Origin of the sequence: Mammaliicoccus fleurettii (assembly GCF_002018435.1) — a bacterium.
GTDB classification, from domain to species: Bacteria; Bacillota; Bacilli; order Staphylococcales; family Staphylococcaceae; genus Mammaliicoccus; species Mammaliicoccus fleurettii.
The window spans coordinates 57,672-115,342 of the sequence record NZ_MWJM01000008.1 but is presented as its reverse complement, the minus strand read 5'-3'; the positions used below and the strand labels follow the sequence as shown (position 1 = coordinate 115,342).

The 57,671-nt window shown below is 30.6% G+C and carries 58 protein-coding genes, 9 tRNA genes and 1 riboswitch (2 of these 68 cut by a window edge); of the genes, 44 read left to right on the top strand and 23 right to left on the bottom strand.

Annotation, left to right across the window (positions count from 1 at the left end; translation table 11 throughout):
* Positions 1 to 675: the 5' portion of an RluA family pseudouridine synthase gene (locus tag B2G86_RS08195; RefSeq protein ID WP_078357630.1), read on the bottom strand. The gene continues 147 nt to the left of window position 1, outside the view; only the first 675 of its 822 coding nucleotides appear in the window; its start codon is at positions 673 to 675; the stop codon falls past the left edge of the window.
* A 104-nt stretch (positions 676 to 779) separates the two neighbouring features.
* On the opposite strand from B2G86_RS08195, the gene B2G86_RS08190 reads away from it, so the two are divergent.
* From B2G86_RS08190 to yhaM, 10 genes are all read left to right on the top strand, one after another.
* The gene (locus B2G86_RS08190) at positions 780 to 2,318 is read left to right on the top strand and encodes a bifunctional GNAT family N-acetyltransferase/carbon-nitrogen hydrolase family protein (RefSeq protein ID WP_078357629.1); all 1,539 of its coding nucleotides are present in this window, start codon (positions 780 to 782) and stop codon (positions 2,316 to 2,318) included.
* A gap of 17 nt (positions 2,319 to 2,335) precedes the next feature.
* Complete coding sequence (locus tag B2G86_RS08185) at positions 2,336 to 3,445, top strand: GAF domain-containing sensor histidine kinase (protein WP_078357628.1); 1,110 nt, start codon at positions 2,336 to 2,338, stop codon at positions 3,443 to 3,445.
* Between the two features lie 18 nt (positions 3,446 to 3,463).
* Entirely contained in the window at positions 3,464 to 4,093 is a 630-nt protein-coding gene (locus B2G86_RS08180; RefSeq protein WP_078357627.1) for a LuxR C-terminal-related transcriptional regulator, read from the top strand.
* 167 nt (positions 4,094 to 4,260) lie between these two features.
* Positions 4,261 to 5,535 carry a dicarboxylate/amino acid:cation symporter gene (locus B2G86_RS08175; RefSeq protein WP_078357626.1) on the top strand — a complete coding sequence of 425 codons (1,275 nt, stop codon included), beginning with the start codon at positions 4,261 to 4,263 and terminating at the stop codon, positions 5,533 to 5,535.
* Between the two features lie 165 nt (positions 5,536 to 5,700).
* Positions 5,701 to 6,159, top strand: coding sequence for an XRE family transcriptional regulator XdrA (xdrA, locus tag B2G86_RS08170; protein ID WP_078357625.1), 459 nt, complete (start codon positions 5,701 to 5,703; stop codon positions 6,157 to 6,159).
* 64 nt (positions 6,160 to 6,223) lie between these two features.
* On the top strand, positions 6,224 to 7,354 hold the full coding sequence (locus B2G86_RS08165) for a DUF445 domain-containing protein (protein ID WP_078357624.1): 1,131 nt from the start codon (positions 6,224 to 6,226) through the stop codon (positions 7,352 to 7,354).
* 74 nt (positions 7,355 to 7,428) lie between these two features.
* Positions 7,429 to 7,797 (top strand): YlbF/YmcA family competence regulator, encoded by a 369-nt coding sequence (locus B2G86_RS08160; RefSeq protein ID WP_078357623.1) that lies wholly within the window; start codon positions 7,429 to 7,431, stop codon positions 7,795 to 7,797.
* A 218-nt stretch (positions 7,798 to 8,015) separates the two neighbouring features.
* Positions 8,016 to 9,200 carry a metallophosphoesterase family protein gene (locus tag B2G86_RS08155; RefSeq protein ID WP_078357622.1) on the top strand — a complete coding sequence of 395 codons (1,185 nt, stop codon included), beginning with the start codon at positions 8,016 to 8,018 and terminating at the stop codon, positions 9,198 to 9,200.
* 4 nt (positions 9,201 to 9,204) lie between these two features.
* On the top strand, positions 9,205 to 12,138 hold the full coding sequence (locus tag B2G86_RS08150; protein WP_078357621.1) for an ATP-binding protein: 2,934 nt from the start codon (positions 9,205 to 9,207) through the stop codon (positions 12,136 to 12,138).
* Complete coding sequence (gene yhaM / locus B2G86_RS08145) at positions 12,135 to 13,076, top strand: 3'-5' exoribonuclease YhaM (RefSeq protein ID WP_078357620.1); 942 nt, start codon at positions 12,135 to 12,137, stop codon at positions 13,074 to 13,076. The genes B2G86_RS08150 and yhaM overlap by 4 nt, the downstream gene beginning before the upstream one ends.
* 1,361 nt (positions 13,077 to 14,437) lie before the next feature.
* Here the strand turns inward: yhaM and B2G86_RS08140 are convergent.
* The 5 genes from B2G86_RS08140 to B2G86_RS08120 form a co-directional block, all read right to left on the bottom strand.
* The gene (locus B2G86_RS08140; protein ID WP_078357619.1) at positions 14,438 to 15,406 is read right to left on the bottom strand and encodes a peptidylprolyl isomerase; all 969 of its coding nucleotides are present in this window, start codon (positions 15,404 to 15,406) and stop codon (positions 14,438 to 14,440) included.
* 71 nt (positions 15,407 to 15,477) lie between these two features.
* Positions 15,478 to 16,041: a DUF3267 domain-containing protein gene (locus B2G86_RS08135; protein WP_078357618.1), complete on the bottom strand. Its 564-nt coding sequence runs from the start codon at positions 16,039 to 16,041 to the stop codon at positions 15,478 to 15,480.
* 38 nt (positions 16,042 to 16,079) lie between these two features.
* Positions 16,080 to 16,625 carry an HTH-type transcriptional regulator Hpr gene (locus B2G86_RS08130; RefSeq protein ID WP_078357617.1) on the bottom strand — a complete coding sequence of 182 codons (546 nt, stop codon included), beginning with the start codon at positions 16,623 to 16,625 and terminating at the stop codon, positions 16,080 to 16,082.
* A 96-nt stretch (positions 16,626 to 16,721) separates the two neighbouring features.
* Positions 16,722 to 17,099 carry a YtxH domain-containing protein gene (locus B2G86_RS08125; RefSeq protein ID WP_078357616.1) on the bottom strand — a complete coding sequence of 126 codons (378 nt, stop codon included), beginning with the start codon at positions 17,097 to 17,099 and terminating at the stop codon, positions 16,722 to 16,724.
* A 64-nt stretch (positions 17,100 to 17,163) separates the two neighbouring features.
* Positions 17,164 to 17,586 (bottom strand): HIT family protein, encoded by a 423-nt coding sequence (locus B2G86_RS08120; protein WP_078357615.1) that lies wholly within the window; start codon positions 17,584 to 17,586, stop codon positions 17,164 to 17,166.
* Between the two features lie 127 nt (positions 17,587 to 17,713).
* Here B2G86_RS08120 and B2G86_RS08115 point away from each other — a divergent pair, with 127 nt between their 5' ends.
* Together B2G86_RS08115 and ecsB are read left to right on the top strand one after the other, a co-directional pair.
* A complete protein-coding gene (locus B2G86_RS08115) occupies positions 17,714 to 18,451 on the top strand; it encodes an ABC transporter ATP-binding protein (RefSeq protein ID WP_078357614.1) in 738 nt (245 codons plus the stop codon).
* Entirely contained in the window at positions 18,444 to 19,664 is a 1,221-nt protein-coding gene (gene ecsB / locus B2G86_RS08110; protein ID WP_078357613.1) for an ABC transporter permease EcsB, read from the top strand. The genes B2G86_RS08115 and ecsB overlap by 8 nt, the downstream gene beginning before the upstream one ends.
* A 53-nt stretch (positions 19,665 to 19,717) precedes the next feature.
* Here the strand turns inward: ecsB and B2G86_RS08105 are convergent, their stop codons facing one another.
* Positions 19,718 to 20,239, bottom strand: a complete 522-nt coding sequence (locus B2G86_RS08105) for an antibiotic biosynthesis monooxygenase family protein (RefSeq protein WP_078357612.1) — start codon at positions 20,237 to 20,239, stop codon at positions 19,718 to 19,720.
* A 166-nt stretch (positions 20,240 to 20,405) separates the two neighbouring features.
* Here B2G86_RS08105 and hemE point away from each other — a divergent pair, with 166 nt between their 5' ends.
* The 16 genes from hemE to menC all read left to right on the top strand — a co-directional run bounded on the left by hemE (position 20,406) and on the right by menC (position 30,727).
* Positions 20,406 to 21,455 carry a uroporphyrinogen decarboxylase gene (gene hemE, locus B2G86_RS08100; RefSeq protein ID WP_078357611.1) on the top strand — a complete coding sequence of 350 codons (1,050 nt, stop codon included), beginning with the start codon at positions 20,406 to 20,408 and terminating at the stop codon, positions 21,453 to 21,455.
* A 45-nt stretch (positions 21,456 to 21,500) separates the two neighbouring features.
* Positions 21,501 to 22,421, top strand: a complete 921-nt coding sequence (hemH, locus tag B2G86_RS08095) for a ferrochelatase (protein WP_078357610.1) — start codon at positions 21,501 to 21,503, stop codon at positions 22,419 to 22,421.
* A 33-nt stretch (positions 22,422 to 22,454) separates the two neighbouring features.
* The gene (gene hemY / locus B2G86_RS08090) at positions 22,455 to 23,849 is read left to right on the top strand and encodes a protoporphyrinogen oxidase (protein WP_078357609.1); all 1,395 of its coding nucleotides are present in this window, start codon (positions 22,455 to 22,457) and stop codon (positions 23,847 to 23,849) included.
* A gap of 663 nt (positions 23,850 to 24,512) precedes the next feature.
* A tRNA-Glu gene (locus B2G86_RS08085) sits at positions 24,513 to 24,587 on the top strand.
* 87 nt (positions 24,588 to 24,674) lie between these two features.
* A tRNA-Met gene (locus tag B2G86_RS08080) sits at positions 24,675 to 24,748 on the top strand.
* 14 nt (positions 24,749 to 24,762) lie between these two features.
* Positions 24,763 to 24,838: transfer RNA gene (locus B2G86_RS08075), tRNA-Asp, on the top strand.
* A 10-nt stretch (positions 24,839 to 24,848) separates the two neighbouring features.
* Positions 24,849 to 24,921: transfer RNA gene (locus tag B2G86_RS08070), tRNA-Phe, on the top strand.
* An 18-nt stretch (positions 24,922 to 24,939) separates the two neighbouring features.
* A tRNA-His gene (locus tag B2G86_RS08065) sits at positions 24,940 to 25,015 on the top strand.
* Positions 25,016 to 25,032: 17 nt separating this feature from the next.
* Positions 25,033 to 25,106: transfer RNA gene (locus tag B2G86_RS08060), tRNA-Gly, on the top strand.
* 7 nt (positions 25,107 to 25,113) lie between these two features.
* Positions 25,114 to 25,188, top strand: a tRNA-Asn gene (locus tag B2G86_RS08055).
* A 4-nt stretch (positions 25,189 to 25,192) separates the two neighbouring features.
* Positions 25,193 to 25,264: transfer RNA gene (locus B2G86_RS08050), tRNA-Glu, on the top strand.
* Positions 25,265 to 25,306: 42 nt separating this feature from the next.
* Positions 25,307 to 25,395 (top strand) — tRNA-Ser (locus tag B2G86_RS08045).
* Positions 25,396 to 26,052: 657 nt separating this feature from the next.
* Positions 26,053 to 26,895, top strand: coding sequence for a DegV family protein (locus B2G86_RS08040; protein WP_078357608.1), 843 nt, complete (start codon positions 26,053 to 26,055; stop codon positions 26,893 to 26,895).
* Between the two features lie 140 nt (positions 26,896 to 27,035).
* Positions 27,036 to 28,208, top strand: a complete 1,173-nt coding sequence (locus B2G86_RS08035) for an MFS transporter (protein WP_078357607.1) — start codon at positions 27,036 to 27,038, stop codon at positions 28,206 to 28,208.
* A 130-nt stretch (positions 28,209 to 28,338) separates the two neighbouring features.
* Complete coding sequence (gene menE / locus B2G86_RS08030; protein WP_078357606.1) at positions 28,339 to 29,736, top strand: o-succinylbenzoate--CoA ligase; 1,398 nt, start codon at positions 28,339 to 28,341, stop codon at positions 29,734 to 29,736.
* The gene (gene menC / locus B2G86_RS08025; RefSeq protein WP_078357605.1) at positions 29,729 to 30,727 is read left to right on the top strand and encodes an o-succinylbenzoate synthase; all 999 of its coding nucleotides are present in this window, start codon (positions 29,729 to 29,731) and stop codon (positions 30,725 to 30,727) included. The genes menE and menC overlap by 8 nt, the downstream gene beginning before the upstream one ends.
* Before the next feature lie 69 nt (positions 30,728 to 30,796).
* Here menC and yidD read toward each other — a convergent pair whose 3' ends face one another.
* Positions 30,797 to 31,027, bottom strand: a complete 231-nt coding sequence (yidD, locus tag B2G86_RS08020; protein ID WP_078357604.1) for a membrane protein insertion efficiency factor YidD — start codon at positions 31,025 to 31,027, stop codon at positions 30,797 to 30,799.
* A 10-nt stretch (positions 31,028 to 31,037) separates the two neighbouring features.
* A complete protein-coding gene (locus tag B2G86_RS08015; protein WP_078357603.1) occupies positions 31,038 to 31,823 on the bottom strand; it encodes a hypothetical protein in 786 nt (261 codons plus the stop codon).
* 66 nt (positions 31,824 to 31,889) lie between these two features.
* Between B2G86_RS08015 and ytkD the strand changes: the two genes are divergently transcribed.
* A complete protein-coding gene (gene ytkD / locus B2G86_RS08010) occupies positions 31,890 to 32,354 on the top strand; it encodes an RNA deprotection pyrophosphohydrolase (RefSeq protein WP_078357602.1) in 465 nt (154 codons plus the stop codon).
* Entirely contained in the window at positions 32,338 to 33,111 is a 774-nt protein-coding gene (locus B2G86_RS08005; RefSeq protein WP_198644269.1) for an alpha/beta hydrolase family protein, read from the top strand. The genes ytkD and B2G86_RS08005 overlap by 17 nt, the downstream gene beginning before the upstream one ends.
* A 49-nt stretch (positions 33,112 to 33,160) precedes the next feature.
* On the opposite strand, the gene pckA is transcribed toward B2G86_RS08005, so the two are convergent.
* Positions 33,161 to 34,759: a phosphoenolpyruvate carboxykinase (ATP) gene (gene pckA, locus B2G86_RS08000; protein ID WP_078357601.1), complete on the bottom strand. Its 1,599-nt coding sequence runs from the start codon at positions 34,757 to 34,759 to the stop codon at positions 33,161 to 33,163.
* Positions 34,760 to 34,940: 181 nt separating this feature from the next.
* A riboswitch (SAM riboswitch) is annotated at positions 34,941 to 35,053 on the top strand.
* A 101-nt stretch (positions 35,054 to 35,154) separates the two neighbouring features.
* On the opposite strand from pckA, the gene metK reads away from it, so the two are divergent.
* From metK to B2G86_RS07980, 4 genes are all read left to right on the top strand, one after another.
* Positions 35,155 to 36,348, top strand: a complete 1,194-nt coding sequence (metK, locus tag B2G86_RS07995; RefSeq protein ID WP_078357600.1) for a methionine adenosyltransferase — start codon at positions 35,155 to 35,157, stop codon at positions 36,346 to 36,348.
* 276 nt (positions 36,349 to 36,624) lie between these two features.
* Positions 36,625 to 37,536 carry a nuclease-related domain-containing protein gene (locus tag B2G86_RS07990; protein ID WP_078357599.1) on the top strand — a complete coding sequence of 304 codons (912 nt, stop codon included), beginning with the start codon at positions 36,625 to 36,627 and terminating at the stop codon, positions 37,534 to 37,536.
* A gap of 58 nt (positions 37,537 to 37,594) precedes the next feature.
* A complete protein-coding gene (locus tag B2G86_RS07985) occupies positions 37,595 to 38,977 on the top strand; it encodes an NAD-dependent succinate-semialdehyde dehydrogenase (protein WP_078357598.1) in 1,383 nt (460 codons plus the stop codon).
* Positions 38,978 to 39,005: 28 nt separating this feature from the next.
* On the top strand, positions 39,006 to 39,848 hold the full coding sequence (locus B2G86_RS07980) for an aldo/keto reductase (RefSeq protein ID WP_078357597.1): 843 nt from the start codon (positions 39,006 to 39,008) through the stop codon (positions 39,846 to 39,848).
* A 710-nt stretch (positions 39,849 to 40,558) separates the two neighbouring features.
* Here B2G86_RS07980 and B2G86_RS07975 read toward each other — a convergent pair.
* From B2G86_RS07975 to B2G86_RS07960, 4 genes are read right to left on the bottom strand one after another with little or no spacing between them, the layout of a single operon-like run.
* The gene (locus B2G86_RS07975; RefSeq protein ID WP_078357596.1) at positions 40,559 to 40,906 is read right to left on the bottom strand and encodes a fluoride efflux transporter FluC; all 348 of its coding nucleotides are present in this window, start codon (positions 40,904 to 40,906) and stop codon (positions 40,559 to 40,561) included.
* Entirely contained in the window at positions 40,903 to 41,268 is a 366-nt protein-coding gene (crcB, locus tag B2G86_RS07970) for a fluoride efflux transporter CrcB (protein ID WP_078357595.1), read from the bottom strand. The genes B2G86_RS07975 and crcB overlap by 4 nt, the downstream gene beginning before the upstream one ends.
* Positions 41,269 to 41,309: 41 nt before the next feature.
* Positions 41,310 to 41,612 (bottom strand): hypothetical protein, encoded by a 303-nt coding sequence (locus B2G86_RS07965; RefSeq protein WP_078357594.1) that lies wholly within the window; start codon positions 41,610 to 41,612, stop codon positions 41,310 to 41,312.
* 46 nt (positions 41,613 to 41,658) lie between these two features.
* Positions 41,659 to 42,507 carry an MBL fold metallo-hydrolase gene (locus tag B2G86_RS07960; protein ID WP_078357593.1) on the bottom strand — a complete coding sequence of 283 codons (849 nt, stop codon included), beginning with the start codon at positions 42,505 to 42,507 and terminating at the stop codon, positions 41,659 to 41,661.
* A gap of 197 nt (positions 42,508 to 42,704) precedes the next feature.
* Here B2G86_RS07960 and B2G86_RS07955 point away from each other — a divergent pair, with 197 nt between their 5' ends.
* From B2G86_RS07955 to B2G86_RS13420, 3 genes are all read left to right on the top strand, one after another.
* Positions 42,705 to 43,415 carry a transaldolase gene (locus B2G86_RS07955; protein WP_078357592.1) on the top strand — a complete coding sequence of 237 codons (711 nt, stop codon included), beginning with the start codon at positions 42,705 to 42,707 and terminating at the stop codon, positions 43,413 to 43,415.
* A gap of 177 nt (positions 43,416 to 43,592) precedes the next feature.
* The gene (locus tag B2G86_RS07950) at positions 43,593 to 44,456 is read left to right on the top strand and encodes a cation diffusion facilitator family transporter (RefSeq protein WP_078357591.1); all 864 of its coding nucleotides are present in this window, start codon (positions 43,593 to 43,595) and stop codon (positions 44,454 to 44,456) included.
* 94 nt (positions 44,457 to 44,550) lie between these two features.
* Entirely contained in the window at positions 44,551 to 44,715 is a 165-nt protein-coding gene (locus tag B2G86_RS13420) for a hypothetical protein (RefSeq protein WP_170167665.1), read from the top strand.
* 91 nt (positions 44,716 to 44,806) lie between these two features.
* Here the strand turns inward: B2G86_RS13420 and B2G86_RS07945 are convergent, their stop codons facing one another.
* A complete protein-coding gene (locus B2G86_RS07945; protein WP_078357590.1) occupies positions 44,807 to 46,156 on the bottom strand; it encodes a PepSY-associated TM helix domain-containing protein in 1,350 nt (449 codons plus the stop codon).
* Between the two features lie 209 nt (positions 46,157 to 46,365).
* Between B2G86_RS07945 and B2G86_RS07940 the strand changes: the two genes are divergently transcribed.
* Together B2G86_RS07940 and B2G86_RS07935 are read left to right on the top strand one after the other, a co-directional pair.
* On the top strand, positions 46,366 to 46,755 hold the full coding sequence (locus tag B2G86_RS07940; protein WP_198644275.1) for a hypothetical protein: 390 nt from the start codon (positions 46,366 to 46,368) through the stop codon (positions 46,753 to 46,755).
* A gap of 66 nt (positions 46,756 to 46,821) precedes the next feature.
* Positions 46,822 to 47,454: an HAD-IA family hydrolase gene (locus B2G86_RS07935; protein ID WP_078357589.1), complete on the top strand. Its 633-nt coding sequence runs from the start codon at positions 46,822 to 46,824 to the stop codon at positions 47,452 to 47,454.
* Here B2G86_RS07935 and B2G86_RS07930 read toward each other — a convergent pair.
* The gene (locus B2G86_RS07930; protein WP_078357588.1) at positions 47,445 to 48,122 is read right to left on the bottom strand and encodes a helix-turn-helix domain-containing protein; all 678 of its coding nucleotides are present in this window, start codon (positions 48,120 to 48,122) and stop codon (positions 47,445 to 47,447) included. The two genes, B2G86_RS07935 and B2G86_RS07930, sit on opposite strands and share 10 nt — an antisense overlap.
* Before the next feature lie 98 nt (positions 48,123 to 48,220).
* Between B2G86_RS07930 and B2G86_RS07925 the strand changes: the two genes are divergently transcribed.
* Together B2G86_RS07925 and B2G86_RS07920 are read left to right on the top strand one after the other, a co-directional pair.
* A complete protein-coding gene (locus B2G86_RS07925) occupies positions 48,221 to 48,676 on the top strand; it encodes a hypothetical protein (RefSeq protein WP_078357587.1) in 456 nt (151 codons plus the stop codon).
* Between the two features lie 21 nt (positions 48,677 to 48,697).
* Positions 48,698 to 49,531: a DUF5996 family protein gene (locus tag B2G86_RS07920; protein ID WP_078357586.1), complete on the top strand. Its 834-nt coding sequence runs from the start codon at positions 48,698 to 48,700 to the stop codon at positions 49,529 to 49,531.
* Between the two features lie 53 nt (positions 49,532 to 49,584).
* On the opposite strand, the gene B2G86_RS07915 is transcribed toward B2G86_RS07920, so the two are convergent.
* Entirely contained in the window at positions 49,585 to 50,037 is a 453-nt protein-coding gene (locus tag B2G86_RS07915) for a competence protein ComK (RefSeq protein WP_237687658.1), read from the bottom strand.
* Positions 50,038 to 50,113: 76 nt separating this feature from the next.
* The gene (locus tag B2G86_RS07910) at positions 50,114 to 50,590 is read right to left on the bottom strand and encodes a sigma-70 family RNA polymerase sigma factor (RefSeq protein ID WP_078357585.1); all 477 of its coding nucleotides are present in this window, start codon (positions 50,588 to 50,590) and stop codon (positions 50,114 to 50,116) included.
* A gap of 290 nt (positions 50,591 to 50,880) precedes the next feature.
* Between B2G86_RS07910 and B2G86_RS07905 the strand changes: the two genes are divergently transcribed.
* The gene (locus B2G86_RS07905) at positions 50,881 to 51,102 is read left to right on the top strand and encodes a hypothetical protein (RefSeq protein ID WP_017000846.1); all 222 of its coding nucleotides are present in this window, start codon (positions 50,881 to 50,883) and stop codon (positions 51,100 to 51,102) included.
* 188 nt (positions 51,103 to 51,290) lie between these two features.
* A complete protein-coding gene (sagB, locus tag B2G86_RS07900) occupies positions 51,291 to 52,229 on the top strand; it encodes a peptidoglycan release complex glucosaminidase SagB (protein WP_078357584.1) in 939 nt (312 codons plus the stop codon).
* Between the two features lie 567 nt (positions 52,230 to 52,796).
* Here sagB and B2G86_RS07890 read toward each other — a convergent pair.
* The 5 genes from B2G86_RS07890 to B2G86_RS07870 all read right to left on the bottom strand — a co-directional run bounded on the left by B2G86_RS07890 (position 52,797) and on the right by B2G86_RS07870 (position 57,248).
* Positions 52,797 to 53,621, bottom strand: coding sequence for a DUF6612 family protein (locus B2G86_RS07890; protein ID WP_078357583.1), 825 nt, complete (start codon positions 53,619 to 53,621; stop codon positions 52,797 to 52,799).
* A gap of 171 nt (positions 53,622 to 53,792) precedes the next feature.
* Complete coding sequence (locus B2G86_RS07885; RefSeq protein ID WP_078357582.1) at positions 53,793 to 54,482, bottom strand: ABC transporter permease; 690 nt, start codon at positions 54,480 to 54,482, stop codon at positions 53,793 to 53,795.
* A gap of 2 nt (positions 54,483 to 54,484) precedes the next feature.
* Positions 54,485 to 55,435 (bottom strand): osmoprotectant ABC transporter substrate-binding protein, encoded by a 951-nt coding sequence (locus tag B2G86_RS07880; RefSeq protein ID WP_078357581.1) that lies wholly within the window; start codon positions 55,433 to 55,435, stop codon positions 54,485 to 54,487.
* 15 nt (positions 55,436 to 55,450) lie between these two features.
* Positions 55,451 to 56,086 (bottom strand): ABC transporter permease, encoded by a 636-nt coding sequence (locus B2G86_RS07875; RefSeq protein WP_078357580.1) that lies wholly within the window; start codon positions 56,084 to 56,086, stop codon positions 55,451 to 55,453.
* A 13-nt stretch (positions 56,087 to 56,099) separates the two neighbouring features.
* On the bottom strand, positions 56,100 to 57,248 hold the full coding sequence (locus tag B2G86_RS07870) for a betaine/proline/choline family ABC transporter ATP-binding protein (RefSeq protein ID WP_078357579.1): 1,149 nt from the start codon (positions 57,246 to 57,248) through the stop codon (positions 56,100 to 56,102).
* Positions 57,249 to 57,507: 259 nt separating this feature from the next.
* Between B2G86_RS07870 and B2G86_RS07865 the strand changes: the two genes are divergently transcribed.
* Positions 57,508 to 57,671: the 5' portion of an FAD/NAD(P)-binding protein gene (locus tag B2G86_RS07865; RefSeq protein ID WP_078357578.1), read on the top strand. The gene runs 1,351 nt beyond the window's last position; only the first 164 of its 1,515 coding nucleotides appear in the window; the start codon lies at positions 57,508 to 57,510; its stop codon lies beyond the right edge, outside the window.

Below are 57,671 nucleotides of genomic sequence, written 5' to 3'. Positions count from 1 at the left end.
ACGGATTTGGTGTGTTCTACCAGTATCTAATTTCAACTCTACTTCAGCTGTATGTTCATCTAACATATGACTTTCTATAATATGTGTAATTGCTCGTTGACCAGTTGGTGATACACGTCTTTTATTTGGATGGAATTTATCCTTACCTATTGGCATATCTATCGATTGTGGCTTAAGTGGTAACAAACTATCGACTTGAGCTTTATATGTTCGAGTGATTTTTCTATCTTCTAACATATGATCTAATATTTTTTTAGCAATCGGATGCTTTGCTACTAATAATAAGCCGACTGTTTCTTGGTCTAACCTATGAACAGGCTCAGTATAATCTGAATCTAATGTATAAATTACATGATTCATAAGTGTGTTTGCTTCCTTTAAATCGTTTGGATGCGTCTTTACGCCTTTAGGTTTAACAACAATTGCTAAATATTCATCCTCATATTTAACTTCAGCCAATCGATAACTCGATACATACTGACTCGTTTCATTAAGAGTAGGAATGTAAAGTTTATCTCCTTCACTTAATTTATCTCTTAATGTGCTTGCTTGTTCATTTATCGTAATCTCTTTTGACATTCTCAAAAGGTGTAGTTCTTTTTTAGGAAGGTGTAAAGATTTGAACATTTCTTCAATTGTTTGACCTTCATGTTTTGATGGTATTGTTATTTGCATAGTGTCCTCCAGGAATATTTCTCTTAAAATCGGGAAAAATTATATTATAACTAAAAATAAGTTATAATTAGTATAACAAGAAAATTAGATAAGGAGTATCATTCATGTCAAAATCAATCGATAATAATGAATTTAATGTAAGTATTAATACAAGACAAATGACTTTTGAAGATATAGACGAAGTTATTGAACTACAATCTAAATGTTTCCCAGGAATGGAACCATGGGAAAGAGCACATTTAGAAAGTCATTTAAAAATGTTCCCAAGAGGACAAGTAGTTGTTGAATTTGAAGGTGAAATTATAGGTTCATGTTCATCTCTTATAATAAATTTTGATGAATATGATGATAGACATACATGGGATAGTATTACGAATAACGGCTATATAACAAATCATAATGATCATGGTCATAATCTATATGGAATAGAAGTTATGGTTCATCCTGAGTATAGAGGAATGAAAGTTGGCGCAAGATTATACGAAGCAAGACGCGAAATTGCTTATGAACTAAATTTGAAAAGTATTATAATTGGTGGAAGAATTCCAAACTATCATGAATATAGTGATGAACTAACACCAAGAGAATATGTGCAAGGCGTAATTAAACATAGAATTAAAGATCCAGTCTTAACATTTCAATTGATGAATGATTTTACTTTAATGCGAATTAATCCTAATTATTTAAATGATGATGTTAAAAGTATGAAATATGCTACTTTAATGGAATGGAATAATCCTGATTATATCGCACGTAGTAACGTTCATTTTAAAACAAGTGAGCCAGTTAGAATATGTACAGTTAACTATATGATGAGAAAAATTAATTCTTTTGAAGAATTTGCTAATCAAATAGAATATTTCATTGACGTTGCTTATGATGCAGACAGCGACTTTATTGTGTTCCCCGAGCTTTTAACTACTCAATTAATGAGTTTCGATGAGCAAAGTAATCCTGCTGAATCTATTAGAAAATTAACGACTTATACATCTCAATATATAGAGATGTTTAATCAATTTGCTATGAAATACAATATAAATATAATTGGTGGTTCTCATTTCGTAGAAGAAGGAGAAGACATATATAATATTTCTTACTTATTCCGTCGTGATGGTTCTATTGAAAAACAATATAAAATACATGTAACACCTAATGAAAGAAAATGGTGGGGTGTGTCACCTGGTAATGGTGTAGAAGTTTTTGATACAGATTGTGGAAAAATCGCAATACAAATTTGTTATGATAGCGAATTTCCAGAAATGGCAAGAATAGCTACAGAAAAAGGAGCAAAAATAATATTTACACCATTTTCAACTGAAGATAGACAAAGTTATTTACGTGTAAAATATTGTTGCATGGCTAGAGCTATTGAGAACCAAATTTATACCGTAACTTCAGGAACTTGTGGTAACTTACCGCAAACTGAAAATATGGACATACAATATAGTGCTTCAGCAATATATTCACCATCTGATTATGGTTTTGCACGTGATGGCATAGTAGGAGAAACAGGTGAAAATCTAGAAATGGTAGCTATAGGTGAAATAGACTTAGAAGTATTAAGAAGAGGTAGAGAAAATGGGACAGTAAGACATCTTAGAGATAGAAGACATGATGTATATAATGTAACGCACAATCAATAATACTAAAGGTGATGTATATGGAGAAACCAACACGTACAAGTCTCTTAAAAGAAATAGCAGAATTTTTAAATGAAGAGACAGAAATGTACAGCATGATGCATGGAGCTCTCAAAAAATTAGTGAGTGGTAGTAATTTTCATACTGGCTGGATATTTTTTATTGATGAAGAGGGTAAACACGAGTTAGTTGCTGAAGAAGCCTTACCACCAGCACTAACACACAATAAATGCCAATATATGACTGAGGGTACGTGTTGGTGTGTTACTGCATATCAAAATAAAAAGTTAACTAAAGCTTCAAATATTATTTCATGTTCGAGAATTGTGAAAGCTACTAAAGAGCATCACGACAAAACTGATGGTATAACGCATCATGCAACGGTTCCTCTTAGGTCAGGTAATGAACAATTTGGATTATTGAATATTGCTACTCCTAATACGAAACGATATTCTGAAGAAGATTTAGAACTACTAGAATCAGTAGCATTTCAAATTGGTTCAGCTATAAAACGTATTTTTCTAACTGATCAAGAAAAAGAAGCAGCTCGTATTAACGAAAGAAACAGGCTTGCTAGAGATTTACATGATTCAGTTAATCAGATGTTGTTTTCTTTAAAAATAACAGCTCATGCAGCTAAAGGATTAAACGATCAACAAGCAGCTAAGGAAGCTTTCCAAACTATAGAAGATACGAGTCAAAGTGCTGTTAATGAGATGAGAGCACTTATATGGCAATTAAAACCGATAGGCTTAGAACAAGGATTGATTGCAGCAATTAAGCAATATAGCCAATTTATTCATATAGAACCAGAATTTGAAGTAGAAGGTTTAATAGACTTACCTAATACGATGGAAGAAAATATTTACCGTATTATTCAAGAATCATTGAATAATATTAATAAACACTCTGGACAAAAACGTGCAAAAATTTATTTAGAACAAAATAAATATGAATTTAAATCGCGTATAATAGATGAAGGAAGAGGCTTCGAAAATAATAAATTAGAAAATAACCTCTCACATGGTCTTAAAAATATGAAACAAAGAGTTCAATTTATGAAAGGTCGCATAGATATAAACTCTGAATTGAATAAAGGAACGGAAATCATTATATCTATTCCACTATAAATGTTAGGGGTATCACATATGAGTAATAAAATAATCTTAGTAGATGATCATCATATAGTAAGGCAAGGTTTAAGGTTTTTATTAGATACTGTTCCAAACTTTGATATTCTAGCAGACTTTTCAAGTGGGGCATTGTTATTAGATTACTTGGAGAATAATGAAAGTCCTGAAATAGTTCTATTAGATTTAGTGATGCCTGAAATGAATGGTATTGAAATAACTGAAATAGTGAAAAAGAAGTATCCAAATATCAAGATATTAGTTCTAACAAGTTTTTATGATGAAGAACATGTTATATCTGCACTTGATAAAGGAGCAGATGGATATGAAATTAAAGATGTAGAGCCTGAAGCGCTTATACAAACAATTAGAACAGTACTAAATGGAGAGAAGAAAATTCATCCTAAAGTACAGTCGATTATAACTGAAAGTTCTCAAAAACCACATAGAGAAAATAAATTATCGAAGAGAGAACTTGAAGTATTAGCCGAAATGGTCAAAGGAAAAACAAATAAAGAAATTGCAGAAACACTTTTTGTATCTGAAAAAACAATAAAAACACATGTGAGTCATATACTAAACAAACTGAAAGTATCAGATAGAACACAAGCAGCAGTATACGCAATGGAACATCAATTGATAAATTAAAATTTTTAATTTTATACGAGTAAGTATTGAAAAATTCAATACTTACTCGTATTTTATTATTGAATTAAAAATGAATTTAAAAAATAAATTTACAAATTGAAAGCGCTTAAAGTATAATAAGCTACAAGGGAGAAATGATTTTATATTATATAGGGGGTAATTTGTAGATGAAGGTAACAAAAAATTTAACTTTAAAAATCGTAATAGCCTTAATACTCGGTATTGTTGTCGGGTCAATTTTTAATATGTATGCAGGCAGTGGATTTGTTCAAAATACTAATCAGTATGTATTTAATGTACTAGGTCAAATATTTCTTAATTTAATCTTTATGCTTGTTGTACCAGTAGTATTTGTGTCAATTGTGCTTGGAGTAGTTGGTGTGGGTGATCCAAAGTTATTAGGTGGTATAGGACTTAAGACTGTAATATTTTTCTTAACTACTACAGCATTAGCAATTATAATAGCTATGGCATTAGCCTTAGTATTTAAACCAGGTGACGGACATTCAGATTTATTGAATAGTCAAGAAGTAAAAAAATATGGTGAAGAGCAAAAAGCTAAGTCAGGTGATACGGCTGCACCAGAAAATCAAACGTTCGATCAAACATTGATTAATCTGTTCCCTAAAAATCCAATGCAATCAATGGTTGAACAAGATATGCTTCCAATTATTACGTTTGCTATTTTTATTGGTATAGGAATGATTGCACTCGGTACGAAAGTTGAAGGTGTAAGGAAAGTATTTGAGCAGACTAACGATATACTCATGTATATCGTAACAATGATCATGAATTACTTTGCACCAATAGGAACATTTGGACTTGTTGCAACAGCTTTCACTAACGCTGGTTTTGGAGCAATTAAACAACTCGGAATGTACTTCTTTGTAGTGTTATTAGCATTAGCGGTTCACTTCTTTATAGTATATGGTGGCGCTGTTAAAATTCTAGGTGGTAAGAATCCGTTATGGTTCTTTAAAAAATTCTTCCCAGCAATGACTGTAGGATTTAGTTCATCTAGTTCAAATGCAACTTTACCGATATCATTAGAATGTACGAAAGATATGGGTGTAAGAAAAGAAATTAGTTCGTTTGTACAGCCGTTAGGCGCAACCATTAATATGGATGGTACAGCAATTATGCAAGGTGTTGCCACTATCTTTATTGCTCAAGTATCTGGCATAGACTTAACTGTTATGCAAATGATTACTGTTGTTCTTATCGCAGTAATTGCTTCTATTGGAACAGCAGGTGTACCAGGAGTAGGATTAGTAATGTTAGCTATGATATTAACATCAATTGGAATAAACCCAGCAGCAATAGGTATGATCATAGGTATAGATAGACTACTTGATATGACAAGAACGGCTGTAAATATTACAGGTGATGCAGCATGTGCGTTAATTTTATCTGAAAGAGAAAAATCAAAGTTAGCAAAATAATTATAATTTAACGTATTAAAGGGGTAAATTGATATTAAATTCAATTTACCTCTTTTATTTTGTCCTGAAATGTATTATGATGATACTTGTGCTGAAAAAAATCGTGTATTTTTGCAACATATTAAATCAATTAATAATATATATTAAGAAGAAAGGTAGATATAGATGGATAAACAAACATTTACAACGATAATCCAAACAAAATTTAAAATGGTTCGTATTGAGGCAGGTTATACTCAGGATACTATGGCGAATACAGTTGGATTATCTAAAAAGACTTTAGTACAAATTGAAAAAGAGAGAGTTCTACCAAACTGGACAACATGTGTTTCTATATGTGCTTTATTTAGAGATTCAGATGTTTTAAACACAACATTTGGCTGTGATCCATTAGAAGTTATTCAAATTATATCTCGTCATCATTGTGCATACCCTAACCATGACAACACGAGTGATATTTATTGGGTAACACTTGATGCTAAATCAGGATATATTTTACAATCAAACAAAAAAACAGATTTGTATAGAGTATTAAATGAAGAACGCCAACCTATCTTCGGAACTGCTAAGAAACGTGAAGCAGAAACTTATTTCTTACGTAAGACACAATCATTATTTGTATAATATTTGTTAAAAGCTACTTCTTAGATTATTCTAAAGAAGTAGCTTTTTTAGAAGGAGAATTCCAATGTCAACAATTTTAACAATTATAAGCATGATGGTAATTGGTGCGATAATAGGTGGATTCACAAATTTTATTGCAATTAAAATGTTATTCCATCCTTACCACGAAAAAAGACTGTTTGGCTATAAATTGCCATTCACTCCAGGTTTAATACCGAAAAGAAGAAACGAATTATCAGAAAAAGTTGGAGAAATGGTTACAAAGCATCTTCTCACTCCAGAAGTATTTAAAGAGAAACTTGTTAATCCTAGTACACAACATGTTCTAGAAGATACCATTAAAGTTCAATTTGATACATTGAAAAAGAAAAAGTATACTATACAACACTTTGTAGATAGAATTGATTATCCGCTAGAAGAAAAAATTAATAATACGCTTAACACTACAATTCAACAAAAAGTTGATAAATATTATGAAACTCATAAGAATGAACAACTTCAAAGTCTGATACCAGTTGAAATATTTGAACAACTTAGTCAACAAGTTAATCGTGTGACACCAGAAATTTTAACTAAAATTGATGAATATTTATCTTCTGAAAAAGGGGAGCAAGATATTCATTCGATGGTAGAAGAATTTTTTGAGCAAAAAGGGAAAATGGTCGGTATGATACAAATGTTTATGACAACCGAAGAGATAGTGGATAGAGTGAAGAAAGAACTTAAAAATGTCATCAAACAAGAAAAAATTGAAAATATGATTGATTTACAAGTCCAAAAACAATATGAGAAGTGGATGTCTAAACCTTTAGAAGATGTGTTAACAAGTGAAAGGAAAGACAAAGCTAAATTATTAATTGCTGAAGAGTTAACTCATTCTATAAATGTTAATCGCTATTTAAATACACCACTTTACGAGTTAGTACCAAACTTATTCGTTTATATGGAAGGTGAAGGTACTGAGAGATTTATTGAGTATATGATTCGTAAAGTAGGAGACAATATTAGTTTGATACTAGAACGAATGAAATTAGCCGAATTAATAAAAGGTCAAATTGACAGATTTGAATTATCTTACTTAGAAAAATTAGTTATCGAAATTTCTAATAAAGAATTAAAATTAATCACTTTACTTGGTTTTGTATTAGGTGGAATTATTGGATTATTACAAGGAATAATCGCTATTTTTGTATAAGAAGTAGAAGTGTGATACAGTATTATTGGAATTGATATTCTAATACATTTATTTAATATAGGAGCGAATTTATTATGGCAGAAGTAAACATTTACGACAAAGCAAATGAACTAGAACAAACTTTACGTGAAAGTGAAGAATATAACAAAATTAAAGAACAATATGAAAAAGTTAATGCAAATCCTGAAACTAAAAAATTATTCGATGAATTCCGTGAAATTCAATTAGAATTACAAACAAAACAAATGCAAGGCGAAGAAATTTCAGAAGTAGATATCGCTAGAGCTCAAAAATCTGCTCAAGAAATTGAACAAAATGAAACAATCGCTGAATTAATGCAAGCTGAACAAGCTATGAGTCAATTAATTCAAGATTTAAACCGTGTAATCATGAGACCATTAGAAGATATCTATGGTAGCCTTGAAGAAAACCAAGAAGGTTAATATATTATCTTTCTTGTGAACCTTATTAGATACAATCTTGTATCTAATAAGGTTTTTTTATTGTCGTAAGTCTGCTTTCTTGTTCGTCCAATGTATCGTATAGTCTTGGAATATGGTAAAATTAAAGCATTAAAAGTCTTTATAAAATCTGATTATTCTATTGTTTGAGCTTGAATAAAATAATTAAGAATGAGCTAAAATTGAAAGAGGTTAGGTATATGATTAAATTTATACATTGCGCGGATTTACACCTTGATAGTCCATTTAAGTCTAGACATTATTTAAGCCCTTCTATTTTAAACGACGTAAAACAAAGTGCATATAATAGCTTTACAAAAATTGTAGATGAAGCTATTAAAGAACAAGTAGATTTTGTTGTTATTGCAGGAGATTTATTTGATCAAGATAATAGAACGCTTAGAGCAGAAGTGTTTTTAAGAGAGCAGTTTATTAGACTAGAGCAAGAACAAATATTTGTATATATTATACATGGTAACCATGATCCTTTATCTGTAGGTGTTCATACTTTATGGCCAGAGAATGTGACGGTGTTTACTGACAAAGTATCTACATATCAACTGATCACTAGAAATGGTCAAGTTGTTTATTTACACGGATTTAGTTATCAAAAAGATCAAAGTTATGAAAATAAAGTTGATGAATATCCTGAATCAACCGGTAATAAAGGTATACATATTGGTGTATTACATGGTACTTATTCGCAAGCTTCAGACGTAAAGAAAAGATATACTGAATTTAATATTGAAGACTTAAATAGCAAGTTATACCATTATTGGGCATTAGGCCACATACATGAAAGAGCAATGATTAGTGAACTTTCTCAAATACATTATTCAGGTAATATACAAGCTCGCCACTTTAAAGAAAAAGGTGAAAAAGGATATTTGCTTGTTGAAGGTGATGAATCTAAATTACAGGCTACTTTTAAACCAACCCAGTACATACGTTTTGAAAAAGCAATAATAGAAACTAAAGCTCAAGGTAAACATGCTTTATATGAAGCAATTCAAAAATTCAAAGATAGCGTACGTACTGAAGGTAAAGCATTTTACCAATTAGATGTTTATGTTAAACACGATGAAGTACTTAAACAAGATGAAATCAATCAAGTGATACAGCTCATTCAAGAATATGAAGAAAATCAAACAAACTTTATTTTTATAGAACAACTAAATGTCTTTTTTGAACAAGACTCTGAAGTTGCATTAGCAAATGAATTTAACGATGATATTTTACAAGATGAAACCATTCTTGAAAATGCATTAAGTGATTTATATATGAACCCTAAAGCCAATCGTTTCTTAGATCCATACAGTGATGTAGATAAAGAAGCATTAATTGAACGTGGGGAAGCTATTTTAAAAAGAAGAATGAGAGGTTAAAGCGATGAAAATTAAATCCTTAGAAATTTATGGCTATGGCCAACTCATGTCTAGAAAAATTAAATTTGATCAAAGTTTTATGCAAATATATGGTGAGAACGAAGCAGGTAAGTCTACTATTCAAGCATTTATACATTCAATACTATTTGGTTTTCCAACAAAAAAAGAGAATGAGCCAAGATTAGAGCCAAGACTTGGTAATCAGTATGGTGGTAAATTAGAACTTGAATTCGATGGACAAAAAGTAGAAGTAGAAAGAGTTAAAGGCCGTGTAACAGGTGACGTCAAAGTGTATCTTTCAAACGGCAAAATAAAAGACGAAGAATGGCTCAAACAAAAGATTAATTTTATAAATAAAAAAACATACCAAGGAATATTCTCATTTAATGTATTAGGGTTGCAAGATATTCATAAAAATTTAACTGAAGATCAACTTCAAATGTATTTATTGCAAGCTGGTGCTTTAGGATCAACTGAATTTACGGGTATGAGTGATTTGATGCAAAGTGAAAAAGAAGCACTTTACAAAAAGAACGGTAAGAATCCTGTATTAAATGTTCAGTTAGAACAATTAAACGATTTAGAAATAAAAATTAAAAACGAAGAAAAGAAACTATCTGAATATGAAAGACTACAAGATGAAAGAGATAAAATATCTAGAAGACTTAATCAGTTAAAAGATAATCTTGGAAATCTTACAAATAGATTAACAAGTAAAGAAAAGGAAATATCTTTACATAATGAAGTTGTAGAATGGAAGAAACTAGAGAGTAATTTAAATATTGAACCTTATGAATTCCCTGAACAAGGTATTGAAAGATATGAATCTGCAGTTCGTTCTAATGAAAGTATTAAGCGTGACTTAACCTTAAGAAATGAAAAGCTTGCACAAGTAGTACATACATTAGATAACGTAAAAGTCATGTCTGAAAGAGATGAAAAAGCCTTAAATAGTATTAGACAACGTGAATCGGATATTAAAGAAAAACAGCAAGAATTAAAACAACTAAATAAACAAATTGATGATTCTGAAAGAGATAACGAGTTGTTACGCCAAGATATCGGCTGGAATGATGAATATTTAGATGTTGATACATCTGAAGCTATGAAGACGCATATTGCAGAAGTGAATCGAATTAAAGAAGAAAATGTAGCAGAACGTGAGCAAATTAAACGTTCTATGAACCAACTTGATATTGAAAGAGAAAGATATAATAACAATATCGATAGACTACATAACGATTTAGTGTCTGATGAGAACTATGAACAAAAGAAAGTTTATAATCAAAAAGCTTTAGAACTAGGTGAGAAGAAGTCACTTTATAAAAAAATGGAAGAAAGTTTCATTAAGCAAAAAGAAGAAAGTGAAAAAAGAAGTAAGCAATATCGACTATTTTCAGTAATAGGCGGTTTATTATTAATCGCAATCGCAATATATGCATTCATTGCTTCTCAAGTTTTATTTAGTGGCATTTTCGCAATTGTAGGGATTATATTAGTCGTTTTATCATTCTTTATTAAATCAAAAGATTTAGACCATGACCAAGCTTTTTCTAAAGAAATTGACGAATTAGAGGAAAAGGTTAAACATCTAAAACAATTTTATGATTTAGATTTTAACTTAGATGAACAAACGAAGATCAGACAAGAATTGGAAGGTTATTATCAGTCACAAGAAATTTTATCTTCAAAGCAGTCTGAATTGAAGAAAGAATTAGAAAAAGTTGAAGCAATTATTGATAATAAAGAAAGTGCATTACAAGAAACTAAAGCTAGTATTCATGTTTCAAATCAACTATCATCTCAGTTGTTAAACGACGCATTAACAACAATTAAGAAAATTAAACAAAATAGATTAGAGATTAATCGATTAACTAAATTAAGAGATGAAAAGAATTCGGATCTTGAAGCGTTTTACCGTGAAGCAGAAAGTATTGTTAGTCATGCACGATTACATTACCAAAAGATTTCATTATTCCACGATGTAAAACAAGCATTAGATGAACATCAAAAAGAATTTAATATTCAATCAAGAAATGTTGAGCAACAAGCACTACTAACTAATGAAATTAATGCATTAAAAGAAAGATTGGACGAAAATAACAACGTCATAAATTCACTATTTAGTTACATTAATGTATTCGATGAAGAAGCGTATTATCGTCATTATAAAGCATATATTTCTTATAATGAGGACATGGAGAGATTTGACTATTTAACAGCGTTACTAAATAATCAAAATTATGATTATGATAAAAATACTCAACTTAGTTATATGACTAAAACAGATTTAGAAAATGAAAGAAATCAATTAGAACTTCAAGTAGACGAATACAATGATAATTATTTAAATGTACAAGCTGAACTTAGTGATTTAAATGCTAAAATTAATCACATGGAAACTGATGAAACATTATCTGCATTAAGACATGAATATCATTTACTTAAAGATAAAGTTAATGAAACTGCTAATGATTGGGCAGCGTTAAGCTATTTACAAAACTTAGTAGAAGCGCATATTAAGCAAATCAAAGATAAAAGATTACCTTATGTCGTAAAAGATGCAACTGATATCTTAAATACATTAACTGAAGGCAGATATACTCAAGTTATCTATGAAGAACAAAATGTTCAAGTAAGACATCAAAATGGTCAAGTATTCCATCCAACAGAGTTAAGTCAGTCTACAAAAGAATTGTTATACATTGCACTTAGATTTAGCCTTATAAAATCATTGCATAAATATTATCCATTCCCAATAATAGTTGATGATGCATTTGTTCACTTTGATAAACACCGTAAAGAAATTATGATTAAATATTTAATGAGTATGTCAGAAGATATTCAAATACTTTACTTTACATGTAATAAAGACCAGAATGTACCTCAAAAGCAAACAATAACTCTGACAAAAATAGAAGGAGCTAAGAGTAAATGAGAACAATAGAAACATTAAAGCCAGGAGATACAGTTGACCACTATTTCTTAATACATCGTGCAAATCAAGGAGTAACAGCCCAAGGAAAGCCTTATATGACACTTTACTTGAAAGATAAGAGTGGTGATATAGAAGCTAAAGTATGGACTGTAACAGCTGAAGATATTAAACTACTTGTACCGGAGACAATTGTAAGAGTTAAAGGCGACGTTATAGATTATCGTGGTCGTAAACAAATGAAAATAAATCAGTTTAGAGTAGCAGTAGAAGAAGATGGTGTAAAATTAGAAAACTTTTTAGAAGCTGCGCCATTAACAATAGATGAAATGTCAGAAGAAATTATGACATTTTTATTAGATATTGAAAATGCTAAACTACAAAGAATAACTCGTATATTACTTAAAAAATATCAAAAAGAATATTTCACATTCCCAGCAGCAAGTTCACATCATCATGACTTCGTTTCAGGATTAAGTTATCATGTTGTAACAATGTTGAGACAAGCAAAAGCATTGTGTGATATATATCCAATACTAAATAGAAGTTTATTATATAGTGGTATTATTTTACATGACTTAGGAAAAGTAAAAGAACTATCAGGTCCAGTCGCTACTACTTATACAGTAGAAGGTAATTTATTAGGTCATATCTCAATAGTAAGTGATGAAATATCACAAGTAGCTAAAGAGCATAATATAGAAGGCGAAGAAGTATTGTTGCTAAGACATTTAGTGTTAAGTCATCACGGTAAATTAGAATATGGATCACCAAAATTACCAATGGTTAAAGAAGCGGAGATATTGCACTTTATTGATAATATTGATGCTAGAATGATGATGTTTGAAAAACACCTTAAAAAAGTAGATAAAGGTCAATTTACAGAACGAATCTTTGCATTAGAAAATAGACAATTTTATAAACCAGAATCATTGGATTAATAATATTAGAGGCTGGAGCATATTTCCTAACTCAATATTAATAAGCATATCACTATAAAACTGAAGAATTCAGTTAAGTGATATGCTTATTTTATATATTACGATTTTGTATGTGCATTTGCCAGGGGGTATGGCTCTAGCCTGTAGTCTCTCACACATACTATTCCCTCAGGCGTCCGCACTATACAAAATCGTTGGAAGTATTTATTTTTTAAATCTTACGATTTTGTATGTGCATGCTTGCCAAGGGGTATGGCTCGAGCCTGTAGTCTCTCACGCATACTATTCCCTTAGACGTCCGCACTATACAAAATCGTTGGTAATATTTATTTTTTTAAATCTTGCGATTTTGTATGTGCATGCTTGCCAAGGGGTATGGCTCGAGCCTGTAGTCTCTCACGCATACTATTCCCTCAGGCGTCCGGACTATACAAAATCGTTGGTAATATTTATTTTTTTAAATCTTGCGATTTTGTATGTGCATTTGCCAGGGGGTATGGCTCGAGCCTGTAGTCTCTCACACATACTATTCCCTCAGGCGTCCGGACTATACAAAATCGTTGGTAATATTTATTTTTATATAGAAAAATGGTGACTCTAAGAGTTAGCTAAATGATTCTCATTAAAATACTAGGACATTTATGTTAAAGGCAATTAATCTTAAGTGTCTATATTTACACAAGTTGAGAAAAGTGTAAGTATGGATGCCTGTATTAACACAAGTGGAGAGAAGTGTGAGCAAGGGTATCTATATTCACACAAGTCGAAGGAAGTGTAAGTATGGATGCCAATATTAACACAAGCGGAGAGAAGTGTGAGCAAGGGTATCTGTATTAACACAAGTCGAAGGAAGTGTAAGTATGGATGCCAATATTAACACAAGTGGAGAGAAGTGTAAGTAAGGATGTCTATATTCACACAAGTCGAGAGAAGTGTGAGCAAGGGTATCTGTATTCACATAAGTTGAGAAAAGTGTAAGTATTGATGCCTATATTCACACAAGTCGAAGGAAGTGTAAGTATGGATGCCAATATTAACACAAGCGGAGAGAAGTGTGAGCAAGGGTATCTGTATTCACACAAGTCGAGAGAAGTGTAAGTAAGGATGCCTATATTCACATAAGTAGAGAGAAGTGTGAGCAAGGGTAACTATAGTCACACAAGTGGAGAGAAGTGTAAGTATGGATGTCTATATTCACATAAGTTGAGAGAAGTGTGAGCAAGGATAGCTATATTCACACAAATCGGAAGAAATGTAACTAAGGATACCTATGTTAACAGAAGTCAGTAGAAGTGTAAGTAAGAGAACCTATATTTATACACAAAAAACCTCATTTCAATAATGAGGTTTTTTGTGTACTATTAGCTAGCAGACTGTTGTTGTGCTGCTTGCATTTGTTGTTGCTGTAATGCTTTTTCGTTTAAAATGTTATCTTCTATAGATTTCTTAATTTCTTTATCTTTGTAATCTACTTTGTATTCATCTAATAATTTTTTGTATGCATTAATGATGATTTTAGGATCTTTTTGAATTTTCAATTGACGATATTGTTCTTTAAGGCTCTCTTTTTCTTTTTTACTTGCTTCGCCTTTATCGGCTTTTATAATATGATAACCGTATTGCGATTTAACAACGTCTGAAATTTCACCGTCTTTAAGTTTAAATAATGCTTTTTCAAATGCTTCGTCCATTTGACCTTTCATTACGAAACCAAGTGAACCGTTTTTAGATTTAGTACCTTCGTCTTGTGTTTCTTTTTTAGCAATTTTTTCGAAGTCATCTGGGTTTTTCTTGATTTGAGCTAGTATGTCATCAGCTTTTTTCTTAGCTGCTTTATCACTCATGCCATCTTGTGAATCTTTTGATTTAACTTTTATTAAGATATGAGAACCTTTTTTAGTGTTTTTATCTATTTCTTTATCAGAAACTTTTACTGCATCATTGATGAATTCTTCTTGATATTTAGAAGTTTTTTGAGAATCTTTAAAGTCTTCTAAAGTTGCACCAGGTTTTTCTTGTTGAAGTGCTTCTTCAAATTTTTTCTTACCACCATATTGCTCGATTTGTTTATCAACTTGTTTATCCAATTTCTTAGTATCAACTTTGTCTTCGTATTTATCTTTTAAGACTTTGTTAAGTACAATTTGGAATGCATTTTGGGCTACTTCATTGTTACCCATTTTGTCTAAAACATCTTGTGAAGTAACATTTCCAGCTTTAGATTCTACTAAAGTTTCTCCAGAGTTGTCTGAACCGTTACCACAAGCGCCTAAAGTTAATACTGATGCCGAAAGTGTTATAGGTAACACCATTTTTTTAATTGATTTCATTAATAGAACTCCTTTTGTAAGAATACAATGATAAATATAGCATATTTGGTAATTTAATTACAAAAATTTATCTATAATTGTTGCGTATCCAGTGAACGTTTTGTTAACAATTCAATTCCGTTCTTTCTTTCTTCGATATATGTTCCTCTTTTTGTAAATAAAATAATTTTCAGATATAGTAAGTCAATGATGGATATACCAGTATTTATAGCCATTATAAAGAGAATGTAATGACCATACTGTGGAATAATATTTATTAACACAAGTGATAGGGTAGTTAACGTAATCAAAGGACATACAAGTGCAAAGCAAAATACAATTTTGTTAACTGGTTGATCCACTCTAATATTATATAGTGGTAATGCACGTTTCGCCTTAGTCGTTTTATTCATTTTAAATGACTTACGATAATAAATGAGTACAATCAAATGCAATAATTTATGGATTGGATAAATTAAGCAAAGGACGAATAAGAATAAAATAAACTTATCGTCCTTTAATGGTTGAGTTTGTATATAATTAAATATTTCGTAAGTGACTATAAATGTTAAAAATGATACTAAAGCACTAATTAATACAATTCTCTGTAGTCCGTACCGAGAGTGTATATTGATTGATTTAGAACAAACAAACATAAGATATGTCACCTTCTAAGTTATGATTTATCTTGATATTATGCATCATCCTCAGAGCGTTCGTCAAGTAGATATTTTCTTAATTGTTCATGATTTTGTTCTATATGATTTATGAAGTCGCTACCGTATATTTGACCAACAATATATTTTACATCAGTAAACTCTGGCATATTATACATAACTTTTTCATAATCAGTTGCAATTTCGTATAATCTATTCGTATCATTTGTATAACTTACATATGTTTTTCTTAAAACTTCAAGCCCTTTGTCGGTTAATTCTAAATATGTCGTACGTTTATCGTGTTGGCTTTTTGGCATAGTTAAATAACCACGTTTTTCTAAATTCTTAGCAAAGTTGAAAACCGTGGAAACGTGCATCACGCCATATTTACTCACTTCTGAAATAGTTGCTTCATCCAAACTTCTTATAATGATAAGAATGTGATGCTCATTAATATTTAAATCAAATGGTTTGATCCACTGTTGCCAATCTTTTTCAATAGTCTTCCATAAAGCTTTAGATAATTGTGAAACTTTATGAGTGAATAACATTTTTTCAATCATGTCCCGTTCGTTCGTCATAGTTAAATCCCCCTTTGTTAGTATAATAAAAGCATGATACTGATGTATCATGCTTACATATAACACTTTAATAATATAATAATTTTAACACGTTTTCTATTTTTTTAGAAATGGAAGTTTAGTATTTTGGATTTCTTTTTGGATTTCATTTCCACGATTGCTTATATTTTCAATGTTTTTCTGAATTTGTTCGATATTAGGGTTAATATCAGCTTTAAATTCATTTATCATTGTTTTTACTTCTTCACTTAAAGATTGAATAGCAATTTGGCTTTCATCTTTTGTTTTTAATACATAATTTTTAATCTCAACTGCATTGTCTTTAATTTCATTTAATTGGATTTTAGATCCATCAGTAGTTGATTTTAGATCTGTCTTTAATGTATCACCTGAACGATCTGTATTTAATATTGCTGTTGTAAAACCAGTAACTAGTCCTACACCAACACCAATAGCTAATCTTGAAAATTTCATAATAATCCTCCTTGATTTCTCTTACTTAAATATATACCCTATAAGCTTAAATATATGCAATGAATTATAATTGCTGTTGAATACTTTTTGCTATTTCTGCTTTTTTATCCTCATCTATTCGGTCTTCATTTGTATTCCAAATATAACCGAAACCATCTATATCTTCTTTGTATCTCGGGATTAAATGGAAGTGAATATGAAAAACAGATTGAGAAGCATATTCTCCATTATTTTGAATGATATTTAAACCGTCTGGATTGAAAGCTTTTTTAATAGCGTTAGCGACAATAGGTAGTGCTTCTGCTATATGTTTCATCGTTTCAGGATCGGTTTCGTAAATATTAGGTGATGCTTTTTTTGGTATGAGAAGTGTGTGACCTTTAGAAACTTGAGATATATCTAAGAAGGCATATACATAATCATTTTCATAAATTTTGTAAGAAGGAATTTCTCCGTCGATAATTTTGCTAAATACTGTTTCTGACATAATATCATCTCCTATATAAATATTAACTTTATTATATCATGCAAGCAGTATCATCTTACAGTAAAGATATTATTTAATGAATGTATCAATAGGAACATGCTACAATATACTTTGGAGGTGTATTCACGTGACAATTAAAGTGAACAATTTAACAGGTGGATATGGTAAAAAAGCAGTTATCCATGATATCTCATTCGAATGTAATCCAAATGAAGTTGTCGGATTAATAGGATTAAATGGTGCTGGGAAGAGTACAACTATTAAACATATATTAGGTTTATTAACACCACAACAAGGTGAGATGTCCATAAATAATATAGATATAAAAGAAGATATAGAAGTATATAGAAGAAATCTTACATATATACCTGAAAGTCCTGTTTTATATGATGAATTAACATTAGAAGAACATATATATATGACGGCAATGGCTTACGGGATAGATAAGGAAACAGCACTTGAAAAAGCGATGCCTTTATTAAAAAGGTTAAGACTTGAGAATGAATTAAAAGTATTTCCAATACATTTTTCAAAAGGTATGAAACAAAAAGTAATGATCGTGTGTGCATTTCTAGTAGAACCAAAACAATATATTATAGATGAACCATTTTTAGGACTAGACCCACTCGGTATTCAAACGATGTTAGATTTAATAGTAGAAAGACGGAATCAAGGTTCTTCAGTCTTGATGTCGACACATATACTGGCAACTGCTGAAAGATACTGTGATCGTTTTATTATATTGCATCAAGGCAAACTGATTGCTATGGGAAATTTAGATGAGTTAAGAAAAGAAACGGGTCTAACAAACGCAACATTGGACGATATTTATATACATTTAACGCAAGGTGACAATTATGAATGATGCTAAAAGTTTATTTAACATTAGACAAAAAGAAGAAGTTATAGAGAAACTTAAATATAATAAATTTATTTTTAATGGTCATTTTTTAATCTTTATTACAATAATGCTTGGAGCATTTGCGTTAGGCTATAGTAATTGGCTGAAAGATATTCCACAAAATATAAATTATCATTTAATTATTTCTATTATATTGTCTGTTTGTTCAATTTTTCCATTACGTACTTTGTTCCGAGAAGCTGATAAGTTATATTTATTACCATTTGAAAAACATTTATCAGTATATATAAAAAAAGCGATAACTTATAGCTATTTAAACAGACTTTATTTGCCGGTTGTTATTCTTGTGATAGGACTGCCGTTATTTTATAAATTAATGGTTAATGATTTTTATTTATACATCACACTTATAATTTTGAGCTTTATATTTCCATTGTTTGGCTTAGTTATAAAATGGTTCTGGTTAAAATACGGACTAGAAATGTGGAGTGTTAACATCGTTCTATTCATTATTTACGCAAGTGGTTATTACACGACATTGAAAGTAGGGTTGATGTCTAGTATATTGACCATCGTAATGTTAATTGCGTTAGTAATATTAATGGAGATAATGAATAGAGATACATTTTATCAATGGGAGACATTGATATCCATCGAGCATAATCATAAAATGAATTATTACAAATTCGTAAATATGTTTACTGATGTGAAAGTGTTAAATGAAAGAACAGTCAGAAGAAGGTATTTAGATATATTCTTAAAAGTACCAGCTTCAAAAAAATTCAACCAAGATTATATGTATAAATTTTTGTTTATAAGAAGTTTTGCAAGAGGTAAAGACGCATTCTTTATCGTTTTGAGATTTTTAATTATCGGTTTATTACTTATTTGGTGGATAGATCAATCGGTGATTTCTGCAATACTCGGAGCATTAATAATGTACTTACTCATCTTACAACTCTCTCAATTCTATAAACAACAAGCTTATGGATTATGGCCACAAGTTTGGCCAGTAAGTGAACATCAAGTAATAAAGGGATATCATCAATTTTTAATAAATATGATGATAATACTCGCTGTCATTTTATCAATTATATATATTGTTAAATTCCCAACAGCAATTTACTTTGTTATTTTATTCTTTATAGTAGGTTGGTTAACAATCGATTCATCTATTAAAAAGATTAAAAAACATCAAGAATTATTAAGAGACTAATAATAAGAGGCTGAGACAATTAATTAATTTGTCTCAGCCTCATTGTATGTTATTTATACTTCTTTTTCTTCTTCATCTTCGTCAGGTCTATACCAATACTTTGTATAATTAGCTGTTGAATATTGTTCTGCACCAGAGAATTTTCTTGTAGCATCTCTTGAGAAATATTCTGCAAAAAATGATGATTTAGTAAAATCTTCATATAGTTCATTTGAATCAAAACCAACTATAATCATGTAAGTATCGCCTTTTCTAGGCTTAAGCAATCTAAATGATTCAAAACCTTCAAAGTCATCAAACTGTCCATCGATATCTACGTAATGATTTTCAAATCGATGTTGCATTTCATCTGATACAGGAATGTAGCTAACTGCTAAAAATTCATGATTTATAAATTGCCCCTTTGATTCTAAGATTCGATATTCTCTTGGTTGCGCGAAAACTGTTTCACCAGTTGTTTCATGAATAAGCACCGTCGTATCTTGTCTAGTATAATGATGGATGTCTTCCTCTGGATATTTCTTTAAAATATTTTGAAGAAAATGATACGTACCAGTTGTTATATAACATTTCATAATTACAAACCTCCTATATCTCTTTATTTTGATTATAAACATGTAAGCGCTAAAATCAACCTATACATCAAATCTTTTGTATAATTTATGACTTTTTCTACACATAGATGTCTTTATAATAGAATATGTTAAAATAGATTGTAATGATTATAATGAGGTGAAAGAAATGAGTGTACCGTTTAACGACACAATTTTAAAAGCAGCAAAAGGTGAAAGTACAACTCATACTCCAGTTTGGTTTATGAGGCAAGCAGGTCGTTCACAACCTGAATATAGAAAAATTAAAGAAAAATATTCATTATTTGAAATTACGCATCAACCTGAACTTTGTGCTTATGTAACAAAGTTGCCTGTAGATCAGTATAATACAGATGCTGCAATTTTATATAAAGATATTATGACACCTTTAACAGGAATCGGAGTAGATGTAGAAATTAAATCTGGAATTGGTCCAGTTATACATAATCCAATAAAAGATATCACTGATATTAATAAATTAAGTCAAATAAACCCTGAAGAAGATGTGAAGTATGTTTTAGATACCATCAAAATTTTAACTGAAGAACAACTTAATGTACCTTTAATAGGGTTTACAGGAGCGCCATTCACATTAGCGAGCTATATGATTGAAGGTGGACCATCTAAAAATTACAATAAAACTAAAGCGTTTATGTATAAACAACCAGAAGCTTGGTTTAAACTGATGGATACACTTGCTGATATGGCGATACGCTATACGCATGCTCAAATTGATGCTGGTTGTAAAATGATACAAGTATTTGATTCTTGGGTCGGCGCATTAAATGCTGAAGATTACCATTACTTTATTAGACCATCAATGAATAAAATATTTACAGCTATAAAAGAAAAAAATGTACCAGTAACAACATTTGGTGTTGGGGCTAGTCATTTAATTGAAGAATGGAATCAATTGCCAGTTGATGTGATCGGTTTAGATTGGCGATTACAAATTAAAGAAGCACGTGAAAAAGGTATCACTAAAACTTTACAAGGAAACTTGGACCCAGCATTATTGTTAGCTCCATGGGAAGTAATTGAACAACGATTAATTCAAATTTTGGATCAAGGTTTAGAAAATCATAATTATATATTTAACCTTGGACATGGTGTGTTCCCTGAAGTTCAACCAGATACTTTAAGAAGAGTAGCTCAATTCGTACATGACTATTCAGCAAAATATAAATCACAAATGTAGTTGATAAATAAACAGCATTAATTTTACTTAAAGGGAGTATAGAAAATGAATAAAAAAGTCGGTCTTTTAGTTATGGCATATGGTACACCATATAAAGAAAGTGATATAGTGCCATACTATACGCATATTAGACATGGTCATAAACCATCTGAAGAACAAATTGAAGATTTAAAAGGACGTTACAAAGCTATCGGTGGGATTTCTCCACTAGCTGGAACAACTGAAAAACAAGCTGAAAGTTTGTTAGGTGCATTAAATGACACTTATGAAAATGTTGAGTTTAAAATGTATATTGGTCTAAAACATATTCATCCATTTATTGAAGATGCAGTTGAACAAATGCATAATGATGGCATTGAAGAAGCGGTTACAATCGTTTTAGCACCACATTATTCTAATTTCTCAGTAGGTAGCTATAATAAGCGTGCCAAAGAAGAAGCGGATAAATACGGTATAAACTTGCATCATGTTGAACAATTTTATAATGAACCAGCATTTATTTCATACTGGACAACAATGATAAATGACACTTTACAAATGATTCCTGAAGAAAATCATGATGAAACAGTTCTAATAGTATCAGCGCATAGTTTACCTGAGAAAATTAAAAAAGCAAATGATCCTTATCCAGAACAATTAGAAGAAACAGCTAAAATATTAGCTGAAAAATCAAATATTAAACATGTTTCTGTAGGGTGGCAATCAGAAGGACAAACTGGGGAACCTTGGTTAGGACCAGATGTTCAAGATTTAACTAGAGAGCTATACAATAAACATGGATATAAACATTTTATATATACGCCTGTAGGATTTGTATGTGAACATTTAGAAGTACTATATGATAATGACTATGAATGTAAAGTTGTTTGTGATGAATTAGGTGTGAATTATCATAGACCACCAATGCCAAACATTGATCCTAAATTTATCGAAGCAATGGTATCGGCAATTAAGAAAAAATTCTAATTCGAACAATCGAATAAGAAAGAAGTGTTAAACATGACAAAACGTATCGCAATAATAGGGGCAGGTATAACAGGGTTATCTGCTGCCCATTATTTGAAAAAAGAACAACCAGATGTTGAAATCGACGTATATGAACAATCAGATAGAGTGGGCGGTAAAATTAAAACTTATCGTGAAAATGGTTATACAATTGAATTAGGGCCTGAATCTTATTTAGGTAGAAAAACAATTATGACTGAATTAGCTGAAGAAATAGGTATAGCTGATGATCTAGTTACAAATAAAACAGGACAATCATATATTTATAGCCATAATAAACTTTATCCAATACCAGGCGGTTCAATTATGGGTATACCAACAGAAATTAAGCCATTCTTAAAAACGAAACTCATTTCGCCTGTAGCTAAATTAAGAGCCGGAATGGATTATTTTTTACCTGTAAAACCAATGAATACTGATATATCTATTGGCCATTTCTTTAGACAACGTTTAGGAAATGAAGTGTTAGAAAATTTAATCGAACCTCTTATGGCCGGTATTTATGGAGCGAATATTGATAAATTAAGCTTAAAAACTACTTTTCCTCATTTTAAAGAGCAAGAAGAAGAAGAGGGTAGTTTAATTAAAGGTATGATTGCTCAAAAATCTAAAAATAATGCTAATAAAAAAGTGACTGTTAAACCTAAAGGTCAATTTAAACAATTTAAACACGGTCTAGAATCTTTCATGATTACTCTGCGAAATGATTTAGAAAGTAAAGGAGTAAACATTCATTTAAATTCACAAGTACAAAATTTAAATGAAGAAAATGCTAAACCAATTTTAACAATTAATGGTGTAAACCATGAATATGATGGTGTGATTGTTACAGTTCCACATCAACATTTTGTTAAATGGTTTGAAGATGATCTTAAGCTAGATTATTTCAATTATATGCCTTCAACGAGTGTTGCAACTGTAGTTATGGCGTTTGATAAAGAACAAGTAGTTAATGATAAAGACGGTACAGGTTTCGTTATTGCTAGAACGAGTGATACTGCAATTACTGCATGTACATGGACTAATAAAAAATGGCCACATACAACGCCTGAAGGTAAAGTATTATTAAGAGCTTACGTAGGTAAACCAGGTTCTAATATCATTCATCATAAAGATGAAGAACAACTGAAACAAGTTGCTTTAAATGATTTAAATAAAATAATGACTATCAACGGTGAACCAGAATTTTCTATTGTTACGAAATTACCTTATAGTATGCCGCAATATGAAGTAGGGCATATTGATCGAATAAGAGATATACAGCAACATTTAGAAAAGAACTATAATAATTTAATTATTACTGGAGCTTCATTTGATGCAGTAGGACTTCCTGATTGTGTACAGATGGCTAAAGATGCAAGTGACAAAATGATAGAGTATTTGAAGTAAATAGTAGGAAACAGGACAGAAATTCTAATGTAGCATTAGAATTTCTGTTTTTTTGATGGAGAGGTATGACAAGCAATGTTGGGATCCTGAACATTGCAAGAGTGGAGTGACTAGCAACATTGGGAGCCTGAACATTGCAAGATAAGTGTGACTAGCAACATTGGGAGCCTGAACATTGCAAGAGAGGTGTGACAAGCAATGTTGGGATCCTGAACATTGCAAGAGTGGAGTGACTAGCAACATTGGGAGCCTGAACATTGCAAGATAGGTGCGACAAGCAATATTGGAGGTCTGAACATTGCAAGAGTGGTGCGACTAGCAACATTGGGAGCTTGAACATTGCAAGACAGGTGTGACTAGCAACATTGGAGGTCTGAACATTGCAAGATAGGTGTGACTAGCAACATATCAGCAGTATAAAAATATGCTTCTTCTTACATAATAGTCTTAAATCCACAATTCTTATATGATTTAATGGCTCTAATATTATTGTTGTATTCCTCTTTGTATATTTTAAAATCTTCAATAATAGATGAGTATTTTTCCCTTTAGTGACAATTGTCACATAGATGTTAAAAGTTCAAATTTTTTATTAAGAAAAGTAAAGAAATAGCATTGACGTTATCTATATTTCTATATATAATTAAGAAGTTCTCAATTAGAGGCCCCTTGGTCAAGCGGTTAAGACACCGCCCTTTCACGGCGGTAACACGGGTTCGAGTCCCGTAGGGGTCACCATTTTTTATAAAAAACAATTAATATTTTCTTGACATAATATTAATAAATGTGTTATATTAAAAAGGTAGCCAAATTACTTAATATTAACGCGGGATGGAGCAGTTCGGTAGCTCGTCGGGCTCATAACCCGAAGGTCGGTGGTTCAAATCCGCCTCCCGCAATACTTTTTAAAGATGGTCCCGTGGTGTAGCGGTTAACATGCCTGCCTGTCACGCAGGAGATCGCGGGTTCGATTCCCGTCGGGACCGCCATTTTTATTTTGGCTCAGTAGCTCAGTCGGTAGAGCAAAGGACTGAAAATCCTTGTGTCGGCGGTTCGATTCCGTCCTGAGCCATACTTTTTAACAAGTATGGCGATTGTGGCGAAGTGGTTAACGCATCGGATTGTGGTTCCGACATTCGTGGGTTCGATTCCCATCAGTCGCCCCATTTAAATTTAATATTAAGCGGGTGTAGTTTAGTGGTAAAACCTCAGCCTTCCAAGCTGATGTTGTCGGTTCGATTCCGATCACCCGCTCCATTATTATTCCACAGTAGCTCAGTGGTAGAGCTATCGGCTGTTAACCGATCGGTCGTAGGTTCGAGTCCTACCTGTGGAGCCATATAGGCCCCTTGGTCAAGCGGTTAAGACACCGCCCTTTCACGGCGGTAACACGGGTTCGAGTCCCGTAGGGGTCATATAATCAGAGGTGAAATATCGCTTCTGATTTTTTTGTTTGTGGAGAGTTGTCCGAGCTGGCCGAAGGAGCACGCCTGGAAAGTGTGTAGGCGCCACAAGCGTCTCGAGGGTTCGAATCCCTCACTCTCCGTTTGTACCTTAATAATCAACTCATCCAAGACGTTGGTATTAAAGTGTTTTCTTGCACTAGGTAAGTAAACGTGAATGAGCAAGTGTCAAATAGGTGTTAAGAGATTAATCTCTTACACGTTGACCTTGCTCTTTTTTTATTGTCTTATTTTAAGCAATAAATTGTGGTAACAGTAGCTAAAGTATAGCTTGTTAAATTGGTGATTTATTAATATTTTTCGCAAATACGTCAATAGGACAGGAATTATATCAATTAGCTTTGTTTTTGTTAAAAATAATCACATTAGATATATTAGTCTAATTTGGTTTGTGGTTAATATTGGGAACATATTATTTCTAATACCATTAATAATGTTTTTGTTATTTTTTGTAATTTAATAAATAGGGAGATTCAAAGATAATTAGTATTTTTAAATAGTAAATTTTATCTAAAATAATTCATATAGTACAATTTACCTTATAATATTAATCACCTAAATAATAAGGTTTGTTAATAAAATTATATTAGAATTACAAACCTATATTTTATTATATGATTGTTCGAACTTATTGTTTCTTTTTTTAATTGTGTAGAACTGGAATATATGGTATTAATAAGATTAGAGTTAAAATAATACACTAAGATGATTCGTATATTTTATATACACTGGAGGAAGTAATGAAATTAGCGTGGTTAATTGATACAACAACTTATATTGATCAAAATATTGACGAGAAAGATTTATTTGTAGTTTCTTTATCAACAATTATAGAAGACAAACCATATAAAGATACAGAGTTTGAAAGTTCAAAATCATGTTTCGATATGTTAAAGGAAAATGGAAATGGAGCAAAAACGGCTCAACCTACACCTCAAGATTTTATTGAAACTTATCAGCAAATTGAAGATGAGGGATATACGCATGTTATTGCGATTCACCCTTCAAGTAGTTTATCGGGTACTTATGCTTCATCACTTTCAAATTCAAAAAATTTTCCTATGGAGATCCATGTTGTCGATAGCGGTACAGGGAGTTTTCCTCAGAAAGAATTAGTTGAATATGGGAGAAAGCTATATAATGAGAATAAATCATTTGATGAGATAGTGAATAAGTTAGAAAGTGCAAAAGAAACAAGTGAATTATATTTATTACCAAGAAACCTACAGCAATTGAAAAATAGTGGTAGAGTATCTAATGGCAAATATTTATTGAGTAGCTTACTTCACATTAAACTTTTATTGAAATTAGAGCATGGAACGATAGATTTAGAACTTAAATCTAGAGGAATGAAGAAAATTGAAGCTTATTTAATTGCTCGTATGAAAGAGGCAATTGATAAGGGGATTACAAGTATTGGTGTACTACATGCTGGTAATGAAGAAGAGGCACATATTTGGAAAGAACGTATTTTAACATTGAATAGTAATATAAATGTATATGTTGAACCATTAGTACCTGTTGCTTCTGTTCATACTGGTTATGGAACGATTGGTATTGGTTGGATTAATACAACTGAATGAAATCGTTTTAAAAACTGAGAATCTATTTCTCAGTTTTTTTTATTTATAAAAAATTTATAAAAAAAGCTTGTCATATGCTTATAAACGTACTAATATGGATAAATCTGATTAAAATAATAAGGTTAAAGGAGTTGTGTTTGATGAAGAAGTATCCTTTAGCGATATGGATATTAAGTCTTGGTGCGTTTGCAATAGGTATGACAGAGTTTGTAATCATGGGATTGCTACCAAATATTGCAAGAGACTTGAATGTAACTGTGTCTGATGCTGGGCAACTGATTACAGGTTATGCACTTAGTGTTGCCATTGGAGGACCGATTATAGTTCTTGCTACATATAAGCTACCAAGAAAAAATTTACTCGTTTTATTAATGGGAATCTTTATAGTAGGTAATGGAATAGGCGGAATAGCTCCAAACTATGAGTTATTAATGTTAAGTAGAATTGTTGCGGCGCTAGCACATGGATCTTTCTTTGGTATAGGTTCTATTTTAGCAGCAAGCATGGTGCCACCTCATAAAAGAGCTAGTGCTATGGCGCTAATGTTTATGGGCTTAACAATGAGTAATATTATAGGCGTACCATTCGGGACTTTTGTTGGTCAAATATTTGGTTGGAAAATGACCTTTATAATTATAAGTATATTAGGTCTACTAACATTAATAGGAATTATTAAATATGTACCGAATCAAAAAGATACTCAACCTATTTCTATTAAAAATGAATTAAATGTATTAAAAGACGTTAAATTATGGTTAACTCTTGGTGTAACATTATTTGGGTTTAGTAGTGTATTTGCATATTTTACTTATATTTCTCAAATTTTAATTAATGTTTCACATATAGATGAGCGATGGATTTCATTTGTTCTTATAATATTTGGTGTAGGTGTCACTTTAGGTAATATAATTGGTGGTAAACTAGCAGATTGGAATTTAAATAGAGCACTAAACATTATTTTTATTGTTTTTCCTATTTATATTTTTATGATGTACTTTATTCAAAATTATAGCCTGTTAATGGTTGTTGGTATCTTTATATTTGGACTTATAGGATTTAGTATGAGTCCTTCTCTTCAATTTAAGAGTATGGTCATTTCAAAAGATGCGCCAATGTTAGCAAGTACAATGAATCAATCTGCATTTAATATTGGTAATGCACTAGGTGCTTTTATAGGTGGAATAGTAGTTAGCCAATTAGAAGTTAAAGATCTAGCATTAGTAGCACCATTTTTAACTATCATTGGACTAGTGTTCTTAATGTTAGAACGTATCGTTACAAAAAGAAGAATGCAACAAAATACTTCAGCATAACTAAGAACTAATAATATAAATCCCGACATAATTTATACTTTGTCGGGATTTTATATTATGCATAAAGCATTTTTTATGTTCTATTATGAATTTATCGTTATAATAAATAATGATATAAGGAGGTCCAAATATGAAACATTGGATTGAACAACGCGTAATTGAATCACCAAATAAAGTAGCAATCAAACAAGATGATATTGAAATAACATATCAACAACTATTCAAAGAGTCAAAAGTATATGCGTCGTATTTAAAACAACTTAATTTAAATAGGGTGGCATTTTATATAAAGAATGATATCCATCATGTATCTTTGATTATTGGAGCTTGGCTAGCGAATGTTGAGATTGTGATGATTAACACTAAATTGACATCAAGAGAAATAGAACAACAATTAGATAGTGTTAATGTACAAACAGTATTGACTTATAATTCACTTGATATTAAACAAAAGAATATAAATATAAGTGACATAAATCATATAAATAAACATAATTTAGAATCTCAATTTAAAATGGATAATATTGCTACGATAATGTTTACGTCAGGGACAACTGGACCTGCTAAAGCTGTACCTCAAACTTTTTCGAATCATTATTATAGTGCTATTGGCTGTAAAGAAAGCCTTGGTTATGATTCATTAACGAAATGGCTATCAGTGCTACCTATTTATCATATATCTGGTTTAAGTGTGCTTATACGTAGTTTAATTGAAGGTTTCACAGTAGTATTAGAAGCTAAGTTTAATATTGACCGTGTTATGCATTTGATTAAGCATGAAGGTATTACACATATTTCACTCGTTCCTCAGACATTGCAATGGTTGATTAAAGAGGAATTAAAAGAACCCTATAATTTGGAGAAAATACTGTTAGGTGGAGCAAAATTATCAGAATCTATGATCAATAAATCACTTGAATACAATTTACCAATTTATAATTCATTTGGTATGACAGAAACATGTTCGCAGTTTGTAACTGCAAGTCCAGAAATGTTACGTGATGAACCAAGTACGGTTGGTAAAATACCTTCAAATGTAAAACTTAAAATTTTAAATAAGAATGCTGATGGGCACGGTGAGATAGCTGTTTCAGGTGGTAATGTTATGAATGGTTATTTAACAACTAATAGTAATACTACGACATTTATAGATGGATACTTCAAGACTGGTGATATTGGATCTATAGATGAAAATGGATACGTATATATTTATGATAGAAGAAAAGACTTAATTATTAGTGGAGGAGAAAATATATATCCTTTTGAAATAGAACATATCATGTTAAATCATCCGCAGATTAATACATGTGTTGCGGTTCCTGTTGAAGATGAAAAGTGGGGACAAGTACCTGCTTTAGTATATGAAGGTGAAAGTAAAATAGAAATTAATGAATTTAAGATTTTGTTGAATGAATATTTAGCCAAATATAAACACCCAAAATATTTTTATAAAATGGATGAAATACCAAGAACTTCAACCGGTAAACTTTCAAGGCATAAAGTGAAAGAGTGGATAACCCATGAGTAAAAATACGATGAATTTTTATTTATTTAAAGCTCCGTTCAGAGTATCTATCAAAACACCTTTAATTGAAATGGAAGAACGTGAAGTATTGATTGTTGAATGGGTTGATAGTAATGGACAGAAATACTATGGAGAGTGTAATGCCTTTAGCACGGATTGGTATCATTTTGAAACGATAGATTCTGTAAAAAAAGAATTAACTAATTGGTTTGAAAGACATGTTTATGATCAAATAAATAGTTATAAACTAAGTTGTCAATTAATAGATGAACTAAATGACTTTCCGAACGCTCGAAGTGTAATGTCTATGATTTTTTATCAGAAGTTCCATGATTTATATGAATTTGATATAGCATATGGTGCTACTGTAAATCATGATATTGAAAAATACTTTAATCAATATCATGGTGAATTACCTTCAAGAATTAAAATAAAATGGCACAATGGAATTCGAAAAGATATTGCATTTTTAGAACAATATTATCCTCAAATTAAAAGAGCTATTGATGCAAACGGAGTATTAGAAGAAAGTAATATTTCTTTATTAAACACATTTAAAGATCAAGACTTTATTTATATAGAGCAGCCATTTAGTCATTTTGATTTATATAAGGAATATCGTAAATCATTAACGTTACCTATATTTATTGATGAGTCAGCTTTGAATTTAGAACAAATTAATAAATTTAATAAATCTGAACTTATAGATGGGGTTGTTATTAAACCTTCCCGAATAGGAGGGATAGATAAATCTCTAGAAATAATCGATTATTGTAAAAAGAATAAATTGAAATTTGTAATAGGTGGTATGTATGAATTTGGTTTAAGTAGTTATTTCACCGCATATTTAGCTCAGCATAGTGATTATCCAAGTGATGTGACACCAAGTGATTATTATTTCATGGATGATATCGTTAAGGATAGTGCTGAAATAAAGAACAATAAAATTAAATATTTACCACCAAAAGTAGATACAGTTAAACTTATAAAATAAAGAAGTGGGATCGTAATCTAATTTTAAAAAAGATTACGATCCCACTATGGTTGACTAAGGTTGAGACAATTAATGTGTATGGTCTTTTTTTGGTGGAACTGGATCATATCCTCCTGCATGGAATGGATGACATTTTAATATTCTTTTCGTACCTAACCATGTTCCTTTTAATGCACCATATTCAGAAATTGCTTCTACAGCATAATTAGAGCATGTTGGTTCAAATCTGCATGTAGGTGGAGTTAATGGTGATATATAGTTTTGGTATAGACGGATTAATTTAATGAATAATTTTTTCATATCAATTCTCCTATTTATAATTATTTTCTGTTAAATTTTTGTATGGTTTAACTTTAGTATTATTAAACTTATAAAATTGTGTTGTTTGTTTCATATGAATATTTATTGTTTCGTTCTTTATTTTTCCTGTAGCGACAATATTAAAAGTTAATTTTTTAGGTAATGTTTTGTCTTCTTGGAAAGTTAAATTGAATTTACCTTTTTTAATTTTTAAATCATTAATATTACTTAATGATTCTTGATCGATTAAAGGAGATTGGCTATATCCTAATTGATATAAATATTTCATTACGCTGTCAGTACCTTCATATGAAAGGGTATTGTCTTTAATCGTCACATCATCTTCAATCGGTTTTAATAAACTTTGGTTAAATGTAGTTAAATCAAACCAGTCTTGACCAATTTTTTGATAATAATCAATTTCAGCATTTTGTGCATGATAATTTAAGTATTTAGTCTTTGGTGAAGATTTGATTTCATTTGAATCTATAAAGATACTTTTGTCACGTGTTTTGAATTCCTTAGTATTACTAGATTGTTCTACATTAAATGAAAGTTTATCGTGATGATTTGTACGGCCATATGAATTTTGTTTTAACTTTGTCTTTCTATCTTGAAAATCTACAGTTGTTTCATTTTTAGATTTTATAGAATGGGTATCGACATCTTTAATGTTTTTTTGAAATGCTTCAATAGCTTCACTGCTATTTTTAAAATTATTTTGACCTTGTTGACTACAACTTGCTAGAATAAGAGTAATTGTTAATATCAAGGACGTTAAGGTTAATTTTTTCAATATTTTCTACCTTCCTAATAAAATATATATACAGTTTATCACAATCGAAGAAAGAGGTCGTGTTTCATGCGCTATAAAGATCCATATGGACTAAACGTAGATTTAGAATATAAAGAAGCGAACGATATACAAAAAGCTAAACATGTACTTGGAATTCCTATATACAAGAATAATTATATTATGACTCATCATAAAATCAGAGGAATAGAATTTCCTGGTGGAAAAGTGGAGCAAAATGAAACAAATAAAGAAGCAATAGTAAGAGAATTATATGAAGAAACAGGTGCAATCCCTAAAGAAGTAACGTTTATTGCTTCATATACAGTGCATGATGAGAAACCATTCGATAAAGACGTATATTTTATTAAAGTTGATTCGATGGAGGTAAAAAGTGAGTATTTTGAAACATATGGCCCGATTATTGTTCAAAATATAGATGATGTACCTGAACAAAAAAAGAGTTTTTTATTAAAAGATAAAGCGATATTAAAGTGTGTTGAAAGGGTGTATAAACTTGGATTTCTTCAGTAGAAAAAGAATGCCTGTTTTCCTTTTAGATCACGTGACAGAAGAAGTGATTTATATTGTAGATCGACTTAAAGTTAGAGGGTTGCTAATGACACCTCATAAAAACGTTGAAAGAATCGTTGTTTATTTACGAGGTGGTAAAGGACAAGTTGGTAGAGTAAGGCCAGCAAGAATGTCTCAATTTAAAAATAAAAATACATTAGTATTCGCTCCTTATTATCGAGGAAGTAACGGAAGCGAAGGAAGAGATCATTTTTGTGGAGACGATTTAAATGATGTAATTGTTGGTATCAATATATTAAAAGAAAAATACCCGCAAATACCTGTTCATATTATAGGTTTTTCTAGAGGCGGTATACAAGGCTTACTTACGTATCAAACAGTTAAAGCAACAAGTTATATAATTTGGGGCGGAGTAACTGATTTACTTATGATGTATGAAGAGAGAATTGATTTACGAGGAATGTTAAAAAGGATGGTTGGACATCCTAAAAAGCAATATGAAGAATATGAACGTAGAAATGCTTTGAAAAACATTAATCAAGATAGCCCGCCAATTTTAATTGTTCATGGTGATAAAGATAAACAAGTTAATATCAATATGGCGTACCATTTAGAAGAACATTTAAAAGAACATAATGTAGAATATAGCACGATTTATGAACAAGGAGAAGGGCATGTATTTAGACCTGAAAAAGAAAAACAGACACTCATTCAAATTCATAATTGGATGGATAAATGTGAAAACAAAAACCCTTAAAGTTGAATTTCAGTTCAACTTTAAGGTTTTTTTATACATGGGGTTAATTTTAACGATTAAAAGTAAATCCGCCTTCTGCTTGAATGTGTTCTGAAGTTTCTCCAAATTTACAGAAGTTTTCTTTGAAATCTGAAGCAAGTTGTTTAGCTTTTTCATCATATGCTTCTGCTGATACCCATGTATTACGTGGGTATAATATTTCTGATGGTACTCCTGAAACGTGTTTAGGAATATTTAGACCAAAAATATCATCTTTAACAAATTCAGAATTTTTGATTTCTCCACTTATTGCACGACGAATCATTGAGCGTGTATGTTTTAAGTCCATTCTAGAACCTACACCATACTCTCCACCAGTCCAGCCAGTGTTCACTAAGTAAACATCTACATCATGTTCGTCAATTAATTTACCTAGTAATTCTGCATATTCTGTCGCATGTAATGGTAAGAATGGAGAGCCGAAACAAGTTGAGAATACAGGTTGTGGACTCGTTACGCCTCTTTCTGTTCCTGCTAATTTAGATGTAAATCCACTTAAGAAGTGATACATCGCTTGTGATTTATCTAATTTTGAAATTGGAGGTAATACACCAAATGCATCTGCTGTTAAGAAGATGATTGTATTTGGATGAGCTGCAATTGATGGTGTTACAATATTATCTATAAAATCGATAGGGTATGCTGCTCTAGTATTTTCAGTTAATGAAGTGTCGTTGTAATCAACTGATCCACAAGATTTAACACCTACATTTTCTAATACTGTACCATATCGAATTGCATCATAAATTTGTGGTTCTTTTTCTCGACTAAGGCTTACTGTTTTAGCGTAACAGCCTCCTTCGATATTGAAGACTCCATTCTCATTCCAACCGTGTTCGTCGTCTCCGATAAGTTTTCTATTTGGATCAGCAGATAAAGTTGTTTTACCTGTTCCAGATAGACCGAAGAATAAAGCGACATCTTTGTTATAACCAACATTAGCTGAGCAATGCATGCTCATAATGCCTTTTTTAGGTAACAAGTAGTTCATAACTGAGAATATACCTTTTTTCATTTCACCAGCATATTCAGTACCACCAATTAATATAACGCGATGTTTGAATGAAGTGATAATAAATGTTTCAGAGTTTGTGCCGTCCTTTTCTGGATTTGCTTTAAATCCAGGTGCACTGATAACAGTAAAGTTAGGATTAATATTAAGTGCATCTTCTTTAGTTTCAGGACGTATAAACATATTTTGAGCAAATAGATTATGCCAAGGTAACTCATTAATCACACGTAAATCTAAGCGTGATGATTCATCTGCACCAGCATATCCATTGAAGACATAAAGTTGTGATTTTTGGTTTAAATAGTCAATAACTTGATCATATAAATTTAAGAAGCTATTTTCTGAGATAGGTTGATTGATTGTTCCCCAATCAATATCTTGTTCTGTATCTGCTTCTTTTACAATAAATTTATCTTTAGGTGAACGTCCGGTATATTTCCCTGTTTCCATTCTAATAGCACCAGATTCAGTTAATACCCCTTCACCAGATTCTAGAATATGACTATATAATTCAGTTCTAGAGAGTTGTTTGTGTGTAGTTTCCTTATTAAGAAGGTTAGAAAGTTCGATTGATTCTGTAATTGACTGTATTGCCATAAATGACGACCCCCATGTCTTATATTAGTGTTGTAAGCATTTTCATGGAATTAGTATAACACATTAAAATATATAGTCTATACTAATAGGAAAATTTATTTTAAAAATTTATGACAATTGAATTATATTTCGTTGCATTGACATAATCAGAAAACTCTAGTATTATCGTCTTTGACGGATTCTCTTATCCTGAGTGGTGGAGGGACATGGACCCAATGAAACCCAGCAACCTCTTTCTATTTGAAAGAAAGGTGCCAAACCGTTTGCAGACCAATATTGTCTGAACGATAAGAGCGAATGGACGAGTGTGCCTTCTCTCTATTTTTATTGAGAGAGGGCACTTTTTATTTGCGCAGAGAAAGAGACCGTACAACATTATTTAAAGGAGATTTTTTATGTTAAAGAATAGAAGACTCTTCACATCTGAATCAGTAACAGAAGGGCATCCAGATAAGATTGCGGATCAAATTTCTGACGCAATTTTGGACGAATTATTAAAAGGTGACCCTAAAGCTAGAGTCGCTTGCGAAACAACAGTAACAACAGGTATGGCTTTAATTGCAGGTGAAATTTCAACTTCAACATATGTTGATATACCTAAAGTAGTAAGACAAACTGTAAAAGATATAGGATATACGAGAGCAAAATATGGCTATGATTTTCAAACAATGGCAATTTTAACTGCAATTGATGAACAATCTCCAGATATAGCGCAAGGTGTAGATTGTGCGTTAGAAGATAGAGATGACTTAACAGATAGAGAAATTGAGTCTATTGGTGCAGGAGACCAAGGGCTTATGTTCGGATATGCAACAAATGAAACAGAAACTTATATGCCGTTACCAGGTTATTTAGCACATCAATTAGCTAAACGATTAACAGATGTTCGTAAAGAAGGCACTTTAGATTATTTACGTCCAGATGGTAAGACACAAGTAACAGTTGAATATGACGAGAATGATAAACCTGTAAGAGTTGATACAATTGTTATTTCTTCACAACATCATGAAAAAATTGAACTAGAAAAAATACAACAAGATATTAAAGATCATGTTATTTACCCAATCGTTCCTAAAGAATTATTAGATGATGAAACTAAATTCTTTATTAATCCAACAGGTAGATTTGTAATTGGTGGACCACAAGGTGATGCAGGATTAACTGGAAGAAAAATTATCGTAGATACATACGGTGGTTATGCTAGACATGGCGGTGGATGTTTCAGTGGGAAAGATCCAACTAAAGTGGATAGATCAGGAGCTTATGCAGCGCGTTATGTAGCTAAAAATATTGTCGCTAGTGGACTTGCAGACAAATGTGAAGTTCAGTTAGCATATGCAATAGGTGTGGCTCAGCCAGTTTCAATATCAATAGAAACATTTGGAACTGGTAAAGTTGAAGAAACAACTTTAGTAGAAAAAATTAGAGAAGTATTTGACTTAAGACCTGCAGGCATTATACAAATGCTGAATTTAAGACAACCTATTTATAAAAAAACTGCAGCATATGGACATTTTGGAAGAACAGATGTTCAATTACCTTGGGAAGAATTAGATAAAGTAGACTTATTAAAAGATTTACTTAAATAAACTAAAAAGCACTGTATAAAAAATTACCTTTTTATACAGTGCTTTTTTAATTTCTGCAAACATTGGACTTTGCTTATAGGTTTTGTACATGTTATTTAAAGTGTTTTTATTGGAAATTAAATTAATTTACTATTAAAGTGAGGAATAACTATTCAAATGTACGAAGTATTAAAAAATATAATGGGATAATTAATATATTTTATGATAAATACTGAATTAATTTGAATTTTTTACTATAATAGAAGTAATACTTATGAAAGGGAGCGATCTGCAATTATGAGTCAATTAGAACCGATTCATTATGGATTAATCGCAGCAGTTGTTATTGCGATATTATTTATTATATTATTCTTTGTTTCGTTAAAACAAAAGAAAAAATCTTTGACTAAGATTCAAGAATCTCATAAACAACAAAACGAGTCGCTAAAATCTGAGCACAAAGAGAAGTTAGATCATGAAAGAGTAGAGAATAAAAAGGTTCTAACTAAACAAAAAGAATCACATCAACAAGAAATTTCACAAAAAGAAAGAGAAATTGACTCATTAAAGTTATTTTCCAAGAATGAAGGGGAATATATAACTGATAGACATTTATTAGAATTAAGAGATCAACTTGTAAATGAACGTAGAATTAGACCTGAAGATATGCATATAATGGCTAATATATTTTTACCTAAAGATCCTTTAGGCAAAGTAAGACAAATAGACCATTTAGTATTAACTAGAACAGGCATTTATGTTATTGACTCAAATTTAGTAAGTGGTCACATCTATCACGGTATTACAGAACAGCAGTTTAATGATTTTCCAGTATTAGGACAAGTTTTTGGAACTTTGGATTTAAATCCAAATAAAGAACAAACGTTATTACTAGAAAAACAATCAAATAATAAAACTGCAGCATTTCATTCATATACTGATGAAGTTAAAGAAGTTGATGGTACAACAGAAGAATTACAACGACAACTGGAACTTAAATATACACCAACACCAATCATATACTTCCATCCTAATGAAGTGAGTGAAGCTACTATAAGTAATTACTCACAAGATCCTAACATTAAAGTGTTAGTAGGAGAAAAACAACTACAACATTTCTTTAATAAATTTGTCTTCCATGGTAGATTCCAATATAGTGTGGAAGACCTTGAAAGAATTATGGATGAAATTGAAAAGTTTAATCCTTAGAAACAAAGCGCTGCATATTATGTAGCGCTATTTTTATATAAAAAAGGTGGAATATAAAATGGGAAATGAAGAATTTGATGTTAAGAATCCGGCAACTGGTGAAGTGATTGAAACGTTAAAAAATAATAGTGAAGATGAAATTAATGAAAAAATTAAACGTTCACATGAAGTATTCCAAGATTATAAGAAGAAACCTGCCCACGATAGAAGTGCTTTATTGTATAAATGGTATGAATTGATTTTAAAAAACATAGATGAAATTGCTTTAACTATGACTAAGGAAAGTGGAAAGCCTTTAAAAGAATCTAAAGGTGAGGTTAAATATGCGACTGATTATATTTTATGGTTTGCTGAAGAAGCAAAACGTACTTATGGTAGAACAATACCAGAACATGTAGATAATAAGAGATTAATTGTAACGAGAGCGCCTGTTGGAGTCGTCGCTAGTATAACTCCTTGGAATTTCCCAGCAGCAATGATGACTAGAAAGGCAGCTCCGGCATTAGCAGCAGGATGTACATTTATATGTAAACCTGCACAGGATACGCCACTTACGACTATGAAATTAGTTGATTTAGCTCATGAAGCTGGTTTTGAAAAAGATGTAATTCAATATGTAAATGGAACAGGTAAAGATATAGGGAAAATATTTACTAAGCATCCATTGATTTCAAAAATAACATACACTGGATCTACACCAGTTGGTAAGCAATTAATGGAACAATCGAGTTCTACACTTAAAAAAGTGACTTTAGAACTAGGAGGTCACGCGCCACTTATAGTCCATGAAGATGCAGACATTGATAAAGCAGTTAAAGGAACAATTGCTTCAAAATTTAGAAATGCGGGTCAAACTTGTGTCTGTGCAAATAGAATTTATGTTCATGAATCCATTAAAGATTCATTTGAAGAGTCATTAAGATCAGAAGTAAGTAAATTAAAAGTAGGTAATGGTCAAGATGAATCTACAGATATTGGACCGGTTATTAATGCAGATGGATTTGAAAAAATAAAATCTCATATAGACGATGCAACAAGTAAAGGTGCACGAATCGTAACAGGAGGAGATAGCTATAGAGATGGTGGTTATTATATAACACCTACAGTACTTGCAGATGTAACTGACGATATGCAAATTATGGTTGAGGAAACATTTGGACCGGTAGCACCAATTACAACATATAAAGAAATTGATGAAGTTATTCAAAAAGCTAACGATACGCCATTTGGACTTGCAGCATATTTCTTTACAGAGAACTATAGTATTGGTATACAATTGTATGAGAACTTAGATTATGGTGTAATTGGATGGAATGATGGTGGCCCAAGTGCTGCTCATATACCATTCGGAGGCATGAAAGAAAGTGGCTTTGGACGAGAAGGCGGTTCTGAAGGTATAGAACCTTACCTTGAGACTAAAGTCGTTTCAATATTAATCTAAGTATTTAAGGAAACCAGGAGGCAATATAATGACACAGAAATTAGTTGAGTTTTATAACGGTAATAGCATACCAGCGCTAGGATTAGGTACATTTAGAGTGGAAAATAATGATGAATGTCGAGAAGCTGTTAAACATGCAATAATTAGTGGCTATAAACATATTGATACTGCACAAACTTATCAAAACGAAGAAAAAGTAGGTCAAGGTATTAAAGAAGGTTTAAAGGAAGCTGGTTTAAACAGAGAAGATTTGTTTATCACAACTAAACTTTGGATGTCAGATTATGGTAGAGAAAATGTACAATCAGCATATGAAGCTTCATTAAAGAGATTAGGTTTAGATTATGTTGATTTATATTTAATCCATTGGCCAGGTCAAGATAAAGCTTTGATTTCTGAAACATGGAAAGCCATGGAAGATCTATATAATGAAGGGAAAATTAAAAATATAGGTGTAAGTAATTTCCATGTCAATCATTTAGAAGAATTGTTGCAAGAAGCTTCTATAAAACCAGTGATTAATCAAATCGAATGTCACCCTTATTTAATTCAAAAAGATTTGAGAACATACTTAGAAGCTCAAAAAATTGTAGCACAATCATGGTCTCCATTAATGAATGGACAAATATTAGAAGATGAAGTTGTTAAAGAAATAGCAAATGAATTAGGTAAAACACCTGCACAAGTCATTATAAGATGGAATATTGATGAGAATATCGTTGTAATACCAAAATCAGTGACACCATCTCGAATAGAAGAAAATTTAAATGTATTTGATTTTGAATTATCAGATAGCCAATTATCAAGATTAAATGCTTTAAATAAAGATGAAAGAATTGGTCCAGACCCAGAATCTTTCACAGGTAAATAAAATAAATCAGAGCTTAGGATATATTTGTCCTAGAAAATTTTATAAGAGCAGAAATTCAATTTTAATAATGAATTTCTGCTCTTATTTTTTATGAAAATCATATTGGGAAATTTAGACTTTGTTGATATTTATTTATGCGCATGCTTACACTTCTTTCGACTTGTGTGAATATAGATACCCTTAGTTACACTTCTTTCGACTTGTGTGAATATAGATACCCTTAGTTACACTTCTTTCGACTTGTGTGACTATGGACATCTTTGCTAACACTTCTACTGACTTGTGTTAATATAGGCATCCTTACTTACACTTCTTTCCACTTTTGTGACTATGGACATCTTTGCTAACACTTCTACTGACTTGTGTTAACATAGGTATCCTTATTTACACGTCTTTCTACTTATGTGAATATGGATACCCTTGCTTACACTTTTCTCAACTTATGTAAATATAGACACTTAAGATTAATTGCCTTTGACATAAATGTCCTAGCATTTTAATGATAATCATTTAGCTAACTCTTAGAAAAACCTGTTTTCTATATAAAATAAATATTTGCAACGATTTTGTAAGTGCGGACGCCTGAGGGAATAGTATGAGTGAGAGACTACAGGCTCGAGCCATACCCCTAGGCAAGCATGTACTTACAAAATCGTAAGATTGTATAAAAAGGTAGGCAAGCATGCACGAACAAAATTGTAAGATTGTATTTAAATATGATAGCCTAAATAACAAGAACCAATCGAAAGTATAATTGTTAATAATAAATAGATTATAAGCTTTTTATATGATTTTAATAAATATTGTTCATAAATTTCTAAAATATGTGTTGAAAAAGTAGTGAATCCTCCACAAAATCCTAACGCAATTATTGCATAACTTAATGAGCTTGAATTTAAATACTGTGCAACAAAACCTATCATTAAACTACCAAGAATGTTAACGACTAAAGTTGCTATAGGAAATGAATAGGCAAAATATTTAGTAAGCGTAACATTAACAAACTGTCTACATACTGCGCCAATACCTGAACTTATCATAATGTATATAAGTGTCATGAATGTTTTGATCCTTTCTTATAACCTAGTGCTATAAAGATAAATCCAAGTAACATGCTAGTGATTAAATATAGACTGGCCAATAGAAAATGACCATTTTCTAATAAAACGACAGTATCTAAACTGAGTGAAGAATATGTAGTGAAAGCGCCAATAAACCCAGTTGTTATCATTTTTTTGATATTTGGATGTGCTTTAAAATAATTTATAAAGTAAGTTGAACAAATACCCATTAGAAAAGCACCGATTACATTTATAAGTAGAGTTGAGAAAGGGAATGTAGTATTTGAAATGACCAATGATGCTAAATACCTTAAACCTCCACCAAAAGCACCGCCTATAAATATAGCTAAATAATTCATATAAACCTCCTCATTAAAAAAAGAGAAACATAATGTTTCTCTTAAATTATTCCAAAGAATTTAATTATAACGACAATGTGATAAATAATGACGATGAATAGAACAATTGGTAATAGTTTATTTAATTTAGAAATTGTTTTGTGTTCATCAGTTTGATGCTTTATTGACTTATCAGTAGTAATAACTGCAATAAGTATCAAAATACCGTTTAAAATACTACTTATTAACACAAGTGAAACTAAGGATCCAAACATTGTTTCAATAAGTGGATTCTGCGCACTTAAAAATAAGCTTATAATTATGAGTACAACTGATATATAAAAATAGCGTTTAGCTTTATCCATGATGCCCTCCAAAAATTCCATATAATCGTCAATATTAACATACAAGTTATTTTATTGCATCTAATAATTGCATTACTTCTTGAAAATCATCCATCTTTTTACAGTGACTAGGGATAATGAAAAACGGTGGCTCCATCTCTTTTTTTAAATCTATTAACTTAGAGTGAGTTTCAATGAAAAGTTCACCGTTATAAGCATTACGCAATAATCTTTTAGTTGGTAAAACATTTTTTTCAATATTTGAGCGACACCAAGCAGCATCACTACACATAAAAATAATTAAATTTGAAAACTCCAGCATTAATCCGAACTGTCCTGGCATTGCACCTGGTAGATTGTAACTAACAATTGCATCTTGATTAAATACTTTATAACCTTTGCCTAAAATAGGATGTTCAGTCTGTACAAAGTCTTCTATAAATTCAATGCGTTCTTTAAAATCATCAGGCATTACGTGAAAACTTAATTGAAGATTATTATTAGATACTTGTTGAGTAATGAAGTCATGGTAAGCTTCGTTTGAAGTAATGATAGTAGCATTTTTAAAAGCATTTAAATAGCCAATATGGTGGCTAGCAAAGTTAGTAATTATGCAATAATCTATTTCATCAGGGTGCACATGATCCTTTAATAATTGACTAGGCAAGGTTTCGAATATTTTGTAGTCTTGTCTATGAAAAAGCTTTAAAGTTTTTAAGTCTGTACTTGGTTTAACATGTTCAGAAAAGCCAGTATTTATTAATATTTTAAAATCATTTATCTCTAAATAATATGAGAAGATATAGTACCGTTCAACTAGACTTTTATTACTACTATTGATGACTGCTTCGTCACCTAAAAAGGATCCAGTTGTATATAGCTTGAAGTGTTTAATAGTTTCTAAGTTCTCAGCCATCAAAATACACCACCTAAGTAATTGGTTTTATATTACTTACAATTATTTTTAAATTTATATTTATGCTAATTATGACATAAAACGACTTAAAAAACATTTATAATAACTCAAGAAATGTTATTTAAATCAAATAACTTAGTAAGCGATTGCAAAATGTGGTACGATAAATTCACATAAGTTAGAAAGGAATGAATTTCATGAGTAATCTTAAAGTAGAGGTATTTGCAGATGGTGCAGACATCGAGGAAATGAAGCAAGCGTATAAGAATAAAGAAGTAGACGGTTTTACAACTAATCCTAGTTTAATGAAAAAAGCTGGCGTTACAGATTATAAAACATTTGCTGAAGAAGTAGTTAAAGCAATTCCAGATGCTTCAATATCATTTGAAGTATTTGCAGATGATATAGAAACAATGGCTAAAGAAGCTGAAATATTAAAACAATATGGTGAAAATGTATTCGTTAAAATCCCAGTTGTAAATACTCAAGGTGAATCAATGATTCCACTCATTAAACAGCTTTCTGAAAATAACGTAAAAGTAAACGTAACAGCTGTTTATACAATAGAGCAAGTAAAAGAAATAGTAGATGTAATTAAACCAGGTGTTGAAACGTACGTATCAGTATTTGCTGGTAGAATTGCAGACACAGGTGTAGATCCATTACCGTTAATGAAAGAATCAGAAAAAGTTTGTCACAGTAAAGAAGGCGTTAAATTGCTATGGGCTAGTTGTAGAGAATTATTCAATGTAGTCCAAGCTGATGAAATCGGTGTAGATATCATCACTTGTCCAAAAGACGTAGTAGCAAAAGTACCAAACATTGGTAGAGATGTTAATGAATTATCAGTGGATACTGTAAAAGGATTCGCTAAAGATATTAAAGAAAGTGGATTAAGCATTCTTTAATCAAGAGATTTAAAAGCAAGTCACTTTTAGTGGCTTGTTTTTTTATTTTTGATTTTTTAAAATAGGTATACCTAAAACATAAATAAGCAAAATAATTTATATTATTTTACTATAACTAATTCATTACTTTGTATTAAATTTTGTTATATAATCAAACTTCAGTGAAAAAATGGAGTGTTGAATATGGCTAACAATTTGAGAATTGCACAAAGAGGGGCATATATAAGTTTAGTAACTTATATAATTTTATCAATTTTAAAATACTTTGTAGGTACAACTTATAATTCATCAGCATTAAGAGCGGATAGTTTAAATAATTTAACAGATATTTTTGTTTCAGTTGCAGTTATTATAGGTTTGAAAATTTCAATCAAGCCTGCAGATAAAAACCATCCTTATGGACATATGAAAACTGAAAACATTACAACGTTAATCGTATCATTCATCATCATGTTCGTAGGTATTGAAGTTATATCTACTAATATCCCTAAAATAATACAGGGTGATTATAGTGAGCCAAGTACATTAACAATTTGGGTAAGTATGTTGAGTGGTGTTATTATGTTTTGCGTATATTTGTTTAACTCAAAATTATCTAAAAAAACAAAAAGTACTTCATTAAATTCTGCTGCTAAAGATAATTTATCAGATGCAATAGTCAGTATTGGAACAGGAATAGGGCTAATATTTACTCAATTTGGATTTCCAATAGTCGATGTAATTTTAGCAGTTATACTAGGAGCCATTATTGTTTATACAGGTTTTACAATATTCAAAGAATCTATTTTTACGTTAAGCGACGGCTTTCATGAACAAGATTTAAATAATTATATAGAAGAAATTGAAGATATCCCAGGTGTAATTGGTATTCCATCCATAAAAGGAAGATATCATGGGAATAGTGTATTTTTAGATGTAACAATCGTTGTAGATAAAAATTTAACACTCGATGAAGCCCATGATATATGTGATTTAGTCGAAAATCAATTGCGTGAAGCAGGTGTTTATTCTTCATATGTACATGCTGAACCAAATTTGTAAAATAATATATTTGTAATTTAATTTCATTTTAATATAAATAAGTATGATAATATAAAAGTATTGGTATTGAAAATATCTAAAGGGGATGTTATTCATGCAAATACTAGGTAAAGGCTTTGAAAATGATCATCATTATTTTCATGTGATAACAGATCAAAATCATTTAATTAAAGTACGTGTTCCAGATGATATGGACGATAATGATTTGAAAAATTTGTTAGAAGCGGTATGTAGTGATTATGATGAAAGTAATAACTAAAACTAATCTTCATTTAATGATGATTTTTAAATCCATAAAATGAATGCCTACAAAGTTTGAGCTTTGTAGGCATTTTTCTATATTTAATTTCTTATTTTTGAGAAATTTTCTTTTGCTTTTTCCAGATAAAGTATTCAACAATACCGACGACTATTAGTGACGCTCCAAATAAAGGCATTATGATTCCTAAAACTATTAAAAACGCTATTAGACCATATGGTATGCTGCCTTTCAATTGTGGTGGTGCACTGAATGAGCTGGCATTTTTTCGTTTCATCCATGTCAGGAATCCAAATATAATTCCTGCAATAAATGTTAGACATACTATTAAATTAATAATTTTATTAGCAGTACCAAATAAATGTCCTTCATGTAATGGTATACCAAAGCTAAACCATTTGCCGACGATTCCATAATCTTCGTAGTCTACTTGACCTAAGCGTTTTCCAGAGTATTGATCGAAGTATGCTGTTGTTTCTTCTTTAGGTGCAACGTCTAAACCAGTCACTCCAGTATTACTGCTTTTAGAAACTGTAAACACACCTTTATCATCTGCTGGATACACGATTGAAAATGGTTTTTTTACTTTAGCATTTTCAGCTTGTGATATAATACTTTCAAGACTTTGCTGTCCTTCTGCTCCTATTACACTGCTAGTTGCTCCATGATGATCTGCATGTGGATCTTTTTTTGATGATGGTTTTTCTTTATTTCTTGTTGCCCAAGGTAGTTCATTATCTTCAGATTCAGGTGGCGTAGCTTTTAATGCTGAATAACCTAATTTAGGATGTTCTTCAGCAAACTGATTTATCTGTTTCCCCATAAATGCTGACCAAGGTAATCCTGTTAAGACGATGATAAAAATAGGAATAGCTATAATCAATCCTATTATGGCATGTATTCGTCTATTAAATAGAAATGAAGTTTTCTTTTTTGTTTTTTTCAATACGTTAGATTTAAAAGTTAAATACACGCCGGATATAATCATGAATATTGTCCAACATGCTGCTAACTCTACTAAGTAATTTACAAAACTTCCTCCAACCATAAGTGAACTATGTGTTTCTCTTAACACATTAGAATATGTAAATTTTGCATTTTGATTAGCAACTCTTTGGTTATGTTCATCTAAGAATATGTATCTTGATTCACCATCTTCATTTCCAATAGTTACTCTATTATTATATGGCTCGTCCATAATACTTATTTTTTGTATTTCATAGCCTTTGTATACATCTCTTATCTCTTGTATAGCATCATCTAATGATTGATGTCCTTTAGTATGACTATCTGAAAAGAACTCATCTTGGTAAATATTATTTTCTACATTTGTATAAAATAAATAACCAATACCTGTAAGAGAGAGTGTTAATAATAATGGTGTAATAAAGAAAGCAGCGTAAAAATGTAATCTTCTTATAGGACTAAAAATTTTATGCATAATTTAAACCTCAATTTCAAATTAATAATGTAACAATTTAAAGGTATAATTTTTTATATTGAATTACAATAAGATATATAAGTTAATTATGAACCTTTGGTGAAAATAGGATAAATATGTAATAAATGACTTGAAAATGTAATATTAAAATACTCAAAAAATTCAGTATAAAATGTTAAAATTGATGAAACAGGATGAGGTGAGTGAGTATGTTAAGTAATTTAAAATTATACAACGATAAAAAAGATCGTAAACAAATAATTAAACAATTCTATAATGGTTTGAATCAAGAAAATTTCCATGAAGCTGTAACAAGTTTAGAAGAGAGAAAACATAAAGTTTTCCCACATGGTGCAGTATATTTTAAAAATGATTTACCCACAGAAAAACAAAACGAACTAAACTTAAGCAAATCAGATGGTTTGTTTATAATTGATAATGATGGAACTCAAGAGGCTGCAATAATTCCATTACAAGTCATAGTGCAATTTCTTGCTTCAAATAGAGAGCAAATAGCGAAAGATAAAGCGCTTAGTCTAATCCAATTAGAAAATATTATCGATCGTTTAGAATTGACACTTAAATCAGAAGAATTATAATTATTATAAAAGGCTGGACAATTTAATCGTCTCAGCCTCTTTATTTTTTAGAACGGAGTGAAGAATATGTACGAAGCAATTATATTTGATTTTGACGGCACAATTATAGATACAGAAATAAACTTATTTAACACTTTAAATAAACATATTATTAATAAAAATAACGAACCAATAAGTTTAGAAGAATACAAAAGTTCTATAGGTTCTGTTTCTAAAGAATTAGATAATAAAATCCTAAATGCACTAGGTTCTGAGTTAGCTTTAGAAGAAATGTTTAAAGATCATTATGAAGGAACAAAATCACTATCTATGAAACCAGTTGTTAAAGACTTGATTGAATATGGACATAAAAACCATTTGAAAATGGGGATAGCAACAAGTAGTTATAAAGAACATATTATGCCAAACGTTTTAAGGTTAGAATTAGATGAATATATTGATGTTGTAAAAGGGCGTGAAGATGTTGCATTTGTAAAACCAAATCCAGAACTATATATTCAAGCAGCACATGATCTTCAAGTTAAACCAAATAAATGCTTAGCAATTGAAGATACAACAAATGGGGCACAAGCGGCTATTGATGCTGGTATGGATGTGATTGTCATTACACATGAAATAACAGAAGATTTGAATTTTGATGATTTAAAGATATTAAATAAAGATATAGAAGCAAAAGAAATTATAGACCTCTATTTATAGAAAGCATACTGTTGTCTAAATGTATGAGGTGTCATATTTCGATGCTTTTTAAATAATTTTGTAAAATGAGCTTGATCACAGAAACCATAATCAATTGCGATATGTGCAATTGATTTTTGTGGATTATTAAGTAATTCAACTGAAGCCTCAAATAGTCTAACAATCATAGAGTCTTTGTGATAGCAACAATGAATATTTTTAGGTTTTAATTTTTGTTCTGTTAAATCCATAACTTCATTTATACTTTTTGACAAAATATTTAATATCGTAATAATACTAAATGAAATTTGAGTGTTTAAACTTGAGGCATTAAATGGTGAGTGTTGAGCTAAAAGGTGTAGATGTTTTTTTGTTGTAGCGTCATTTTTTAAATGAGATAGTTTAGAATAATCTATTGATAATAAACGAGGGTAAATATTATTTGCCAACGTTAAAATCAGAAAATAATTTAATGTGAGAATAATTACAGAACCAGATAAAGCATTGATATAACTATATTCATCAAAAGGTACGATACAACAAAAACCTTTTTTAAAATGAGATATTTTGTTTAATGAGTGATAGAACACTTGAATTTCTCCATCTGTTACGTAAATTATTGATAAATGCTCATAATTATAAATATATATATCCTCATTATGAATTTGATTCACTTCAAATGTAAACATTATATAATTCCCTTCATAGTCTGATTTCTAAAAATTTAACAACGCTTACTTTATTTAATGTTATAATTATAATATTAATGACTTTTTAGAGGTGTACAATGAATAATGAACAATACAAATCCATTGTTTATAAAAAATTATGGTTTATAAATAAAAAAGAAAAAAATATAGCTAAAGAAAAGTTAAATGTTAATGGAGAAGAACGTTTACTTGAAAAGTATGGTAAACCTAGTAAGTTTGTAAATCATTTTGTAGAAGATGAAATAATAGAAAAAGCATCACCACCAAGTAGCTTTTATAAAGTATTCACTTTAGGTGGATTGCTATTTGGCAACGTACTTATGGCAGGTATTCTCATTACTGCTGCATTGTTAGTGTTAGGGACATTTACTTTATACTTTACTAAACCAATAAGTACTGCACTGACTTTGCAATTACTATATCTTGTAATTGGTATCATTTTATTTTTCATTGGATACAAAGGAATTAAATGGGTTAATGCTTATTTTACAAGGCGTTTACTTATAGCTAGAAGGTTTAAAGATTTAATGTAGATTAACTAGGGGGTGTCGTAGATGAGCTTGTTATATTTTGATGAATGGCGTGATACACGTGCTACGATTAGGTATATAGCACAAATAATGGGGAAATGTTGTTTAGCTGTAAAAGAACCTGAACCGTTATATAAACACGTGATGTTAACCGTTAATCAAGTAGGGTTATCTACAAGCGTATTAAAAAAAGATGGGCATGAGTTTGAAATCAATTTAGACTTATTAGATCAGCTATTAATCATTATAATAGATGGAAAAGAAGAATCTATTATTTTAGAATCTGGACAAACTATTAAAGAATATTACGATTTTGTATTTGATACACTGTCTGACAACGGAATAAATATTAAAATTAATACGAAACCATATAATATTCCTTATGAAAAAACATTGGATCAGGATGATAAAGAACGCGTATTTAATCCTAAAACAGCATATCATGCATTAAGACTTATGCAACAAGCTCAGTATGACCATTACCAATTTTTACATTCAAGAAATATTAAAGATGTTAAAACAGGGTTGTTTTGGGATAAATTTGATATCACGTCTATATTTTATATAGAAGGTAATCAAGATTATACAGTTTCTTTATGCTATTATTTTGGAGATAAATATAGAGAATCTCCTTATTATATTATAAAGATTAATCCATTTAAGCAAGATAAAATTAACTTAAAACAAGTAGAGCCTTCTTATGCAGAATATAATGGTAAAGATGGTAGCTTCTTAATATATGAAGAAGATTTACAAAGCATCATAAGAAGAGATGAAGTGTTACTTACTTTCTTTAACAGTGCATATCAAGCATTGTTATCAGGTGTAAGCAGTAAACTAACACATAACGAACAATAAAAAGCAGCCAGACAATGAAACATTCATTATCTGGCTGTTTTTTGTATATAAATTTATTGCTTGAATATGTGATGTTTTTGATATTGTATGAGCCGTAATGATTCTCCCATTTTCTTAGTTATGGTATGAAAATCATGCTTTATAATTTTTGAGGTGTCATTATTAAATAAGAGTCTTGTATAACATTTGTACGCTTCAATATTAGTAATATGCTTACTATTTATCATCATATAATTAATATGATTTTTAGCGCTCGTTGGAAAAAGAACAAAATCTTGAGATGCATAAATCATAACAGGGATGAGTTTTGAAATTTTGAGTATATGTTTTGCATATTGTTCTCTTGATTTCATATTCGCACCCTCAATTTTTAATGCATCGTTTAAAAGTAAATGAATAGAAAGATTCGTATTTAAAATTGAATGATCTATATATTCGATTTGGTATTTATATTTAGGATTTTTTGAGTGTTGAATGACTGTCATATTTGGGTTGATATTCATCATTGTTAAGTCACCTCTATTAGTGATAATACTAATAATGGAAAGTTATTGATTGTATTGTGATGACATATCATTGTACCTAAAATAAAAAATGACATTTCAACTTATTTCTAGCGTTCTTTCTATAATACTTGATTGTCGATTCACTTTTATTGAAATGAATTGCAATCTCTTGAGTTGAAAATCCTTGTAACGTTAGTTTAAACCACAATAGTTCCTCTGGTGATAAAATTTCAAGCATGCTATACATTTCACAATTATAATGTTCAACAAAACTTTGATCTAACATAATATCATGAGAAGTAGGTATGAAGCGGTTCATTTCTTTGCTGTTTTTTCTTATACAATCAATTAAATAGAACTTTAATTTAGTATAGATATATTTATCCATCGTATTTGTTTTTGATTTATCAAACGTTTTTAATAAATCCCATAGCTTTATAAGCAAGAGTTGGAAATAATCATCATAGCAATATTTTATATTGTAACGGTGTAGTAAATGATGAATCATTTTTTCGTATTTTAAGTAATAAGAGTTAAAGTTATAATCTTCCATGTTGTCCTTTGCAGTGGGCATGCACACAGATTTATTTCCGGATAAAAGTATTGTAAATTAAAATAAAATAGCTTTAAAATTTGTAATTAGTGAAATAATTAAAGTAAATTAGCAATAGTTGAAAAAGATATAATTAATATCATAAAAAATGCACATTAAAGTGAAGAATTCATTAAAAAAATAGGTGAGAAATAAAGATTTAAAAGATTTACAATTACCTTATAAACGTGTATATTTGGATATATATGGACATATGTTTTATTGGGGGCAAAGATTAGGAGGCTCATCATATGGATTACGAACATCTAAATTTAGAACATTTTTTTGCACGAAATAATGAATTGAATAATATAAGAGATAATGCTGATTTTGTTATGATTAATAACGTGAATAGATTTATGAATTATAGAAACGGCGAAGAAGAGGGAACAATTAATCTTAGTCATTACAACTATAAAAATAGATCAGCAGCAATGTCATTTATATTTATGGATTACACACCTTATAAATAAGCAAACATACTTTCATAGAATGTTTGCTTTTTTTTTTTGAAATATAATAGTAATTAAAATGTAACATATTTATTTTTGAATATTATAGTCTAATCCTATAGAATATAGAGAGTGAACTTTTTTAAATTGTAAAAATTAGGTAATAGATTATGATTAAGTATAGGTATACAAATTTTTGAGGTGAAACGATGAAAAATGCCAGGCTAGAAACAATTAAAAATGTAGTTGTATTATTATTAGTCTTATCAATTATTGTTGGCCTGTTTTATTATTTGATTTCAGATCATTTGAAGTTTTATGAAGTAGATAAACAAGAAGATAATGTAGAAGTACCATTAACTTTAAGTAAAGCAGTAAATAAACAATATAAAAATGATACTAAAATGCAAGTAGCAACAGAGTCAGGCAATTGGAAAAATGCTTCGAGAAGTGAAATTCATGAAGTAATGAATGTTGAAGAAATACTAAATGATGAAAAGCAAGTTTACCAATTCTTGAATTTATCTGAATATCAAGGTATTGAAGAAAAAAGAATCCATCATATGCTAAGAGAACAAGAAGTACTTGAAAAGTATACAACTGAATTTCTAAAAGCAGCTAAAAAAGAGCATGTGAACGAAGTGTATTTAATATCTCATGCTATTTTAGAAACTGGGAATCATCACAGTGAATTAGCGAATGGTGTATTACTTACAGATAAAGGTAAAGTCACGAAGTCTAAAGAAAAATCTGATGGCAAAAAATATTATAATTTTTATGGTGTAGGTGCATTAGATAATGATCCAATAGGTACTGGTGCAAGGTATGCTAAAAAACGAGATTGGGATACTCCGCAAAAAGCTATTTCAGGTGGAGCTAAGTTCATTCATGACCATTATTTATCCAATCCAGACCAGAATACATTATATAGCATGAGATGGAATCCTAAAAAACCAGGTGTACATCAATATGCAACAGATATAAAATGGGCACAAAGTAATGCGCGTATCATATCAGATTTTTATGAAGAACTTAAGACAGAAGGAAAGTATTATATTGTATATAAATACAAAGATACAGACAAATCCTTGTCAGTAAAATCATTAGACGAAAAGCTAGATAAACAAGAAGAACAAAAAAATAAATAAAGCGTGCTTAGGAGATAAATCCTAACTCAAAATAAATAAGTATATCACTTAACTGATCGTTTCAGTTTTACAGTGATATGCTTATTTTTTATATTACGATTTTGTATGTGCATGCTTGCCTAGAGGTATGACTCGAGCCTGTAGTCTCTCACCCATACTATTCCCTCAGGCGTCCGCACTACAAAATCGTTACTAATAATCTATTTTTATACAATCTTACGATTTTGTACGTACATGCTTGCCTAGGGGTATGGCTCGAGTCTGTAGTCTCTCACCCATACTATTCCCTCAGGCGTCCGCACGTACCAAATCGTTGGAAATATCTATTTAAATACGCATTCTTTCGGCGGTTAAGCTTATAAGAGGTTCGTTAAAAGCAATTCTAAGTAAAATTGCTGATAAGAGGTGCGTTAAAAGCAATTCTAAGTAAAATTGCTGATAAGGGGTACGTTAAAAGCAGTTCCATGTAAAATTGCTGATAAGGGGTTCGTTAAAAGCAGTTCTAGAGAAGTAAAAAAGACCAACAAAGTCTGAACTTTGTTGGTCTTTTTACTATATCAAATTAACTTATGAAGCTTGGTTTGAACTACTTGATGATGACGAGCTTGAAGAACCGCCTTGTAAATCTTCTATTTTCTTAGCGTCTTTAGCTTCATCTGGAATTTTAATTTCTTTAACTTCATTTATTTTGTCATAAGTGACGTTTGTTTCCATATTTGCTGTTTCGTCATCTTTAGTTAATTTTGCATCTAATTTATATGAATCAATTTCGTTATCTTTATTAACTTTCAATACTGCTTTACCAGATACTTTATCAACTTCAGATTCGAATTGTTTAAGTTGGTCTTTGTTACCTGAAGCATTTGCTAGCTTAGTAAAATCTTCTTTGTTTTTGATGTCATATGTAAGTTCATAGCCATCGTCAACTTTTTTAGCTTTAGAATCTTTGAAGGAATTTAATGTTTTAGCGTATTTTTCATAATTAAGTTGTTCTAATGAGCTATCTATATTCATGTCTTCTACTTGAGAAGATAGGTCTACCCATTGGTCATCAACTTTTGCGATCATTTTTTTACCTTGAACGTAAATTGTCATTTTTTGACCAGCTTGATCCATTGCTAATTTAGCTGTTTCTTTTTCATCAACATCCATGCCGACTTTAACAGTTTGACTTTCTTGGTCTTTAGCAGATACTTTAATTTCATTATCTGTGTGATAACTTTTTACGTCTTTAGCATTGCTTTGTAAGTCTTTAACAACTTGACTTGAACTTTTTTTCTCTTCTTTTTTCTCTGATTTAGTATCAGAATCTGAACTATCAGATCCATTACCACAAGCCGCTAATATTAATGATGAAGATAAAAATAAACTACCTAATACTCTGAATTTCATACTAATTCCTCCTTTATATTTTAAACAATATTAACATTAACCAAATATTAATAGCAAAGATTTATATAATTACTTTTGCTATTAATAAATTTATTTAAGTTTTTTCTTAGGTGAAAGTATGAAAATAACAATTGTAGCAGTAATTACTTTAAATAAAAATTTCATTTTTTATCACTCCGAAAGTGTTTGAGGTTGTGGTCCTTTTTGCTTTCTCTTAGTTGGATCTAGTCTTTTCTCGATATAACCTAATAATAAATCACTTAGTACAGCTAATAAAGCAGTTGGTATTGCACCTGCAAGAATAAGTGAAGTACCATCAGTAGCATTAGTTCCTCTGATTATGATATCACCAAGTGTTGATGATCCAATAAACGAACCAATTGCTGTAACACCAATTGCGATAACGAATGCAATTCTAATTCCACCAATCATTACTGATAATGAGAGTGGAAGTTCAACCATTGTCAAAATTTGTTTAGAAGTCATTCCCATTCCTTTACCTGCATCTTTAATACCTGAATCTACATTTTTAATACCTGTATAAGTATTTTTAATAATTGGAAGCAGGGCATATAAGAAGACTGTCATAACAACAGTGTTAGCACCAAGTCCCATAACAAGCATTAAAATTGCTAGAAGTGCAAGTGCTGGCATAGTTTGAATGATGTTAGCTATGGAAATAATGAAACCTGACAATTTGGAATATCTAGCAATAAAAATTCCAATTGGTATACCTACTATAACCGCAAATAGCACACCATAAACAGAAATGAGTAAATGATCTAGAAATAGTTGAAATATATATCCGCCATTTGTTGCATAATAATCTACTAATTGTGACCATACATTTCCTTCAGCCATTATTACTCACCATCCTTTTTATCATCAAAATAATTGTTCTTTTCTAGAAACTCTTCTGCAACAACAGCAGGTTCTTTAAGATTGTTGTCTGCTTCGTAGTTTAATTTTTGCATTTGTTCTGTAGATATTTTTCCTTTTAATTTGTTCATTGCACGGTCAACATATGGTTTTTCTTTTAATAAAGATTTTGAAACCAAAGGACTTGCATCATAAGGTGGGAAAAATTGTAAATCATCTTCAAGTACAACTAAATCATAACTAGCTATACGTCCATCTGTTGTATAACCTAATACGACATCCATTTTACCTGTATTTAGTGCATCATACACTAAACCAATTTGCATTGGTCTTGTTTTTTTGAAGTCGAAACCGTATTTTTCTTTAAATGCTGGATAACCATCACCTGGTCGTTTCATCCAAGATGAGTCAACACCAGCTTCTAGTTTGTTTGCAACTTTTTTCATATCTGAAACTTTTTTTAGATTATACTTCTTTGCTGTTTCTTTTGTAACCATCATGGCATAAGTATTTTCAAACCCGTAAGAACCATACCATTTTTGGTTGTAATCTTTATCAAATGCATCTCGTACTACTTTCAAAGCTTTTTTTGGATCTGTAATAGGGTCTTTACCTAAAGCGCCAGTTAAGTCAGTACCAGTATATCTTGCACTCGAAATATTAACATCACCATTATTCTGTGCGTTAAATGTAACTGTAGATGAACCTAAGTTATTAATGAGCTGAATATTTTTTTCGTCTACGTTATCTTTTTTTGCTTCATGTTCAATCATAAGTTTATCCATATGTCCCATTATTTGAGATTCACTTGTGTTTTGCATACCAATTTTTACTGAGTTTTTATCACCTGAAGCTCCAAGAAAGGGTAGGGAACATCCAGATAAAATGATAGATAAAGCCATGATCGGCAATAACAATTTAAAATATCTATGCATGTTTCAATTTCCTCCTTATCTTGAAACTTTTAATCCTTTTGGTGTTACCCAATTTTCTATTTTGGATAATACAAAGTCCATAATAAGTGCGATTAATGTAACACTTATCGCACCACCAATTATTAAATCTGGTTGATACAAGTTTAAACCATTAAATATAAAGTCACCTAAACCACCAGCACCAATGAAACTAGCTAATGTTGCCCAGCTTATTGCATAAACGCTAGATAATCGAACGCCACTCATTATGACTGATATTGCTAATGGTAATTCGACCATAAACATTTCTTGGAATCTAGTCATACCCATACTTGAACCTGCTGCTTTTACATTTTTATCTACGTTTTTAATACCTATAAACGTATTATTTAAAATAGGTAATAAAATATAAATGAAAAGCGCAAGAATTGCAGGAAGTTTACCAACACCTAAGAAAGGTATCATTAAAGCTAATACTGCTAATGAAGGGACTGTTTGAAGAACACTGGCTATAGACAATACAACTTTGGCAATTGTTTTTGTTCTTGTTAACAATATGCCTAGAGGTATAGCTACTAGCATAGCTAATAATAGAGCAGATAATGAAATATAGAAGTGTTCTAGTGTTTTTTGGATAAGTTCATTCCCATTAACTTGTAAAAATTCAATCACTATTATTCACTCCTTATTTTATATCACTTTTTTGTGCTTCTTCTTCAGATAATCCCCAAATTGAATCGTAAACGATATCAACTAAACTCGCTCTTGTTATAACACCTTTTATGTAATATTGATGATCTACGACAGGGATTAATCTAACATTTCGTTTTAATATAGTACGTACTGAATCTTGAAGCATTGTACCAGTTTTTACGGTATAAATATCTCGATGCATAATATCAATAATATCTGCACCTTTACGATGTCCTTCGTTTATATCTTCTATATCTATATAACCAACAAGCTTTCCTTTATCATTAGTAACAAATAAAGTATCGACACGTCTATCTCTCATTAAAATTACAGCTTCGTCGATTGTTTTTTCAGAAGTTATAGTAATTGGGCTCTTCATAGCGTCATCTACAACTCTTAAGTTAGGTCTGTCTTGTATTAATCTGTTTTGTCCGATAAATTCACGAACAAAGTCGTTAGCTGGATTTTTTAATATATTGTTCGGTGTATCAAATTGGATGATTTCACCTTGAGACATAATACAAATTCTATCAGCTAATTTAATTGCTTCATCCATATCATGTGTTACAAATATAATCGTTTTTCCTAGTTTTTGTTGTAATGTTTTAACTAGGTCTTGAAGTGTATCTCTTGTAATTGGGTCTAATGCCCCGAAAGGTTCATCCATTAAGATGATATCTTGATCAGCTGCTAAGGCTCTTACAACACCAATACGTTGTTGTTGTCCACCAGATAATTGAGATGGGTATAAATCTAAATAAGACTCAGGTAAGTCGACAAGTTCAATAAGTTCTTTAGCTTTTTTCTCTTTATCTTCCTTCGTCCATTTAAGTAATTTTGGAACTAAAACAATATTTTCACGTATTGTCATATGTGGCATTAATCCGATTTGTTGGATTACGTAACCAATATTCCTTCTCAAATTCACTGGATTCATCTTGCTTAAATCTTTTCCATTTAACATGATAGTTCCACTTGTAGGTTCTATCATACGATTGATCATTCTTAATGCAGTAGTTTTCCCGCTACCACTAGTACCGATAAATGCTATAAATTCACCAGTTTCAATTTCCATATTGATACTGTCTACTGCTTTTTTACCGCCACGATAAACTTTAGTTAAGTCTTCTATAGATAACATAACACTTCTCCTTTATCAAAATTCAAAATATTAACATTCATAATTATAACATATATGTTGCATATTTATAAAAGGTACTGATAGTATGAATTCTATGTTTATCTGAATTAGAAAAAAGGAATATTTAAATGAAAGCGACAAATTGAGAATCATATTATGATAAATTTATATAAAGAGAAAATATGGGGATAAAGTATAGATTTTAAAAGTATGCTAAATTTTTGCATATCATGCAAAATTAAAAACGGAGGCGTTTAATTTGAAAGTTGCAATTATAGGTATGGGTACAGCAGGCGTCAGTACACTTAATCAATTATCTAAGCATAAAAAATTCAAAAATATTACGGTAGATATTTTTGATAATGCTGAAGATATGGGAATGGGGAAACCATTTCAAAATGATAGTGATAGATTATTGATTAA

Bases quoted from the DNA above. Each gene is read 5' to 3' on its own strand.
- B2G86_RS08190 (WP_078357629.1), top strand. From the start codon at position 780: ATGTCAAAATCAATCGATAATAATGAATTTAATGTAAGTATTAATACA.
- B2G86_RS08185 (WP_078357628.1), top strand. From the start codon at position 2,336: ATGGAGAAACCAACACGTACAAGTCTCTTAAAAGAAATAGCAGAATTT.
- B2G86_RS08180 (WP_078357627.1), top strand. From the start codon at position 3,464: ATGAGTAATAAAATAATCTTAGTAGATGATCATCATATAGTAAGGCAA.
- B2G86_RS08175 (WP_078357626.1), top strand. From the start codon at position 4,261: ATGAAGGTAACAAAAAATTTAACTTTAAAAATCGTAATAGCCTTAATA.
- xdrA (WP_078357625.1), top strand. From the start codon at position 5,701: ATGGATAAACAAACATTTACAACGATAATCCAAACAAAATTTAAAATG.
- B2G86_RS08165 (WP_078357624.1), top strand. From the start codon at position 6,224: ATGTCAACAATTTTAACAATTATAAGCATGATGGTAATTGGTGCGATA.
- B2G86_RS08160 (WP_078357623.1), top strand. From the start codon at position 7,429: ATGGCAGAAGTAAACATTTACGACAAAGCAAATGAACTAGAACAAACT.
- B2G86_RS08155 (WP_078357622.1), top strand. From the start codon at position 8,016: ATGATTAAATTTATACATTGCGCGGATTTACACCTTGATAGTCCATTT.
- B2G86_RS08150 (WP_078357621.1), top strand. From the start codon at position 9,205: ATGAAAATTAAATCCTTAGAAATTTATGGCTATGGCCAACTCATGTCT.
- yhaM (WP_078357620.1), top strand. From the start codon at position 12,135: ATGAGAACAATAGAAACATTAAAGCCAGGAGATACAGTTGACCACTAT.
- B2G86_RS08140 (WP_078357619.1), bottom strand. From the start codon at position 15,406: ATGAAATCAATTAAAAAAATGGTGTTACCTATAACACTTTCGGCATCA.
- B2G86_RS08135 (WP_078357618.1), bottom strand. From the start codon at position 16,041: ATGTTTGTTTGTTCTAAATCAATCAATATACACTCTCGGTACGGACTA.
- B2G86_RS08130 (WP_078357617.1), bottom strand. From the start codon at position 16,625: ATGACGAACGAACGGGACATGATTGAAAAAATGTTATTCACTCATAAA.
- B2G86_RS08125 (WP_078357616.1), bottom strand. From the start codon at position 17,099: ATGAAATTTTCAAGATTAGCTATTGGTGTTGGTGTAGGACTAGTTACT.
- B2G86_RS08120 (WP_078357615.1), bottom strand. From the start codon at position 17,586: ATGTCAGAAACAGTATTTAGCAAAATTATCGACGGAGAAATTCCTTCT.
- ecsB (WP_078357613.1), top strand. From the start codon at position 18,444: ATGAATGATGCTAAAAGTTTATTTAACATTAGACAAAAAGAAGAAGTT.
- B2G86_RS08105 (WP_078357612.1), bottom strand. From the start codon at position 20,239: ATGAAATGTTATATAACAACTGGTACGTATCATTTTCTTCAAAATATT.
- hemE (WP_078357611.1), top strand. From the start codon at position 20,406: ATGAGTGTACCGTTTAACGACACAATTTTAAAAGCAGCAAAAGGTGAA.
- hemH (WP_078357610.1), top strand. From the start codon at position 21,501: ATGAATAAAAAAGTCGGTCTTTTAGTTATGGCATATGGTACACCATAT.
- hemY (WP_078357609.1), top strand. From the start codon at position 22,455: ATGACAAAACGTATCGCAATAATAGGGGCAGGTATAACAGGGTTATCT.
- B2G86_RS08040 (WP_078357608.1), top strand. From the start codon at position 26,053: ATGAAATTAGCGTGGTTAATTGATACAACAACTTATATTGATCAAAAT.
- B2G86_RS08035 (WP_078357607.1), top strand. From the start codon at position 27,036: ATGAAGAAGTATCCTTTAGCGATATGGATATTAAGTCTTGGTGCGTTT.
- menE (WP_078357606.1), top strand. From the start codon at position 28,339: ATGAAACATTGGATTGAACAACGCGTAATTGAATCACCAAATAAAGTA.
- menC (WP_078357605.1), top strand. From the start codon at position 29,729: ATGAGTAAAAATACGATGAATTTTTATTTATTTAAAGCTCCGTTCAGA.
- yidD (WP_078357604.1), bottom strand. From the start codon at position 31,027: ATGAAAAAATTATTCATTAAATTAATCCGTCTATACCAAAACTATATA.
- ytkD (WP_078357602.1), top strand. From the start codon at position 31,890: ATGCGCTATAAAGATCCATATGGACTAAACGTAGATTTAGAATATAAA.
- pckA (WP_078357601.1), bottom strand. From the start codon at position 34,759: ATGGCAATACAGTCAATTACAGAATCAATCGAACTTTCTAACCTTCTT.
- metK (WP_078357600.1), top strand. From the start codon at position 35,155: ATGTTAAAGAATAGAAGACTCTTCACATCTGAATCAGTAACAGAAGGG.
- B2G86_RS07990 (WP_078357599.1), top strand. From the start codon at position 36,625: ATGAGTCAATTAGAACCGATTCATTATGGATTAATCGCAGCAGTTGTT.
- B2G86_RS07985 (WP_078357598.1), top strand. From the start codon at position 37,595: ATGGGAAATGAAGAATTTGATGTTAAGAATCCGGCAACTGGTGAAGTG.
- B2G86_RS07980 (WP_078357597.1), top strand. From the start codon at position 39,006: ATGACACAGAAATTAGTTGAGTTTTATAACGGTAATAGCATACCAGCG.
- B2G86_RS07975 (WP_078357596.1), bottom strand. From the start codon at position 40,906: ATGACACTTATATACATTATGATAAGTTCAGGTATTGGCGCAGTATGT.
- crcB (WP_078357595.1), bottom strand. From the start codon at position 41,268: ATGAATTATTTAGCTATATTTATAGGCGGTGCTTTTGGTGGAGGTTTA.
- B2G86_RS07965 (WP_078357594.1), bottom strand. From the start codon at position 41,612: ATGGATAAAGCTAAACGCTATTTTTATATATCAGTTGTACTCATAATT.
- B2G86_RS07960 (WP_078357593.1), bottom strand. From the start codon at position 42,507: ATGGCTGAGAACTTAGAAACTATTAAACACTTCAAGCTATATACAACT.
- B2G86_RS07955 (WP_078357592.1), top strand. From the start codon at position 42,705: ATGAGTAATCTTAAAGTAGAGGTATTTGCAGATGGTGCAGACATCGAG.
- B2G86_RS13420 (WP_170167665.1), top strand. From the start codon at position 44,551: ATGCAAATACTAGGTAAAGGCTTTGAAAATGATCATCATTATTTTCAT.
- B2G86_RS07945 (WP_078357590.1), bottom strand. From the start codon at position 46,156: ATGCATAAAATTTTTAGTCCTATAAGAAGATTACATTTTTACGCTGCT.
- B2G86_RS07940 (WP_198644275.1), top strand. From the start codon at position 46,366: ATGTTAAGTAATTTAAAATTATACAACGATAAAAAAGATCGTAAACAA.
- B2G86_RS07935 (WP_078357589.1), top strand. From the start codon at position 46,822: ATGTACGAAGCAATTATATTTGATTTTGACGGCACAATTATAGATACA.
- B2G86_RS07930 (WP_078357588.1), bottom strand. From the start codon at position 48,122: ATGTTTACATTTGAAGTGAATCAAATTCATAATGAGGATATATATATT.
- B2G86_RS07925 (WP_078357587.1), top strand. From the start codon at position 48,221: ATGAATAATGAACAATACAAATCCATTGTTTATAAAAAATTATGGTTT.
- B2G86_RS07920 (WP_078357586.1), top strand. From the start codon at position 48,698: ATGAGCTTGTTATATTTTGATGAATGGCGTGATACACGTGCTACGATT.
- B2G86_RS07915 (WP_237687658.1), bottom strand. From the start codon at position 50,037: ATGATGAATATCAACCCAAATATGACAGTCATTCAACACTCAAAAAAT.
- B2G86_RS07910 (WP_078357585.1), bottom strand. From the start codon at position 50,590: ATGGAAGATTATAACTTTAACTCTTATTACTTAAAATACGAAAAAATG.
- B2G86_RS07905 (WP_017000846.1), top strand. From the start codon at position 50,881: ATGGATTACGAACATCTAAATTTAGAACATTTTTTTGCACGAAATAAT.
- sagB (WP_078357584.1), top strand. From the start codon at position 51,291: ATGAAAAATGCCAGGCTAGAAACAATTAAAAATGTAGTTGTATTATTA.
- B2G86_RS07890 (WP_078357583.1), bottom strand. From the start codon at position 53,621: ATGAAATTCAGAGTATTAGGTAGTTTATTTTTATCTTCATCATTAATA.
- B2G86_RS07885 (WP_078357582.1), bottom strand. From the start codon at position 54,482: ATGGCTGAAGGAAATGTATGGTCACAATTAGTAGATTATTATGCAACA.
- B2G86_RS07880 (WP_078357581.1), bottom strand. From the start codon at position 55,435: ATGCATAGATATTTTAAATTGTTATTGCCGATCATGGCTTTATCTATC.
- B2G86_RS07870 (WP_078357579.1), bottom strand. From the start codon at position 57,248: ATGTTATCTATAGAAGACTTAACTAAAGTTTATCGTGGCGGTAAAAAA.